Here is a 57,671-nt window from a genome sequence, read left to right on the forward strand (position 1 = left end):
TGCATTGGTAACAACACCAACTAAAAATTCCATCCCATTATTCACATAGCTTGCCAGATTAATCTTTTGCAACGACTCTACCATGAATTCTAGAATAAAATTATCCACTGGAATAATCGGTTTCTCATAAAAAGCAATCACTTGCTGTACAAGCGGCGATAATTCAGTAATCACACTCGGTAAAAATCGTAGTAACCCAATGACAATCAGAGAAATAAACACTGCGTACTGGAGAATCAATGTGATTTTCTTCAGTATCTTTCGCTCGATGCTCAGCCGACGAACAAGAAATTGATGCAATTCATTCATCAAAAAGGTAATGATAAAAAAGAGCAAGATCATGTTCATCATACTTCGAAACATGTAGACAAATGCAACTAAGATAAGTAATACAATAATTTTTTTCATGATTGTACTTTTAAATACTTCTTTTAGAGAGGTCATATAAGGGTTTCGTGCTCCTTTATGTTGGTATATCTTAATACGTTTATTAACGTAATCTGGTTTCAAATGAAGGTAAGCATATTAGTAAAGTAACATGTTAGTGAATCCAAGTCCATTTTTTTCCTCTCTATCCCATTACATGCTGATAAGAATATAATTATTCATTCTCATCACGAAATAACTCTGCAAGCATTGCCTCTCTATTTTCTAAAAACCGTTTCGTAATCTGATAGTGCAATGTTTGCTCATAGCTAGTCGTCGCAATAGGAGATTGGTCAAAGTTATAAATTTGTGCTCCTGGAAATGCTAATAGTATCGGTGAATGCGTAGCAATAATAAACTGTGCTGATTTCTCCAGATCTTTCATTAAACGTAATAAGGAAAGCTGTCGTGCAGGCGACAAGGCCGCTTCCGGCTCGTCTAGTAAAAAGATTGCTTTATGACCAAACCGATTGCGAAAAAGAGTGAGAAACGATTCACCGTGTGACTGAGCATGTAAGGAACGCCCTCCGTAGCTAGCCGTTCCATTTATGCTGTCTATATGACTAGCAAACTGATAGAAGGTTTCTGCCCGCAAAAAAAAACCATTCGTAATCTTAGGTAGCCACGATAGCTGAATATACTCCCCTAAAGGGGCATCGGAAGCATCCACTTCATAGTAATTATGTCTGCCCCCACCCGCTGTATGGAAATCGCATTGATAAGCAATGGCTTCTAGCAGAGTAGATTTTCCCGATCCATTCTCACCTACAAAAAAGGTAATATTTTTATCAAACGATAAATTCTCTAGGTTTTGGAGTGCAGGAATTGAAAAGGGATACTCCTTACGATTAGGGTATTTTTCTGTTAGCAGCCGCACTTGGCGAAGATACACGTTCTACACCTTCCTATTTGTTCATCTAAGTATCCTTGCTTATTAAAAGCCTGTATTCGTTTATATACAACCCGATTTGAATAAAAGCTTGTCTTTATTATACAACATCGTGTAAGACCTCTACGTTGCTTTTTTGTAAACTTATACTTTTTTTGCTTCTCTTCTTGCTTAGCATCGCACTTCAATTATATGTAAAAAAAGAGAAACGCATAGAAGTCTGCACTCTGAAGATTATCCTCTAAGCCTAATCGTGTAGCTTTATTGTCTCCTTTTTCCTATCGCTGCATAAATCCGATATCTCCTGAGGTTGTTTGAATGTGAACGGTACGTTTGATCTCTTGGCCATTCGTGGCCTCTACGTTATGATTCGAGATGCTGTTGAAGCGGAATCCTTCTAGATTGGTCTGAATCTCTCCAGAGGATGTCTTTGCTACAAACCGGGTATCTGTAGGCTGTTTCGTCGTAACGATTTCAATATTTCCACTAGATGCTTCCAAGGTTAGATTGTGCGCCACTTCAGCCGTGTACACATCAATGTTTCCCGAGGTACTATTTGCTTTTATCTCTCCATTCGCTTCTTGTATGTCTATGTCACCTGAGGTAGATTCAAATGTAGAATACGTAGCTACAAGCCGGGAGATTTCAACATTTCCTGAAGTAACCTGAATATCATTCTTTTCACTTTCAAGCTGTTTAATCTCTATGTCCCCAGATGTAGTGGATGCTACAAATTCTTGGGTTAACACATCGCCCGCCGTGATATTACCTGAAGTGCTGCTAAGCTTCATTTTTTCCCACGTTTTTTGGGGAAGCGAGACAGTTAAACCTTTGTCATTCATGCTAAAATCAAGGCTAAACCAAGTATGGGGGCGTATGGTCTCAATCAGAAGCTTGTCATTCTCCTCTCTTACTCGTAGCTCTGTATTTTTGGCACCAAGCCATCCAGATGCCTCGTTCAAACGAATCTTTATGTAATCATCATTACTTGGAACAATATGAATATCCTCACTAGCACTATCCACTATAAGTTGTTTGAATTGTGTATGCTCGATCGTCTTTTCGGTAGTTATACTTGCTGCTTTTTGTCCATAAATTCCCCCTTGTAAAACCCAGCCTACACATCCAATGACACCTATTATAATAAACAGTACGCCTACGATAGCTGATTTTCTCACCTGAACCCTCTCCTATTACCTTCTAGACAACTACACTAGCCCGATGTCGTTAAGAAGCTATATGTTTTGAACTTACAATCGTACTATCTAGCAACGTTATTCACTCCTCATCCCCCTCAATGATGCTGTGGACACTAGTAGCAAACATTTTCCACTCTGAAACCATCTGTTGATGTACAGCACAACAACTTCTCTCAGCACGTATCAGCTTGATTACTTTTGTAGCTATCCCCTTCTCTCTATGTCTTCCCTCATTATAAATGAAAAAAACCGAATAACGGACAGATTACTGTCTATTATTCGGAGAAATAAGCGGACAATCTTCTCCGATCACTAGTAAAGACAAATAGCTCCTTATATCCTCTCCTATCAAAAAAACCACTCGATCCCTATGGAGCAAGTGGTTTTACTTATTGCTTATTGCTTATTCTTACTTTCAATTAGATCAACAATAAGATCCAACTGCTTCTCCAAATTCAATCCATCTGTCATCCAAAACTTCTTGGAATCAAGCATGTATACATGATTATGCTTTACTGCCTCTAGATTTTTCCAGATTGGACTGTTCATGATTTCCTTTGCACGCTCTGCTCCACCGTCTGGTTCATATACGCTGATAAACATGTGATCAGCAGCATAATCAGGCAAAAGCTCTAAGGAAATATCCTTCCCTTGACGAGTAGGGAAAATCTCTTGTTTCACTTTCTCTGCCGGCTTTAACTCAAACATTTCCATCAGATTGTAGCCAGCATCACGTGTTTTTGGCCACACCCAGAAATTTTTGGCCCAGATCGAGTAGCTGCCTACTGTTTCATTTGATCCAATCATGGCTTTTACTTTTTCTTTAGCCGCTTTAGCTTTTTCGTTATATCGAGTAATAAATGCTTCTGCTTCCGCTTCTTTTCCTAACAGCCTTCCAAAAGTCCGAACTTCCTCAATTGGGTCAGTACCTTCAAGTGTTCCCGAAGGCAAAGAAACCGTCGGAGCAATTTTTTTCAACTGCTCCGTCATTTCTGAAGGTAAATAGGTTGGTACAATGATTAAATCAGGCTTTAGCTGCATCACTTTCTCAATGGAAACATCCCCTACATTTTCCACGCCTTCCAGCTCTTTAGACAGCAATACAGAATTCTCTAAGGCAATTGATCCAGCTCCTACTGGTTTTACACCCAGCGCTGCCAAATCACCTAAAAAAGTAATGCTGACGATACGCTCTGGATGAGTAGGAATTTCGATTTCTCCCGTGGCATCTTTAAAGACCTTTGTCTTTTTTTCAGCAGAAGAATTACCCTCGTTATTTGACTGCGACACTGTGTTTGGTGTCGTATTGCAAGCACTAACCATCAAAGCTAGAAGCAGCAGCATAATAATCGGCATCAAGCCTCGTTGTTTGAAATATAGCATGTTCATCCTCCAATATGTAAGTCAAATCGTTACACAGAAACTCATGATTTTGATAACGATTATCAACCATTTCTTCAGTCCACATTTTAACTTTCTATTAAAAAGAAGTCTATATTAAATTTTGCCATATGGTAGAAATTGAGAACCCTGCTCCTTTTTAATGAGAGAACATATTTGAGCAAAAAAATGGCGAATTTTTCTCAATTTCTGTGTAACTTATTCCCTTCTCCAACGTCTCTATTTACGATTACCAAAAATATGCTTTGGGGTTATCAACGACTTCCCTTTGTTTTGCCCTGTTTTATGGCTTAAAGAGGGAGTAGGTTGCTGTCAACAGGCAAAATTTTATGGATATTCAGGAGGAAAACAATGAGGAAACAAATGAAAAAAAGCGCATTCTTACTGCTAGCCACAACTCTGGCAATCACACCCCTACTCTCTGTGCCACAAGGTGCTTATGCTGTATCTAGTTTATCTATCAACGCCAAGAGCACCAAAGCAGGTGAGAAAACTACTTATACGATAAAGTTTGAATCAGACAAGAAAACAAACGAGATTGAGGTAGATTTTGATTCTGATTTTGATCTGGACAAAGTGGATACTGATTCTGTAGAAGTAAATGGTAAGAAACCAAAGGATGTTACTGTTAAAAAGGGCAAAATTACGATTGAACTGAGCAAAAATATCGGTAAAGGCGATGATGTCAAAATCGTCATTGAAGATGTTATCAACCCTGATAAAGCCGACGATTACAAAATCTCCGTCGATGATGGCGATAGTGATGATGATGAAAAAATCGAGATCACAAAAGGCTCTTCTAGTAAAAGCGGCAGTGAAAAAAATGCTTTCTCTGTGTCTTTAGGCAGTAGCTACTCAGATGAAAAAACCTCTATTGAGCTATCTAAATTTACTTTAGAAGACAAATTGGACGATTCAAAATATATTGAGGTTATTTTCCCTGAATCTAGCATGGTTCCAAGCAGACTTAGCACAGACGATGTAGAAATTAACGGTCATACTCCGAAAGAGGTCAGCGTCTCTGGCAGAACGGTAAAAATTAAACCGAGCTCCAAGGATAATGATGAGAAAAAACTTGAGATTTCATTCAAAAAAGGGGCTGGCTTTAAAACTCCATCCTCCAGCTCTTCCTATAAAATTGAAGTTGAGTATAAAAACACGACCTATACATCAAAAGAATTTGATGTGAAGAAGGGCTCTTCTTCTGTTAACAGCGACTATAGTGTTTCCCTATCAGATAGCTCGGTTGGTGCACGTACAACTGTATCCATGGAAGTAAGATTAAAAGAAGACCTGCGATACGGTAACGATATTTATATCGAATTCCCGTCCCAAGATATGCTACCTGGTTACATGTCTGCTACATCAGCAACAATTAATGGTACACAGGTTAGCTCGGCAAATGTATCTGGACGCACGATTTCTCTGAGAACACCGAGTAATTTCTCCAGCACTGATAAAATACGTATCGACTTTAAAATGGAAGCCTTTATTAAGAACCCAACAACGTCAGGCAGCTATGAATTGGCTGTAAAGCATAATGATGTTACCTATCGTTCAAAATCTTTTACTGTTTCAGGTACTTCCGTAACACCTACGAATCCGACATATCCAACTAACCCAACATACCCTACTAATCCAACTAATCCTACTCCAACCCCAGTGCCAGTGAATAACAGCACTGCTACGGTTAAATTGAGTAAGCCGAATCCAAATGCGATTTCAGGCATGACAGTTGGAATTAAAGCGCTGGGAGTTGGACTCAATACGAATGATTTCATTGAAGTAGCGATGCCAACTTCTTTCCGTGTACCTACTATGATCCCAACAAATGCTGTGACAGTAAATGGTGCGTATCCTAGCTACGTAGGCACTCGTGGTCAGAATCTGGTTATCTATCCATCACTTGCTATTCCTGCAGGTCAAGCAGTAAGTGTAACCATCAATGAAAATGCTAAACTTCAAACACCAGCAGCATCCAATGTTTATAATATTGGGGTTTATACATCTGAGGAAAGAAACCCACTGTTCATTCGTCAAGTAATGGTAGGTGCCCAAAACGGGGTTAGCTTCAAAGTTGGTACAGCTTCCTATAAATCCCAAGGGAAAACCTTCCCATTAGCTGCAGCACCACAAACTGTGAATGGTAACACAATGGTACCAGCTACTTTTATTCGTGATGGGCTGAAAGTAAGCACATCCTACACAAAAACAGGCGCTACTGTTAAAAGTGGCAACACAACCATGGTATTTAAAGTTGGATCAAAGGTCGTTTCTATTAATGGCAAGAATTACACCATGACAGATGCTGTTCAATTGAAAAACAATATCCCAATGCTGCCAATACGTACAATTACAGACAATTTACGTTTTAACTTGTCTTGGGATGAAGCATCCTCTAGCGTAGTTATTTTTAAATAAGAAAAAGGCACTTGCGAAGCTCCCCTTTGCAAGTGCCTTTTTTGATAAAATTCATAGTGGTACCTGTGGTATGCCTTTATCCTCGTGGGATGACAAGGCGTTGATAACAAGAATAGTTTTTCAGAAGCTGTTACCTCACGCCTACATGATTCGTAATATAATATGAGCCTAAATGATCGTTGTAGATTCATTCAAGGCTCATACTTATTTGAAACCAGAGGACTTTTACATGAACATGATTTTCAAACATCTGAAAAAACTGGACTGGCTCATCATGCTGATCCTAGCTATTTTTCTCACTACTAGCCTTATCTTTATTTATAGCAGTCAGCAAACGGGTCAATACGGACAGACAAACTTCGTCGGAAAACAAACCATTTACTATGTCATTGGTTTTGCTCTGATGCTCTATATTTCTATTTTAGATATGGAACAGATTAAGAAATTGTCTTGGGTTTTTTATGTTTTTTGTCTGCTTTGTATTATCGTTCTTAAATTTTCTCCAGAAAAAATTGCACCTATACTTAATGGGGCAAAGCGATGGTTTTCCTTGCCAGGAATAGGTTCCATTCAACCATCAGAGTTCTTAAAGGTTGCCATTATCCTTTTAGCTAGTTATCTGGTAATGGAGCATCAAAAAAAGCATATTTTGAAAACCATTGGAAGCGATCTATTATTAATTGCCAAATTACTAGGTATAACCCTGCTTCCGTCTATTTTAGTGTATACCCAGCCAGATACTGGAATGGTTATTCTCTACTTGGTTTCCATAATAGCAATTATGTTCCTTTCCCAGCTACAAACCAAATTAATTTTAACACTCTCATTAATTCCCGCCTTTCTGGTATCCTTATTGCTGTATTTATATTTTGAACTCCCTGATGTATTCAGAACCTATGTCCTTTCGCTCTTTAGCGGCCACAGACAACAGAGGATTTTAGGATGGCTTGATCCCTCTACCTTTAAAGATGAAGGCTATCAATCCATGCAGAGCCTGTTAGCAATTGGTTCTGGAGGACTTGAAGGAAAAGGGATCGGACAAGGAAACGTTTATATTCCAGAAAAGCATTCTGATTTTATTTTTGCAACCATTGGAGAAGAAGGCGGATATATCATTGCGGTACTGATTGTTTCACTCTTCTTTATTCTTATGTATCGTGTGATAAAAATTGGGAATGAATCAAATGATATATTTTGTGCCTGCGTATGCTCCGGAATTGTAGCTGTCCTCACCTTTCAAACCTTTCAAAACATTGGAATGACCATTGGATTAATGCCAGTAAAGGGAATAGCCTTGCCATTCTTATCTTATGGTGGCAGTTCGCTCCTTTCTAACATGCTATTGATTGGAATTGTGTTATCTATGCGAAGGCAGTATAGGAGATAGAGTTAAATATAAATATCCAACAGAAAAGAGGCTATCCGATGACACTCGGGAATAGCCTCTTTTTCTTCATTTTCTCCTAATGTACATTTCTTACCATCTGAACTGCTCTTTCGGCATTCGCCAATCCACTGCCTGTAGCCAAATCATTACCAGGACGTGCAGGCTGGTTCTGTGCATTATGCCCCTCTGTAATATCGATCGCTGTATTCATCAAGGCTTCTTTCATCCTTTTTGGTGTAAGAGACGGATTTGCCTGTTTTAATAAGGCGCAAATCCCCGCTAACTGTGGTGCTGCAGCAGATGTTCCACTGAATCTCGCCCAGCCGTCTTGAGGCTGTGTACCATCGACTAATGTGCTACCAGATCTCGGATCAATACGTGCTTCTTCAACATCTAGCTCGTCTCCAGGCTCAACTGGAAGCATAATGTACTGGGCACGAGGCTGCATTCCTACTAGGCCACATACATCAGGAACCTTTCTTCCTGGAAACAGAGGACTTTCAAATCCACTTGCATAGTCTGATGCTCTCATGCTCCCATCACTGTTCACAAAGACTCCCCCTGCAGAAATTACATCTGGATGCTGTCCCGGGAATCCAAAATGTCCATTTCCAGCAGAAAAGACTACCGTAACACCTTGAGAAACAGCATTGGCAATTGCGGCTGAGAGCGTTCTCTCTGCTGCTGACAAAGGCCTGCGTTCTCGTTCATCGAAGCCCCAGCTACATGAAATGATGTCTGGTCTCAACTCCAGAGCCTTATTGAAATCGCCTGTAGCATTAACAACTGCAGAGGTAAAGGAAAATCCCCCCTGTTTGACCATGGTAAAATTCACACCTGGCGCAACTGCAAAAATATTGGCTGATTCACCTGTTCCATGACCGCTCTCATCATGAGCTGGATTTTGAGCACCAGGGGCTAGCACAACTTGATTTGCTTGATATCCTTTTTGAACAAAGTAAGGGTGTCGAAACCACCCGCTATCTACCATGACAACATGAACACCACGGCCTGTAATGCCAGTAGCGTGAACACGATCGGCTTTAAGTAATCGTGCAACATCATCTGGGACATTCAGATAAAACCCCTCCACGTTTGGTGGCATTGCAGAAGGCGTAGTTTCAAAAGGGGTAGCTCGCTCCAATGTAGCTAGTGAACTGTCGCCTAATGAAAAATAATAGACAGGTTCATTTAAAGCCACACCTTCCAATACGTCAGCTAAATCACTATTTGAAGCATCAATCAGACCAGATAATTTTGTTGTTGGATCATCTAATATCGTTGCCGTACTCTTTTTCCCAAATTTTAGCACTTCACGTTCTTCCGGAACAATCTTTGTATGAAATACCTTCTCATATGTCTCAGGCGAAGCAGCTATATTTATTGTTGTCGCTCCGATATGTAAAACTTCAAATCCAGCATTTTTTAGCTTCTCGATTGCTTTATCAATTAATTCTGGCTTGTTCAAATAACGAGATACATTTTCATGAGTGATTGGTTCTGATGAAGCGAAAATCGACTCGCCTTCAATTGAATGTACAGAAGCCTCAGCAAAGATAATGGGCGGTAGGGCTGAAGTCATTTGATTGTTCGTAAGATGCTCTGACATAGCTTATTCCCTCCTTATCAAATTCATGGAAAATAAATCGGTTTTTTCTCTGGAAATACAATGCGTTCCACAAGCTGCTCCATGCGCTTTGGTATCATTGGAGATCCCTTTTCCCAGCCTTCACCAAGTAACTTAGAAAACTGGGCTCTTGTACCATGTACGGTTAAGGTAATCCCAGATGATACAACCACAAATCCTTCTGCTTCAAACAACTTTTTGGCCTCTGAAATTGTCTCGGGTGTAGGTCTAATTTGATCTATGTTTTCTGCGGTAATCGGAGTCTCGATTGTCATGAGTGATTGATGATTACGGGATTTCAATACTGCCTCAGCAGAAACAGTCTGATCCGATAATTGAATGCTCATACAGGCCTCCACCATATAGGGATATAATTATTCTGACAATCTTTTGGCATAAGCATACCTGTAAATTTATAACAAATGGATTTCTTTCTTTATCCCCGATTTTCCATGTGGAAGAACGATGTCCTACAACCTTACTCATTTTTACACATAGCTTCATTCTTTTCCCGATCTGATTGGAAAATGGAACCACACGTAAGCACCACCCTCCGGTGTATTGGAAGCTTCAACTGTCCCGCCATGTTTCATCGTCAGCAATTTAACAATGTACAAGCCAAGTCCAGCATGTCCCTTACGCTGTGGTTGCAATCGATCCTCCTGATAAAATTTATCGAATAAAAAAGGAGTACTACTCTTCGAAAAGCCCGAACCGGTATCACTAACCTTCATCGTCCATTGAAGGTCTGTAATGCACAGCTCCCAATGAATTTCCCCATTTTCAGCGGTAAATCGGCTACTGTTGGAAACTACATTATCTACTATTTGTGAAATCCGATCAGGATCCATTTTAATAGTGGTTCGCTTCTGCCGAAGATCTTCATAGCTGCAAATAAAATGTAGCCTATATTGATGACAGAGCTGTTCATAGTCAGATACCTTGTCTCGAACGAATTGTTGCAAATCTACATCCTGCCATTGCAAACGAAACTCAGGCTTTTCCATTTCGGATACCTCATTGATTTCTCCAATCATTCTTGCTGCCCTTTGCGTATTCTTTTGTATAGTCAGTAAGTAGCTATCCAGCCGTTCCTGACGTTTTGGTCCGCCATTCATCAGTCCCTCTACATGTCCTTGAATGATTGCTAAAGGGGTTCTTAAATCATGAGCAAGAGCCGCTACCATATCCCGCCGTTCCTGCACCAAATGCATTTCCCTTTGTAGCGAATCAGATAAGGCCTGGCGCATATCTTCAAATGCCTGTGTAAGCTGAGTCAATTCCTGCGTGCCTTCATATGAAAATGTGAAATTCAAATCGCGTGACTGTACTCGCTTCGTTCCTTCTATTAATTGTTGTATGGGTGCATTTAGCTGTTTGTTAAATCGGTGGCCAAAAATCCATGCAAATACGCCCACTAGAATAAAAGGCAATAAAACCGTCATGAGTCTAAATATTTTTACAACAGGAGTTAACTTTGGAGTTGCCCCAGATATAGCCAGCTCATATTGGAGAACAATTGCACCTTGAAGCGAATCTGTTTCATCTACCAGCGGGAGAACATGCCTTATTTTATTTGCTTGGACATTTTTGATGGTATTTAGCATCGTAAGTAGCTGCTTTTGGTTTGAAATTGGCGATTGCTGTATCGTTCCGTACAGGTGCTTGCCATTTAACAGATAAATTGCATAGTCCATTCCTTCTAGAGGAATGACGTTCTCAAGCTCCTTCCTCTTTTCTTGCTGTAATAAACGACTTCCCTGCTCATTAATGTATGACCGGATAGCTGTCATCTGCTTTTCATAATAGTTGGCAGGTCTTATATATGAAGAGCCTGCTTTGAAGGAGGCCCAGAAAATGAAACTCCATGCCACAATCGTTATAATAAAGCTAAGTCCAAGCGTAAGGGTAAAATACATCAAAAATTGACGTTTTACTGTCCGTTTGCTTTTCATCTGCCCATACCCCATTTATATCCTACTCCCCATATGGTTTCGATAAAGCGATAGGCTGGATCAGCTGCAAACATCTTAGCACGTATATTTTTGATGTGCTCAGTTACAGTTGAGTCGTCACCTGTAGCATCAATCCCCCATACTTTTTGATAAATATGCTCTCGTGCAAACACCTGCCCGGGGTGAAGTGCTAACAGTTCCACGATAGAAAATTCCCTGAGCGTAAGTGGAATCAGTATCTCGTTACAACGCAGTTCATGTCCTTGTATATCCAGAGTAAACGGTCCAAATCGTATGATTCCGAGATTTTTCCGATTTAACAAGCGCTGCTCACGGCGCAAATGAGCGGCAATGCGTGCCTTAAGCTCCTGCAAGCTAAACGGTTTTACTAAATAATCATCTCCGCCTACTGCTAATCCGTATATGCGATCCGCCTCACTTTGTTTAGCGCTTACAAAAAGGATCGGTCCATCTACCCTATCTCTCATTTGTTTACAAAACGAAAATCCGTCTGTTCCAGGCATCATCACATCAAGCACAATCAGATCGGGCAGCTTCTCACTAATCATCAGAAACGCCTGTTCAGCATGTGATGCTGTCATGACTTCATAGCCTTCATCTTCTAACGCATCACGCATGAACGTTATCATATCTACTTCATCATCTACAAGCAAAATCGTCTGTTTCATCATGTCTCCTCCAGTCTAGTACATATCTAATTTGCATGGCTCTCATTCACATTAATAGAAAAAAAGAGTAGAACTGCTCAATCTGCCTTCTTTTCTACGTTTACGATGAAAAGGCAAGGCCCTCTCCCCTTAGAAAAGGAGAGAAGGCCTTAATTGATCCTTGTATTTATATGAGTTATCTTCCAGATGCTAGAATAGCTTTTTATTCAATAGACCCCAATAGCTGGTAGGCCTCTTCCTTTGTTTTAATTGATAATAGCTGTTCTCTAAAGCCTTCGTCCATAAGCTTGCGAGATAGCATTTGAAGAATTTTCAAGTGTTCATTTCCTTCACTTTCTTTTGGAACAGCGATCATAAAAATCAGCTTTGCATCGGACCCGTCAAGACTGTTCCAATTTACTCCGTCACGTTTAAGCCCAAACACTACGCTTGTTTTTTGGACGGTCTCCGATTTTCCATGAGGAATAGCAATGTTCATACCAATTCCTGTGGAGCTTTCTTGTTCACGGCTTAGTATCGCCTGCTTGAACTCGGAAGTAGAACCAATTGCTCCTGCACGATTCAACTTGTGGATCATTTCATCAATGACCTCGTCTCGTGTTGCACCTGCTACATCTACATCTATTAATTCTAAGCTGGTAATATCAGTTAACTTTTTAATTTCCACAGGCTCTACTTTTCTTTCTTCCTTAGGAAGGGTTTGCTTGGCTGTTGAATCAGCTACTGCTTTTGTAGCTGGAGCATCTCCTTTTTGTATATCTTTTTTTAAGATATTGACCAATACTGCTGTTACAATCGCACCTACAATAACTGCGATGAAGAACATCAATACATTATCAACAGCACCAAGTACAGCAACGATTGGTCCTCCATGTGCTACTTTATCTCCAACATGTCCCACCATAGCGATAACCGAACCTACGATGGAACCGATCATGATACTTGGAATAACGCGGAATGGGTCCTGAGCTGCGAACGGAATAGCTCCTTCTGTAATCCCAAATAACCCCATTGTAAATGTCGCTTTGCCTGCTTCTCGTTCAGCATCCTGATATTTTTTCTTATTGATAAAAGTAGCTAGACCCATACCAATTGGAGGGATACAGATCGCAACGGCAACCGCTCCCATGATATCATAGTTTCCCTCTGCAATCATGGCAGAACCGAACAAGAAGGCAACTTTATTAACAGGGCCACCCATATCAAAGGAAATCATAGCACCTAGGATAATGGCTAAGAGAATAGAGCTTGTACCTTGCATACCTGTTAACCACGCTGTTAAAGCCTCAAATACCTGTGCAATAGGAGATCCAATCACATAGACAAACACCAGACCTACAATCAGGGAAGCAAATACCGGAATGATAATGATTGGCATTATAGGCTGAATGGCTTTTGGAACTTTCATACTTTTAATTCCCAATGCTACATAACCTGCTAAGAAACCTGCAATAATACCACCGATAAAGCCAGCTCCGGCTTCACTTCCATAGAAGCTCCCATTCGCGGCAATTAAACCGCCAATCATACCGGGAGCTAGACCTGGTCGATCGGCAATACTAAAGGCAATAAAACCAGCAAGAATAGGAACCATGAAGGTGAAGGAGGCTGCGCCAAGCTTCTCAATTGTCTTCCAAAATGAAGCATCTGGAACAACCAAACCACCAGGTGTTTTTTCTCCACCAAGTGTCAAGGCAATGGCGATTAATAACCCGCCGATAACAATGAATGGAACCATGTAGGATACGCCACTCATCAAATGACGATAAAATGAGTTTTGCTTATCAGTTTTCTCAGTGGTCTTGTTCTCTACCGCGTTGGCTTGACCCTGATAGACAGGGACTTCTTCACTTGATACTAAATTGATTAGCTCTTCAGGCTTTCGTATACCATCCTGAACACCAACAAGCAATACCTTTTTCCCAATGAAACGATCCTTGTCGACCGTTTTATCAGCAGCAATAATGATACCATCCGCTTCACGTATTTCCTGTTCTGTAAATTTATTTTCTACTCCAATCGAGCCCTGTGTTTCAACTTTCATTTTAACACCTAATTTATCAGCAGCTTTTTGGAGATTTTCTGCCGCCATATACGTATGGGCAATTCCATTAGGACATGAAGTAATCGCTAAGAGTTTCATCACTAATCCCCCTTTATCTATTTCGAAACCGCTTACATATACTATACTGCGAAATCGATCGGACAAAAGTTTAGTTTTTTTCCGTAGTTTCCGGAAAAACGGATTTTATTTCCCTTGGAGTAGGCAAAGCAAAATGTGAGATTTTATTTGCTGTTGTGAAAATGAGATAGAAATTGCATGTTATCTGTTTCCTTTATAAGCGTTTGAATAAAGGCTGGCTGTTCACTGATAAACGATAATTCCCGGAATAATTGTCGCGTATCCTCTTGATCGTCATTCTTTACTGCCAGCATGAATACGAGTGATACCTTTTCCGATCCCCACTCAAGTGGTTCCTTCAATGTAGCAATCGCAATAGCTGAATGTCTAATCAATTTGGGATTACCATGTGGAATAGCGACACCTGAACCAATATTAGTCGATGACATCCTTTCCCGTGTAATAGCATGATGCATATATTCCTTCTCCACAAATCCTTTTTCATGTAAAACAGTTGCAAGCATTTCAATCAACTCATAGCGATGCTCAGCATCCTGATGTAAAAAAACTAAAAAAGGAGTGGTAAACTTCAAAAGCACAGATTCTTTCGGTCCCTGCTGTACAGGTTCATTCAGTTGTGTAATAAAATTCTCTAGTCTTTTTTCTTCTGTAGCCTCTACTAACGGAGAAATAACAATATAAGGGATATTTATTTCAGGCAGCGAAACAGTAGATATAACAAAGTCTACATCATGATTGGCAAGATACTCTTTTACATCAGCCTTAGCTAGACACGCTACAATCTGAATAGAAATAAATTTCCGTTCGAGCTTTGTTCGTAACAGTTGAGACATTCCAATCCCCATATGACAAACAATGACAACACTCTTTGTTTTTTCCCGATTGCTATGAAAGCGTTCAATGGAAGCTTGAAAATGTAACACAAGATAAGCTGCTTCCTCCTCAGGTATTGAAAGAGAGAGCGATTGGTAGACCTCTTCTAATACACAAAGCACCATATCAAACATATACGGATACATTCTCTTTATATCGCTTAGCATCGGATTCGATACAGGAAGACCGTAAGTAAGGCGATTTAAAGTTGTATATAAATGAACCTTCAAGCCGTCCAGTAAAGCTTGGTCATTCATAAATTCAATCATATTAAACTCAGACATGCGCGTAATCAATAGTGACAAAAGCTGTGAAAGAACTGGATTATTTTCAGTAAAATCATCTATTTTCAATGGTTCATTCTTTTGCTGATAACGAATTTTACCGCCCAAAATGTGTAAGGCCAGGTAAGTGATTTCAACCTCTGGAAACCTTACTGCAAAAATGGATTCCAGTGATGTAAGAAATTCAGCAGTCCATTCATATTCTTTTTTATCTTGTAGAAGGGTTCTTTCTTTCTCCGAGAGAGTAATAGGCTGTTTAAGCTTCGTTCGCCTAATCATCAGCAGAACATGTACAATCAATCCTTCCAGCGTTTCATCCGTAAAAAAGAAGGAATGTCGCTTTTGGAGCTGTTTTAATTCATTTTTGACAATCTCAACCTCATGGGATGAAAATTGCTCCTTAATAAATGAGTCACTAAGCTGAGAATTATTAGTCAATTGTGACAATCGGGCTAATGCTGTTCTTTTGGCTTTTTCGTTCCCTTCAATCATTAGACCTACTTTTTGCTTAGAGACCAACGTAAGTCCCCAAACGTTTAGCCACTTTTCAATTTTGTCCAAACTTTTTTTGACAACCGCTTTGTTGACAAAGTATTTGGAAGCAAGCTCCTGAACTGTTACAGGCTTTACATTCATAACTAACTGATAAGCTATTTCAAGAATCATTTTTTCATCAGATTCATATTTGACTGGATGATTCACCATGTGTAATTTGTGAAATAAGCTTGCTTTTTCATGCTCTTCTATCTCTAGGAAAACCCCTAATCCCGGTTTTCGGATTAAGGTGGCATTTGAATGCTCTCTAAGGTAATCCTGTATCCTTTTAAAATCATTGCGAATCGTCTTTTCCGAGCAGCCTACCTTTTCTGCTATCTCTTGTACTAATACATGCTGGTCGGATTGTGTTAATAGAATACGCAAGATCTCTATTTGTCTCGCATTCATTTGGTTCACCTGCTTATCTGCTAACAATGGTATATAGGTTATCTATCGGATTTAACATCACTTTTTATACCATAGAATTGGTGAAAATACTATATACCGCGCTAGCAATCGTCATACGAAAAGAACCAAATCATCTGTCTTGGTTCTTTTCGCAGGTACTATAGTTTCAAGCTATTTCTTCTTTATTATGAGAATATTGTATATAGTAGCTGTAGTATGTGTTAGCTAGCATGGTTACATGGGAGTGCATGTTGTTGTTCGCGACAAACTGCGCCAGATGAACCAAGCCGCACCCCCCCACAATATGATCGTTACAATACCTGATTCTCCAGCTATGTAAGTCCATCCCTCTGCTTTGGTTGTAAACAACTGCTCCAACCAACTTCGAGTAAGATTTATCATCGTATGACTGAGCACCGCTGGCCAGATACTACCGCTTGTAAGACGAATCCACCCTATAAAAATAGAAAGCGGAAAGATCATAATCGTAAACAGCAGTATTGTGACAATAAAATTCCCATCTTCATTATAGCCATTTAAGTAGAACGGATAATGAAATAGTGCCCATACTATAGAGGTTCCCAAAATTGCTCTCTTCATTCCATACGTTTCTGTAAGCTTGGGTTGTAGGTATCCTCTCCATCCAATTTCTTCACCGAATGCAAAAATCCCCATTGAGATCAGCATGACTGGGCTCCAAAATGCTTTTGTCATGTAACCAACATACTCAGGTACAGTAAATTGAGCAGCTCCGGTGTTTAAAAAATCAGCCGTTGGGAGCGCAATATAACCGATTCCCCAAGCCACTAAAAAGCTGATAAGAATTGGTAAACCTGAGAACCCTGCTAGAATGTACCACTTCCAATTCCCAAGCTTCCCGATTCCAGTGGAACGAATTGTAGCTTTACGTTCTGAAAAAAATAGAAGCATTAGCCCCAATACCAGCATAGGCGATAATTGAATGAGCCCGATTAGCAAATAAATCTTTGTAACATTAGCAAGCAAGGTCAATCCAAGAACCAGAGTACTATAAGCAATCGCGGCTTTTATTCCTTTTATTTTCATGATGAACCCTTCCTTTCCAGCTCTACGAACACGAATTCATCATAAATAGAAATTCTCAAGAATTTATAAAGTAAGAACAAAACGTGGATAACTTTACTAATTTTTTATATAATAGTTGCTAATTTTTAATATGCTTGATAAAATGTTATTTTTAACAAAACCACAATGTTGTTTTAATTTTTTTAAAGTCACAAAACCCCTTCCATAGATAAGGGGAAAAATACTGCAAAGGAGTGGTTACACTGGAAATGAATATAGGAAGAGAAATCAGGATGGAAGAAGCTACTGCCCCTACATTCCGCCAAGGCGTTAAGGATTGTATCCCTACCTTATTGGGCTACATTAGTATTGGACTAGCAGCTGGAGTAATTGGTGTCTCTTCTCACTTGAGCATTTTAGAAATTACTTTATTATCGGCTTTGGTATATGCCGGGTCAGCTCAATTTATCATTTGTGCCCTACTAGCAGCGAATAGTCCCTACTCAGCCATTATTGTAACTACTTTTATTGTAAACCTACGCAACTTTTTATTAAGCGCAACTCTGGCTCCCTCTTTCACCAAATATTCTTTATTAAAAAACATCGGAATTGGCGCACTGGTTACAGATGAATCCTTCGGTGTTGCTATCAATAAGATTACAAAGGGAGAGCAGATAAACGATCGCTGGATGAATGGTCTAAATCTTACCGCTTATATCATTTGGATCTTATCGTGTATGCTAGGAGCTATTCTTGGGAAATGGATTACGAATCCAATGGTATTTGGGTTGGATTTTGCTTTAACAGCAATGTTTGTAGCCTTGCTTGTCCTGCAATTGCAATCTATGGAGCCTTCAAAGCTCAAGCATTCTCTCAGTCTTGTTGTATATATGATCATAGCTATGCTGGTTTTATCCTTTCTGGTCCCTTCACACGTTGCAGTAATTTTAGCGACGGTTATTGTAGCTACTATTGGGGTGGTGACAGATAAATGAGCCTTAATCTATCCATTCTTCTTCTCATACTCGGTTGTACATTTGTAACAGTAATTCCGCGTATTCTGCCATTTTTAGTGGTTCGTAACTTACAATTGCCTGCCCCTGTACTTAAATGGCTTTCTTTTATACCTATTTGTATTCTCACAGCCCTCGTTGTGGAGAGTGTCATTGATAAAAGCAGTGATTCAATCGGAGTGAATTGGCTAACACTCATGGCGATTGTTCCGACTCTATTATTAGCTTTGCGGACGAAAAGCCTTGCCATTACTGTCATTTTCGGCGTTATTTTGATGGGATTACTAAGATTATGTAGTACATATTTATAAAACAAAATCCCCTTTGCTCAACAATAACGAAGCCATGCGTGCATGAACTTCATAATTGTTGACTCCAAGGGGATTTGATTTCTTTTTAGCTTGCTATCATCATGCTTTTTCTTCAAACAACCGAGCTATCTCGATAATAACATGAACAGCTTTTTCCATATTATCTACAGAAACATATTCGAATTTACCGTGATAATTTTCCCCACCAGTAAAAATATTTGGCGTTGGCAGACCCATATATGATAATTGAGAGCCATCCGTACCACCTCGGATCGGGTTGATTACCGGCTCGATATTGAGGTTTTTCATCGCTTCATAGGCAATGTCAACAACTTCCTTAACCGGTTCAATTTTATCGCGCATGTTGTAGTATTGATCATTGAGTTCAAAGCTGATATTTTCTTCGCCGTATTTCTCCTGCATCTTTTTCACGATGCTTGTTACTTTCTCTTTTTTGGCATTAAAATGATCTTTATCAAAATCTCTAATAATGTATTGAGATTTACTTTGTTCGACATCACCGTTTATTGAGCTAAGATGGTAAAAGCCCTCATAGCCCTCTGTGTACTCTGGCGCCTCTTCTTCAGGAAGTTGTGCATGGAATTCCATTGCTAGCTTACTAGCGTTTAGCATTTTATTTTTGGCTGTTCCAGGATGCGTGCTAACTCCCCTAAAAGTAAGCTTGAGCTCTGCGGCGTTAAAGCTTTCATACTCCAAGCCACCTAGCGGCCCTCCGTCCATTGTGTACGCAAATTTCGCACCAAAAGCTGCCACATCAAAATGAGCCGGCCCTCTACTGATTTCTTCGTCAGGAGTGAATGCCACCCTAATTTTCCCATGTTTAATTTCCGGATGCTTTAGCAAATAATCCATGGCGGTCATAATTTCAGTAATACCCGCTTTATCATCTGCTCCAAGCAAGGTTGTCCCATCGGTCGTAATCAATGTGTGACCCTTGTAGGACGGTAGCTCTGGGAATAATTCCGGTGATAAAACAACGCCCAGTTCTTTATGTAGCGTAATGGCTTTACCGTCAAAATTTTCGTGAACCTGCGGATTAACATTTTTGCCTGTAAAATCCGTGGCAGTATCTAGATGGGATAAAAAGCCGATTACGGGAACTTGCTTATCCGTATTTGCAGGGAGTGTCGCCATGACATATCCATTTGCATCCATCGCAACCTCTGAAAGTCCCATCGCCTTTAGTTCTTCAACTAGCAATTTACCCAGCTCTAGCTGACCTGGTGTAGACGGAACTGTCTGGCTCTGGGCATTGGATTGTGTATCAATCTTTACATATCTTGTAAAACGCTCTATGATATCCTGCTTCACTCAAATTCACTCCCTTTTTCATTACATCTTTTTTTATTATACCGCTTGATGGGCGATATTTCCATTTGGTACTCCTATTGCTAACCTATCAACTGGAATGGGAGGATTACCGGATTACCTACAATACAAGCATTCCTATATGCGGAGTAGTCTTCTATCTTGTGTTTTAAGGCAATTTACATTCCAAAATAAAAGCTGAAGGGAAACAATTACTGAAGAATCTATATGATGAAAAAATGGAGCTAGGCAGTAGTATCCTCGGCATAATTTAAGTTTTACTAAAAAATATTTGACATTTTTCTCAGAAAAGAGTAAAGTAAAAAAAGCTTAAGCAACCGAGAATAAAATATGAAACCTTCTTATCAAGAGAGGCGGAGGGACTGGCCCTTTGATGCCTCGGCAGCGGACTCGTATTTAGAGTGCTGTGCCAAATCCAGCAAGCATGTGCTTGAAAGATGAGAAGAGTGATTCTTATCCCATATAAGACCTCTTCTCACAAGAAGAGGTCTTCTTCATTTTTTCTCAGAAAAAGTTTAGAAATAGAGAGGGTGTTATTGATGAATCAGACAAAAGGAAGTGCGTTGGCTTTATTGCCGCTTGGTATATTTTTAGCACTATTTATTGGCTCTGGAATTATTACTGGAGATTTTTATCAGCTGCCAATCATTGTTGCTATTTTGATCGCGAGTACGGTTGCATTAGTAATGAACCGAAAAGATAGCTTTACCACAAAGGTAGAACGATTTGCTAAAGGAGCAGGCAATCCAAATATCGTTATTATGTTATTAATCTTTGTGTTAGCTGGTGCGTTTTCTCAAACAGCTAAAGGAATGGGCAGTGTTGAAGCTACCGTAAACCTAGCCCTTTCCGTTTTGCCTCAGGGTCTTCTAGTTGTTGGTTTATTTGTAATCGGATCATTTATTTCACTCGCAATGGGGACATCCATGGGCACTATTGCTGCATTAGCTCCAATTGCCGTAGGAATCAGCCAACAAACTGATATCTCTGTTGCATTCACAATGGCTACTGTTGTCGGAGGAGCTATGTTCGGAGATAATTTATCATTTATTTCTGATACGACAATTGCCGCGGTACGCACGCAAGGAACAGAAATGAAAGATAAATTCAAAACCAACTTTTTAATTGTATTACCAGCCGCCATTTTAACATGCATCCTATTAATCGTGCTTACATTAGGAAGTCATACAAATATTACAGTTGGAACCTTCAATTGGGTCAAAGTGTTACCTTATGCAGGAGTGCTGCTTGCGGCCTTGCTAGGCTGGAATGTACTTGTGGTTCTAATGGGAGGAACTGTTTTATCAGGTGTCATCGGAATGTTAGATGGAAGCTACACACTTGCCACTTTCTTCAAAAATGTGACGCTAGGGATTAGTGGAATGATGGAGCTTGTATTGCTAACCATGCTCATTGGCGGAATGATTGAGATTATTCAACATAATGGCGGGATTCAATATCTATTACATGTATTGACGCGTAATATTCGATCAAAAAAAGGCGCAGAATTTGGTATTGCTGGTCTTGTGAGCCTGACAAATATGTGTACAGCTAACAATACAATCGCTATTATTTTCGCAGGTCCGCTTGCTAAAAATATTTCAGATCAATATGAAATCGATCCAAGAAAATCTGCAAGCTTACTAGATTTATTTTCGTGCAGCGTACAAGGGATCATTCCTTACGGAGCCCAAATGTTAACGGCAGCAGGATTTGCTTCGCTTTCACCAATCGAACTATTGCCATTTGCTTTTTATCCACTGCTAGTTGCTGTTTGCGGCATCGTGTCAATCGTGATTAACTTTCCACGTTTTTCATCGAATGCCAAAAAAGCTAGTATCATAAAACCTCTGAATGAAAAAGAAGAAGCCCTATATAAGACATCCTAGTGGTTATTCTCCTTGCATCACTAGCAATTCACACGAGTTATGCTACTTACTTCAGAATATCGCTATAATAAATGTCAGGAAAACGAAATACGTAGAATGAAAAAAGCGGTAGGTATTAACCTACTGCTTTTCTATTGATCATTTTTTATCCTTAGCTGTCACTCTAATCGTTCATGTATCTACGCTTAAACAAGACCAATATTTTTTTGAGTCACTATCCTCCTTTATTCTTGTTGTTCTCACAACAGTTCTTTCATAGTGAAACGTAAAAAGCTACCTTCCATAAAGGAAAGGTAGCTTTACTTTCTACGCACGTATTTTTATCGTGCTTCATTGAATGAAATAAACTCTTTAGTTCTTTTTTTTTAAAACAAGATCACGGACCATTTCAATCGCTTTCTCTTTTCCAAGCGGGAAGGTTCCAAGAGACCATGTAGGGTTATCTAGCATATAAACATGTCCATTTTTAACCGCTTTTAGCTTACCCCAAAGCTCTGATTTCTGCATATCATCCAGCTTTTTCTGTGCAACAGCAAGATTGCTACCGTATAATCCTAAGAAAATATAGTCTGGATTAAACTTATACAGGTTTTCAAGCGATACGATTTCTACAAGCTTTTCTTTCGGAGCTCCTTCTGCCATAGGCAAACCTAAATCAGTAAATAAAACGTCTCCTAAAAGCGCCTTACCATAGATACGATATTGGGAAGCGTTTGTAACATATAGAGCAAATGTTGCATCCTTCGATTGCTTTTTAATTTCATCCCCAATTTGTTTCGCTTTTGCATCATATTGAGCAAGCCATTCGTTCATTTCCTTTTCTTTGCCTAAAATACTTGCCATTTCCGGGAATCTTTCACGCCAAGTGTAAAAGTCTCCTTCAAGCTGAACGGTTGGTGCAATTTGCGTAAGCTGATCGTAAAGCTTTTCAGTGCGGTTGCTTGTAAGAATCAAATCCGGTTGCAAGGCCATTACGTCTTCTACTTTAACTGAACTAGTTTCAACTAACGCTACTCCGTCAAGCTTTCCTTTTAAATAATCCGGTAAATCAGGTCCTGAAGTAGACATCACAGGCTTGATCCCCATAATTAATAATTCTTCGGTTGCATAAGCAAGGTCAACAACACGTTTTGGATGTACAGGAATTTTCACTTCTCCGCGGGAGGTTTTTACCGTTTTAAACTCAGTGTCCCCTGCTTGTTGGGATGCTCCTTCCTGATTACTTGCTACTGAAGCCGATTCCTTCTGACTGCAGCCTGCAAAAACAAACAATAGTACAAAAATAATCATTACATTCATAAAACGTTTCATAGATTGATCTCCTTTTTTATCTATTAGCACAATAGATGTGCCCTACGAGTTACTACAAAAAACCCCATAGTTTGTTAGGTTTTCGTTTTCATCAAAAGATAGATGAAATAAGGTGCCCCAAGAACAGAGATTACGATACCAACTGGAACTTCTGTACGCGTTAGTATATTACGTGCTACTAAATCGGCCAACAATAGCAGTAATGCCCCGACAAGCGTAGCAGTAGGGATGAGAAATTGATGCTTCGGTCCAACCAGTTTGCGGGCGATATGTGGTGCAACCAGTCCGATAAACCCAATACCTCCACCAGCCGCAACGCAAGCTCCAGCAAGTCCGGCACTCACAAAAATTAATTTTCCACGCTCTCCTTCTACTCTCATTCCAACACCAGTTGCTAATTCATCGCCTAGATTAAGTACATTCAGATATCGAGCTTTCCATATCGCATACGGAACAAGAATGAGAATCCATGGAAGTATGGCAATAACAAAGGTCCAACTGGTTCCCCACAGGCTGCCTGCAAGCCAGACTGTAGCATACATGAAATTTGCAAATGCAAGCTTTAGTGACACAACAGTATTTATCGCACCGATTCCAGCCGACACTGCTATCCCTACAAGAATTAAGCGAATTGGGGTAATCCCTCGCTTCCAAGCAAGCATAAAGATAAGCAATGAGGTTACACCGGCTCCAATTAAGGCAACTAACGGAATCATCATAACAGGCAGAACATTCTTAATATCCTTTGTTTCAAATGCAAAATACATGAATAGCACTACAGCCAATCCAGCTCCTGCGTTAATCCCCAGGATACCCGGGTCTGCCAATGCATTTCGAGATAAACCCTGTAAAATTACACCAGAAACCGCAAGTCCACTACCAATGAGCAAAGCAATGACCAAACGTGGCATGCGAAACTGAAAAAGTACCGTTTCTTGCTGACGCGTTCCACCATTTAGCAACGTCTCCCATACTTCCAATGGTGAAATAGGAATTGAACCTGAATTTAAGCTAATTAAGATTACGGTAACAATCATAGCAACAAGCAATCCCATGATGAGAGGCGCGCGTTTGTATAAAATTGATTGCATCATAAACTCCTTCCTTCCCTACGAGCCATATAAAGGAAGAACGGTACACCAATAACAGCTGTAACAGTACCGATTGGTGTTTCATATGGCGAGTTGAACCATCTTGCTGCAATATCTGCAAAGGTAACAAGTACACCACCAAATACTGCCGAACAAGGTATGATCAACCGATAATCAACACCAACAATCGAACGCATGATATGGGGAATAATCAATCCTACAAACCCAACTCCCCCCGCAACAGATACGGCTGCCCCTGTCATGAACAATACGATTATCGTGCAGCATGTCTTAATCAACATGGTTCGTTGCCCAAGTCCAATAGCTACGTCTTCACCAAAACTAAGAACCGTTACATAGCGTGACAGCATGATCGACAATAGAAGGCAAACGACACTAACTGGCAAAATCATGCCAATCGCATCCCATCGCACCATTGTTAAACCGCCCGCTGCAAAAAAGCTCATATCCTGAGCGATTTTAAAATAAATCGCTAGTCCAGTTGATAGAGCACCAAAGAGAGTGCTTACCGCTGTACCAGCCAAAACAAGCTTAACTGGTGACATCCCTCCCGGTGACAGCGCACTGATAGCGTAAACAACCATGACCCCAACCGCAGCTCCACTAAAAGAAAAAATAACCATTTCAAAATAATTAATGGCTGGGAAGAGAATCATAGCGATCGCAATCGCCAGACCTGATCCTTGTGACAGACCCATAATGGAAGGAGTTGCTAATGGATTACGAGTGATTCCCTGCATAATTGATCCAGATACCGCAAGGCAAGCGCCGACAAAAATTCCACTTAATGCTCTTGGCATTCGCAACTCGTATATGAGTAGATGTGCAGGTGAATCAGAGTTGAAAAAAAAGATCATATCCCATACTTCTCGGAACCCGACGTCTGCGGCACCATATGAAATAGACAGTAAAAATCCGAGCACTAGCAGGAAAACACCAATCGTGAGCATCATACTTGCAACCATAAAACGCGGTGCTTTATCTACTGCTCTGGATAAAGAATGAGCCGCTCCTTCTTCTGACATCAGTATAACCACCTTTATGTACAATAAAAAATTGCAAAAAGCATTAAAAACACGATATTGATAATCATTATCACCTGTTGGCCAGTACTTATTTTAGCAAATATAACCTATATGTCAAGTGTGTTTATTGTTAATAAATCTATCAATTGAGATTTGTCACTGAGAAGCTATTCAAATGATTGTACCTTTGACCTAGATTGATGATTGTTTATAGAATCACTGAGAAAATAAAAATAGAGGAATGTTTAAAAAACAATCCTCTTGAAAAGCAAATGATCTATTCCATTTGACTTACACAAAATGAAAACGCCTTCAATAATCGACCTCATTATCCGGTAATTTTGTTACCAGCTTAGCAATGTCCCTATAAAACATCGTAATATCCGAGAAGCCAAGTGAATCAGATATACTTAATCCAATTAAATCGAGATGATCCCAGCCTGCTTTTTTACCCAAATAGTTCCATTTTCCGATTTGCGCTTTCTGTCTGTATGGAACAATTTCATCTGTTTCTGGACCGATCATAGAATTTGTATTAATAACCCCATCATTTTCCCACCATGATTCATCAATAATCGGGCGATTTTGATCGTTTCGCAAATATGATCCCATAAAGAGCGCATTTCCCAATAATGCTTTATTCATTGATAGGATGGGGATATGCACTCCTGTCAATATTCCTGGCTTTGTTGCGCTGGCGCTATAAGAAAAATAATAGACATCTGGTTGAGTTTTTACCCAGCTATTCAATTCCTGGGCCCCATCTGTACTAAGATCCCATTGGCAGGTATCTTTGGTATCACTCCAAATGGGGCTATTCCATACACGCTTTGAATAGCTAACAAACGATTCGCCCTTCTTTTTCTTAATCCCCCATTGATCCAGTTTAAAGTCATACACCGTGTAGTCTGCACTATGCAGAAAAAAGGCAGTAGCAACAAGAAGATCCTTAGCAAATGGAATAAACGTTCCTACACCATCAGCAAGGGTTGTCCCATTGTGAGGACTAGCAAGTGTTGTAACACTCCGAACAAATGATTTCCCGCCTTCAAACAAAGGAGACAATTCTACTTCAGGATGCTGATTTTTATATTCCTGCTCCTCACGACTACCTTCTTTTAATAATTGGACAAGAGTACGGCTTGTCTGGCCCCCCATACTGTGACCGACTAGATGCACTTTATTGTCCTCATCCCAATTCACATTAAATCCTTCATACGTACGTCCAAAACGGGCATGTCCATGTTCCTCGGCATGAGCCGCTCCATAATCCACTGTTCCCCCATTTATTTGAGCATACAACTCACAAGCACGATCCCAGTTACTTGAAACAGGCCCTACAGCCGAGGTAAATACTTGGTAGCCATCTGTTTTTAGTTTTTCCTGTATGTCATGAAATCCACCCCAATACTTAAAACCAAGTACCTCTTCTCTTCCCCAGCCTAGAAACCCATTTACTAGGATGATCGGTTCTTTGTTATTATTTTCTGAAAATTCCTCCGCCTTAACAGCAGGTAAAAATCCAAAACAGGCATACGTCATCAATGAAATAACCAAGAGCAACATCGCTTTTTTCATATTCCTTCTCCTCCTATCAATTTGGATTTGAATGATGATACACCCGTGCAAAACATAATAGGAAAACAAAACACCTAGAACAAGACAGCTACCACCTAGAACCTCCTTTCATCTGCAAACTTTTTCCTACAAAATACCATCTATTACTAACATATATTATCTTATTAATTTTTACAATATTTTACAATAAAAATAATTTGGATTATTTTTATCAATGGGTGCAATTTGATGAACTAGTAAACTATGTAAATACTCTAGTAAACAAAGCTCCTGATGCAAATCATTAGAAATGAAAAAACGGCTCTGCCGCAAAAGCTGCGAATAGAGCCGTTTGATCGAAAGCAAATCTTATGCTTGATGAATCATGATCACTGCACTGCTGTCTATGACATTACGAGCACTTGGAAAATCCGCAAGTTGTGCATGTCTTACATCCTTCTGCATGCAATAATGTCGCAGAGCCGCACGATGGGCAGAAGTCTTTGTGATCAGCATCGCCGTATACGTCGTGATGCGCCTCTCCCTTGTCTGGAGCTGAGGTGATTGAATAGCTGCTAGTAGCTGCTACTGCCTGATGCTCGTCTTCCCCGTCAAGATGCATTTCTAACGCTTTTGCTACAGCATCTGGGATGGATTCCACACGGTTTGCTCCAAAACCAACTGCTCCTGAGCCGCCAATCCCTTTTAAATGTTTAATTAACAACCGGGCCTTGTTGCCATCTGGTAACTCTCCAAAACGTAGGAATAAGGTGGATACACGCCCTAAAGCCTCTGACATTGCAAACACATCGCTTCCGGCTTTTCCTACATTCACAATCACTTCAAACGGAGCATGATCTACATCGTTGATCGTAATATACGCTTTTCCAAGTGGTGTGTTCATTTTATAGGTAGCACCACTTAAACGTTTCGGACGTTTATTATAAGCACGTTCTGTAGCTCCATCCCTTTCGCTCTTCACACCCTGAGCCTGACCAGCAGATGCAGCTTCCTGGCTTGTTTTTGGCTCTGAGTCCTCTAGTTCGTTTGCTGATGCTTGATCGTTGCTTGCTCCTACCTTCTCTTCCTTTTTCTCCGTAGACAATACCTGTACATCACGGCTGCCATCTCGATAGATTGTTACCCCTTTGCAACCCAAGTCAAAAGCCAGCTCATACAAATTCTTTGTATCTTCTACTGTGAAATCGTGTGGAGCGTTAGCTGTCTTCGAAATGGAAGAGTCCACCCATTTTTGAATTGCGGCTTGAACACGTACATGATCTTCAGCGGCTAAGTCCATCGCACAAACAAAAAACTCTGGCAGGTCTTGACCCGGATGGGCATCCATCCATTCCTGAGCGATCGGCACGTACTGTTTATCAAAGCCAAGGCGACTTTGACGGAAGTATTCGAATGCATAATACGGCTCAATCCCTGTAGATGTACCTACCATCGTTCCAGTAGACCCCGTTGGCGCCTGTGTTAATAAGGTTACGTTGCGAACTCCTTTTTCACGTATTGCTTCTCGTACTTCTTCATCAAACTGTTTCATAAAGCCGCTCATGAGATATTTTTCTGCATCAAATTTAGGAAAACTGCCTTTTTCCTTTGCAATATCAGCAGATGCCAAGTATGCTTCGCGGGCGATAAAGTTATAGAGCTTGTCCAAAAAATCTAAAGACGTAGGACTGCCATAACGAATCCCTAATTTAATCATCATTTCGGCAAGCCCCATGGTTCCTAATCCCACACGACGCTCTGACTGCTGATTTTCTCTGTTCTCTTCAAAATGATAAGGAGTGGCGTCAATTACGTTATCCAAGAAACGGATCGAATAACGAACAGCTTCACCTAGGCTTGTCCAGTCTACCTCATTATCCAGAACAAATTTAGATAGATTTAACGAGGATAAATTACATACGCCCCAAGCTGGAAGTCCTTGCTCCCCGCACGGATTCGTACAAATAATTGGGTTAAAATACCAGCTATTAGACATGTCATTATAATACTCTGTAAATACAACACCAGGCTCAGCCGATTTCCATGCAGATTCAATGATGGTATGCCAAATCTCCCGGGCACGGACGGTCTTAACCAATTTGACGGGTTTGCCTAGCTCCTCGCGCCATTTTTTCATGTTTCCGTCCCACAATGCATCATAGTCCGGATCATTTACATCTGGAAACACGAGCTCCCAGTCTAAGTCCTCTTTTACAGCTTTCATGAAGCTATTGGAGATACAAACCGACAGATTGGCATTTGTAACAAGACCCATTGTTTGTTTTACCGTAATGAATTCCATAAGGTCTGGATGCCAATCATTCATCATTAGCATAAGAGCACCGCGGCGTGATCCCCCCTGCTCAATTAGACCTGTGGTATAGCTAAACAACCCGCCCCAGGATACTGAGCCACTTGAGGAACCATTGACTCCACGTACCAACGCACGCCGAGGACGGAGGCTGGATAAGTTAATACCTACACCGCCTCCACGTGACATGATCTCTGTCATTTGTGTCAGAGTATCCATAATGCCACCTCGTGAATCATGCGGTGACGGAATTACATAGCAGTTAAAGAGGGTTAATTCTTCGCTTGCTCCTGCACCTGCTGCAATGCGGCCGCCTGGAACTAATTTCCAATCGTCTAGCAATTCACGAAATTTGCTAGTCCATTCTGCTTGTTTTTCTTCTGTTTTCTCTACAGAAGCAATTGCGCGAGCCAAGCGATCCCACATTGCTTCCGGCGTTACTTCAATTGGACGGGTAGTTTTTTCTACCGTTGTGGTAATGGTATCTCCGTTTCTTAGTAGAATGGATACTTGATTTCCCTCCAGGGCAACAATTTCACCCACTTCTTTTTGCGGAAATTTCGGGTCATCCTTGGTTAATACAAGAACGGTATCTCCAACCTTTGTATTTATGTAATCCAGATCTTTCATTGCATAGCGGTCCAAAAAGATCTTTTCACTTAGCCCTTCCAATGGCTTATATTCTACTAAACCCACGGTCTTTTCCCCTCCAAAATTTATTTCAAATTGACCCTCTCAGATCATTTTGTTATCTTTATGTAAGACGGTTTTAACGATACCATACGCCCGTCCACAAATCAATATATTGACTATATAAGAATTTTTTTCGACATTTATCACTAGATATTGTGTTACTATCATCCTATTCCCTTGGGAGGAACTTTCATGTATTATGTAGATGGAGCTTGGTATAAACCAGATGAGCCTGCTATTTTTCCAGAGGATCGAGGCTATCAGTTTGGGGACGGAATTTATGAGGTTGTGCGTATCTATAATGGTCGCTTCTATCAGTGGGACGAGCACATGCTTCGCTTGGAACGCAGTGCAAAGGAGCTTTCTCTAACGATCCCCACTCGCACAGAATTAACCGAAATTGCTCATAAAGTCCTTAGACAGTATTCATTGCAATTTTCTGAAGATGCAATCCTTTACATGCAAATTACTCGTGGAGTGTCAGAGCGACAATTTACATTCCCGTCAAATACCCGCCCTATTTTAACGATGTATGCTGTCACTAAATTACGCCCGATTCAACAGATGCAAAATGGTTTAAGGGCTGGACTTGTCGATGACATTCGTTGGTTGCGTTGTGATATTAAAAGTCTTAATCTGCTCGGTGCCACTTGGGCTAAACAGCAAGCGACAGAGCAAGGAGTGGACGAAGCCATTCTTCACCGAAATGGAACCATTACGGAAGCTACTTCAGCAAATCTATTTGCTGTGAAAGATGGCAAAATACATACCCATCCAGCTACTAACCTAATTTTGCACGGGATTACGCGGCAAACTGTTATTCAATTAGCCAAAAATCTGGGCATCCCGGTTGTAGAAGAAGCATTTTCTGTGAATTTTGCTCAATTGGCCGATGAATTATTCATCACTGGTACTACTAGCGAAATAACTCCCATAATTGAGCTTCAAGGTACGCCTGTAGGAAATGGTAAAGCGGGTACGATCGTTCAACGTTTACAAAAAGCCTTTGAAGAGCACATCGCTATTGACAGTAATAGCATCACGAAGTAAAAGACAGGGTGTACATCTTTTTTTAAAAGAGTCCTCTTCTATAAGCGAAGGTATTTTTCTAGTAAAAAAGCCGTTCTCCTCGTTGATGTCTGAGGGAACGGCTTTTTCTTACGCCTACAGTATTTTTTTGCTTCCGCTTATGTTTATTTTCTCCAAAGCTTCATTGTGTTTGACCATAGTTCAAGAAAAGTGGCTTCAGGTGCTTCTATCGGCGGAAATTCCATTCATCCGTACTATAACGATTTTCCGCTAATTCTTTTGCCAATTGCTGCTCTTCGGCTGTCAAATCCATCGGGACAAGCTCAATGCCCAGGCCCTCGGCAAACCCTTGATAAAAAGCTTCAATCGCTTCTTCTAAAGAAATAGGTTTTGAACTTACTTCGTTTATCGTAACGGCTTTTTGTTTAAAGCTATTCATCATCCGTTCCTTGACACGTTCACTCGGGAAGGTTAACAGAGAAAATAGCAGATCAACATCCATATCCAACAAGATGGAGCCATGCTGTAGGATAACGCCCTTCTGACGTGTTTGTGCGCTGCCTGCTACTTTTTTTCCTTCTACCACTAATTCATACCAGGAAGGGGAATCAAAGCATGCAGACGAGCCTGGAGAATCGTATTTTGCCTTCTCCTCCTCTGTAGCAAGCGACACCATCTCCGCTTTTAACCCTAGCTTCTGAAATCCATGTAATAAGCCCATGGAAATCACCTTATAAGCTTCTGTGACGCTTTTTGGCATCTGCGGATGGTCTTCAGATACAATCACACTATAGGTAAGCTCAGCATCATGAAGGACTGCTCGCCCTCCTGTCGGGCGTCGAACCAATCCAAGTCCAAGGCGCTTCACTTCATCAATATTGATCTCTTTTTCCATTTTTTGAAAATAACCGATGGAGAGAGTTGCCGGGTTCCATGTATAAAAACGAACGGTAGGCGGTACTTTTCCTTGGCTGTGCAAAGTTAAAATGGCTTCGTCAATTGCCATATTCATTTCAGGTGACATAGGCGGAGTCACCACATAACGCCATTTTTCCATTTCCATGCTAAATACCTCCCATATATCTACGTCCAATCAAGCGGCTGGGAGCAATCTTGTTAATGAGGACTGCTCGCACTCTATATCTGTCGCAAACAACGCTGCTTAGACATCGTACACTCCTCATTGTAAGGCTTCTATAGAGTAAGAGACAAGCGCCAACTGTCGAGCGCCTGTCTCACTCTATATTTCTTGATTACATTTATACTTTAAAATTGTTCATTACAGTCTGCATATCATTGGTCATTTCTGACATAACTTCTGCTGTCGTGGCCACTTCCTGTGAGGAAGCTGTTGTTTGTTCAGAAGTGCTGGCAATCTCTTCTGTTTTCGCAAATATTTCTTCCGCAACGGCCGTACTATTTTCTACTCTTGCAGAAATGGTTTCTTTTTCTTGAAGGATATGGCCGGCGCTTTGACTTAGATGATGAATTTTCGGTCCGATATCTTCTACAGCTTTTGTAATGCTGGCAAAGGAATGTAATGCATTAGCAATATCGTTTTTCTGCGTATACATTTCCGTCTGCATGTCATCTGCTGTTTGCAACATATGCTCGGAATCCTTAGAAATCGTACCAATCTGGTCACTAATGCGTTGGGAGAAAATGCGAGATTGTTCTGCTAGCTTTCTCACCTCATTTGCTACTACTGCAAAGCCCTTTCCATGTTCACCAGCACGTGCCGATTCAATTGCTGCATTTAAGGCTAGTAAATTAGTCTGATCCGCTATCGTATTAATTAAACCTGTAATTTCATCAATCTTGTTTACATTCTCATTTACTTTAGTGATATTTCTAATTAGTCCTAAGAAGACTTCATTGGTATGCTCCACAGATTGAGCTGCTTTATTCATATGTATGTCGCTTTCGCGTGCTACGTCTTGAATATCACGAGTTAATCCATCGACTACTTGAATAGATTGGACAATTTCCGTTAGCTGTTCGCCGAATTCAGCCATGGTCTCAGCGATCGCTACTAGGTCTCTGGTTTGTTCTCCCACCCCTGTAGAGGTTTCATGGACAGATTGTGAGACGGTTTCAAACGCCGCACTTAACTGCTCCGATATAGCACTTAAATTAAGTGAAGCCTTTGTTAAATCATCTGATTTTCGTTGTACAGTCTCAATCATTGCTGAGGTATTTACGACGGCATTCGCCAATGCCCCTCTCATTTTACCAAACTCCGTATTGTCAGCTTCCTCAATCTTAATGGTAAGATTCCCTTTTCCAAATTCTTCACAGTACTGAATCATTTCTGTAGCAGAATTATTAATGGATGTAGAAAGAATATATGATACCAAAACAACGATAAAAATAACAGATCCCATTAAAATAGCATAGTAGTTCCAGGCGTTCTCATATTTTTCTGTTGCATCTGAGTCTAGCTTGTCTCCATTTGTTGTTAAGTAAAGAATGAGGTCATTTACATTTTTATCCAACTTAATCGCATAATCGGCAAAGGTCTGCTTAACATCTTGCGGGACTGGGTTGTTTGCCTTTAAATACGTATCGCGAATCGTCACCCAATTTTCAAGATAGCCACGCAATAATTGATCGATCTGCGTCTTCTTTTCTCGGTCAAACTCATATTCTTCCCGATTCGTAAAGTAATCAGCTTCCGAAGCTAAAACAGTATTGTACAGCTTATCAATCTCGTCATAATTTTTTGCATCATACTCACTTATTGTTTGCAGAACAGCAAATCTTAGCTTATAAAAGTCTGAACGTAAATTATTGGCTTTCACTAATGGATCTACGACATCTCGATTAATTAACGTAGATGAATCATTAATATCTTTCATAAAATACATTCCTAGCCCACTCATAATCAAGCTGAACAGTAAACCAATCGCAACAAGGATACGAATATTGGTCACTAGGCTAATTTTCTTACAAATATTAAATACTTTCATTCGGTATGATTCCCTCCAGTCATTCCTATACACTTTTATATCGGACGAAAGTATCAAAATAAATGATAAATATGTTACAAATTTGAGAACTATTTTTGAATTCCCGGATATCTCGACACCAAAAACAGCCGATTTTCCCACAGCAAATGGGGGAGAATCAGCACTTTCGCATCAAAAATATTGCTTTTAAAAATGTCGCTTTTATTTACACGTAAACCAGCATATACCTACAAAAAGCTCCTACTCATTAATTAGGAGCTTATACAAAAACATCCCGTGTAACCTATTAGAGGACACGGGATGTTTGATTCCAACATATAAATCTTTAAGCTTCAGGCTGGTAGCGCAAGATTGGTTTTCTTGCTGCTGTTGCTTCGTCAAGTCGTCTTACTACTGTTGTATGAGGTGCTTCCTGAACCAATTCTGGATTTTCTTCGCATTCTTTGGCAATCTGCAGGAGCACCTCGATGAATTCATCAAGCGTTTCCTTGCTTTCTGTCTCAGTTGGTTCAATCATTAAGCATTCATCCACAATCAATGGGAAGTAGATTGTAGGTGGATGATAGCCGAAATCTAGTAAACGCTTAGCCATATCAAGCGTACGTACCCCTAATTTCTTCTGACGAACGCCAGAGAGAACAAATTCATGCTTACACACTCGATCAAAAGGTAACTCAAATGCAGTAGCTAACTTACGCATCATATAGTTAGCGTTTAACACAGCGTTTTGAGACACCTGCAGCAAGCCATCTGGTCCCATCGTGCGTATATAGCTGTAAGCGCGAACCAAAATGCCAAAGTTTCCATAAAAACCTTTTACTCGGCCAATAGAAGCTGGGATATTGTAATCGAGTGTAAAAGTGCCTTCATCAGTCTTCTTCACCATTGGCTTTGGCAGAAATGGAATCAAATCTTCTTTTACGCCAACCGGGCCTGCTCCTGGACCACCGCCACCGTGAGGACCTGTGAAGGTTTTATGCAAATTCAAATGCACAACATCAAAGCCCATATCGCCCGGGCGAGCAATTCCTAAAATGGCGTTTGCATTCGCTCCGTCATAGTACAGTTTTCCACCTGCTTCATGTACGATCTGAGCCATTTCCACAATATTTTCTTCGAATAGACCTAAAGTATTTGGATTCGTGAGCATCAAGGCTGCTGTATCTGGCCCTACTACCTGACGCAAAGCTTCAATATCAACAAGTCCACGCTCATCGGATGGAATTGTGATTGTTTCCAATCCCGCAATCGTTGCAGATGCAGGATTTGTACCATGTGCAGAGTTTGGCACAATGACCTTCGTACGCTTTTCTCCCCGACTTTCATGATAAGCCCGAATCAATAGCAACCCTGTCCATTCTCCTGCTGCACCTGCCGCAGGTTGTAAGGTAACGGCGTCCATGCCTGTGATTTCAGCCAGCTCATTTTGTAGATTATATAATAATTCCAGTGAACCTTGTACCGATTCCTCCGGTTGATAAGGATGCACCTGAGCAAATCCAGCATAACGAGCAATATCTTCATTAATTTTTGGATTGTACTTCATCGTGCAAGAGCCTAATGGATAGAATCCATTGTCAATACCATGATTCCGACGCGATAGTTCGGTATAGTGGCGCACTAATTGCAACTCGGAGACTTCTGGCAATTCTGCTGGCGTTCTTCTGATCAAATGCTCTGGAAAATAAGAGGAGATCTCAGCTTCAGGAACATCATTTTTTGGTAAGCTATAAGCTACACGTCCTGGCTTGCTCATTTCAAAAATGATCTCTTTTTGTTTATCGTTACGCATGTAGGATCGCCTCCAATTCTTTTGCCAACTGATCAATTTCTGCTTTGGTTCTCAGCTCTGTCACGGCGATCAGCATATGGTTGGCAAGCTCTGGATAAGCGAGTCCCAGATCATAACCGCCAATGATGCCCTTTTGCAGCAAGCTACGATTCACATCAGCTACAGCTACTGGCAGCTTGATAACAAATTCATTAAAAAATGGAGCTGTAAATACATTTTCTACACCGTCTAGCTGGCCCAGAACCTGGTTCGCATAATGTGCTTTATGCAGGTTCATTTGTGACATTTCCTGCACTCCCTGTTTGCCAAGTGCAGTTAACGCGATCGAAGAAGCCAGCGCTAGCAAGGCTTGATTGGAACATATATTAGAAGTCGCTTTTTCGCGACGAATATGCTGCTCACGTGCTTGAAGGGTGAGTACAAAACCACGTTTGCCATCCTCATCCTTGGTCTGACCCACAATACGGCCCGGCATTTTCCGCATTAATTTGGAAGTTGTAGCAAAATATCCGCAGTGCGGACCTCCGAAGGACACTGGAATTCCGAACGGTTGCATATCGCCGACCACGATGTCTGCTCCTAATTTTCCTGGTGCTTCTAATAAACCAAGTGCAACTGGATTGGAGGAGACAATGAGAAGAGCCCCTTTTTCATGAGTAAGCTGTTCAATTGCACGTAAATCCTCTACACTACCCAAAAAGTTAGGGTATTGAACCAATACGGCGGCTGTTTCCACCTCTAAAGCAGCCTGTAGCTGCGATAAATTAGTGACACCCTCCTCAGTGAAGTCTACTTCAACTACCTCTACTTGTTGACCATATGCATAGGTTGCAAGGACCGCGCGTGTTTCTGGATGAACTGTCTTGGAGACAATTACACGCGGCTTCCCTTTATGACCAGCGGCCATCATTGCTGCTTCCGCCATCGAGGTATACCCGTCATACATTGAGGAATTGGCTACCTCCATGCCTGTGAGTTCACAAACCATTGTTTGAAACTCAAAGATCGCCTGTAGCTCCCCTTGGCTGATTTCGGGTTGATACGGAGTATAAGCGGTAAAAAACTCACCACGCAATAACATATGGTTAACGGTGCTTGGCGTATAATGCTGGTACACCCCAGCTCCTAAAAAGTTTACATGAGTTGTAAAGTTAGCATTTTTCGAAGCTAATCCGCCCATGAATTTTACTAGATCTGGCTCAGATAGCGCTTCGTCTATTGCTAATTCTCTCGGAAAACGTACTTCTTCAGGTATATCGGAAAACAATTCATCCACGCTGGAAACACCCAGAAATTCCAGCATCTCTTTCTTATCTTGCTCCGTTGTTGGTAGATAACGATATGTCACGGATGGTTCCCCCTCTGATTTAACTTCTCGAATTCCTTACTTTTTAGGTCGTTTATAAAATGGAGTGGCGATAATTTTAGCACGCAAGCGTTTTCCACGTATCTCTACTTCCACCTCATTGTCGATAGCAGCATGAGCAGTTTGAATCAACGCCAGCCCTACATTCTTTTTCAAAGTAGGCGATTGTGTCCCAGTAGTAACCTCTCCAATCTGTTCATCGCCAACAAATACTGGATAATGTGTGCGAGGAATACCACGATCAATCATTTCTAATCCAACTAACTTGCGCAAAGCTCCGTTCGTTTTTTGCTCCAGCAACACTTCATGTCCGATACTAGGCACATCTTTATCTACTTTAACTGCAAAACCAATACCCGCTTCGATTGGAGTAATGTTCTGGGATAGCTCTTGACCGTATAATGGTAGCTTAGCTTCAAAGCGCAAAGTATCACGTGCACCTAATCCGCATGGAACCAAGCCATCCTCTTTGCCATTTACCAATAATTTTCCCCATAGCTCAATGGCATCTGCTTGATCCACGTACAGTTCAAAGCCATCCTCTCCCGTATAACCACTACGCGATACTAACGCAGTAATCCCATCAATGGAAACGTTTTCTTTAAATTGGAAGAACCCGATCTCCTTGAGGTTCACATCCGTCATTTTCTGTAGAATGGTTTCAGCAAGCGGACCTTGAATCGCAAGCTGTGCTATTTGGGATGAGATATTTGTAACAGTGACATTTTCTGTTAGATTTTCCTGCATCCAGGCAAAATCCTTATCAATATTGCCAGCGTTAATTACTAGCAAGTAATCATGATCTCGTTTTTTATAAATGATTAAGTCATCAACAGTACCACCATCTGGATAACACATCGCTGCATATTGAGCCTGACCGTCCTCTAGTTTAGATACATCGTTCGTAGTCAAGCGTTGTAAATAATACAGGGCGCCTTCCCCTTTTACTTCCACTTCACCCATGTGGGATACATCAAATAGGCCTGCTTTTGTACGAACCGCTTCGTGTTCTTGCGTGATGCTGCTAAATTGAACGGGAAGGTCCCAGCCGCCAAAATCAATGGTTTTGGCCCCGTGTGTAGCATAGATCGGATACAATGGCGTTTGCTTCAGCTCTGACATGTAACCACTCGCTTTCTTCATCTCTTTGTTTTTCACCTAAACGAAACTTGGCGCCGGCAGAGTCTTGTTGCTCTTTTACTATCTTTTTTGCATCATTATCATTTTTGATAGCACAAAAAAGACAGCGAACCTGTAACAGCCAACGCAAATAAAGCGCCCGCTCTCCAAGCTCTCTGTCCCGGTACCTGAGAGTTACCCTACTGTTAAGCAGGTTTCCCCTTTGGTGGCTTCTATGAAAAAAGCTCTCTCCAGAGGTGCGTCCAGTAGAGGTTCTTTTGCCTGAGAGATTCACCATTCCTGGTTTGCTCCTTCGGCGCTGCACAGATGATACTCGCAGTCTCTCCCTACTACCTTCATTCGCAAAAGAAGGGTTATTGTACATAAAATCTATGAAAGAAACGCATACTATAACGTGTCTTCCTGTCTGTCTCCTTTATCCTAACATGACTTTGGAAAGAAGAAAACAGAAATTTGCAAAACAGCAATTATTCATTAACATTAAAACGCTTACATCGTTAAAATGTTCGTTTTTTAAATAGATTTACATTGTTATTTTAAGATGGTAAGAAGGGAGATACCATTTATGACGAATTTCTCACTTTCTTTCGATACGAGCTGGGTTGCCCCTTTGGAAGAATTAATTCAGCAGGATGGGCCTTGGAATAAATGGGAGTTGTTTCAGCTCGCATTACAGGCAGAGGAGGCATTGGCAGTAACTGATTTTGATCAGCTTCAATGTTTAAAGTACCTCCCTTATGTAGAACCCTTCCCTCATCAAATCGATACGGCTAATCGTGTTCTGAATCAGATGAGGGGTCGGGCTATATTGGCCGATGAAGTAGGGCTAGGTAAAACGATTGAAGCTGGACTCATAATGAAAGAGTACATGGTACGCGGATTAGCCAAAAAAATTCTGATCCTTGTACCCGCTTCACTTGTCATACAATGGACCAAGGAGCTTAATCAAAAATTCAGCATCCCAGCCATGCCACAAAAGAAGGAGTACATGTGGCGCCAATATGATGTGGTTGTGGCCTCCATTGATACTGCTAAACGGGACCCTCACCGTCGGCATGTGCTTGATATTGATTATGATATGTTAATCATTGATGAGGCACACAAGCTAAAAAATAAACGGACGAAAAATTATCAGTTCGTGAAAGAAATTAAGAAAAAATATTGTCTGCTGCTGACTGCAACTCCTATTCAAAATGAGATGGATGAGCTCTATAATCTGATCAATTTACTTCGTCCTGGACATTTAGGGCATACGCAGTCCTTCTCATCCACCTATGTAGATGGCAAACGCCAAGCTAAGAACAGCGGTAAATTGCAACAGGAAATCAAAAAAATCATGATCCGCAATCGCCGCAGTGACGGAGGAGTTCATTTTACTTCGCGCCGTGTTCAATCTATCCCGGTTGAGTTATCTGCCGAGGAGCGTGCGCTTTATGATGGCGTTACTCAATTCGTTAAGGAAAGATATCAGCAGGAGACAGGAAAGGTCAATGCTCTAGCTTTATTAACCTTGCAACGAGAGGTATGCTCGAGTCGTGAAGCTGCCTTTATGACGTTATATCATATGCATCAAAAAGCTCCAGAGGATTCTCCGAAACGGGCGGAAATCATGCGTTTAGTCGATATGATCAAGCAAATTAAGACGCATTCCAAAGCGACAAAAACCGTAGAGCTATTAAAACAAATCAATGACAAGGTGATCATCTTTACCGAATATCGTGCTACGCAAAACTATTTACAAAAATATTTAAGCGAAAACGGTATTACATCGGTACCTTTTCGGGGAGGCTTTAAGCGTAGTAAAAAGGATTGGATGACGGATTTGTTTCAAAACCGGGCACAGGTACTCATTGCTACTGAAGCTGGCGGCGAAGGTATCAACCTGCAATTTTGCAATCACGTCATCAATTATGACATGCCCTGGAATCCAATGCGCATTGAACAGAGAATCGGACGTGTTCATCGACTCGGTCAAAAAAAGGATGTGTTTATCTATAACTTATCCACCACCGATACGATCGAAGAACATATTCTTCGCCTGCTGTATGAAAAAATTGATCTATTTGAAATGGTTATTGGCGAGCTAGATGATATAGTAGAACGTCTTGCTTTAACAAAATCCTTGGAGCAAAGTCTTGTAGAAATCATTATGGATTCCCGCTCCAATAAAGAAATGGCGTTAAAGATGGATAATATGGGCAGTGTGCTTCGCTCTCTACGCCAAAATAAAGAGCTGCATAAACACCCACAATCCCTTCCGCAATCATAAGCACCTTTGCAACCGGTGGTTCAGGAAATTCTCACACCTTCATCACTTATCGAGAAAGGAAGTTCCCCCTCATGCAACAGACGGAAGTACGGGAATTCGTAGAAAAGTATTTTGCAGCCTTTCAGTCACACGTGGTTGAGAACCATCCAGACTATGTCACTGTAAAATTACCAGAGGATGTAGATAAGGATATCGGGAATCGCCCATTTTACTGGTCTTGGGTGGAGAAAATGAACATCGCTCCTCAGCCACTCCACCTCACTCTTTTTTTTCCTCAGACTGAGATTCCAAAGGAGCTGCGGGCTGAGCATATTCATTTTGGTTCAAAACGGCTTCAGCAAATCTTTGAATCTACCTATAAGCACGGACGTTTTGTTTGTATGTACGAAACTCCAAAGGGTATCTTGCAAAAAGCAAGTATGTCGACACGAAGATCGACAGCGCTAACTCCTTGGCTCCATTTAAATATAAAAGTTTCTTTTATCTGTGACAAAAAACGCGATTTCCTTCTTTCTCTCGGGGTAAATCTACATCAAGCGCGAGTGGTTCAGGATTTTTACCCGTTTCTCAAGCGGTTACAGCTTACTCCGGCTATACCTGATTATTTTTATACTTTGGATCGCCGTTTGGACATTCCCCAAGCTATTGAGATGGCTAAAAGTGAAGTGTACCATTTTTTGGATAATCAAGATCATTCCTGGGCTGACCAAGCTCGCCTCCGTCTTCAGGAGGAGTTAGATATCTTAGAGGAATATTACAAGCACGCGGCACTAGAACAAGAGCGTGAGCAGGCTAAGGCTTCAAAAACAACTCCTAAAGAAGAAGCTAATGGAGAAGACGATTTAGAAGAGGCCTCACATGCTTCCGTTATAACCCCTTCTCCACATGCAAAGAGTCAAATCGGTAAGAGTATACAAGATGAAACAAGCGAAACTCCGGTTCTTCACACGGATTCCCCTTCTCCATTGGGGCATTTGCTCTCGGTGAAACGTCCGACACCTATCGCTGACGAATCGATCCCTGTCACACTCTCGCAATCCCCTACAACGATGGAGGATCATTTACAAAAGGGTGGACGTATTCTTGATTTTCTACGAATAAATGCCATACAACAAACACCAAAGGAGCAAATCGAACAAGAGGAATGGAAAGCAAGTAGTATCGAGGAGGAAAAACAGCGACGTATGAGCGAATTACGCTGGCAATATGAACCGCGTGTCGACGTAAAGCTTATTAATGGTGGCCTGTTTTATTTATTTAATTTGCCACCAATCTAATCGGTGCGTTGCTTAGTTAGACTTGATTCTACATAGCCCAGAAATTTGTAAAACAACAGCGAAGAAATATAGAGGAGAGCTGACAGCAACCAACAAATCTTTTGATGGCATTTGGTTACAATAGGTAACGTAACTTACGAAGGGATGGTGTCTCAGTGTATGAAACTACGTTCACTAGCGAGCCGATTCTTGTTGCTACTCCTCTTATTCTCGCTTCCCTCTTCTCAAGCGCATGCTGCGCAAGAAGGTCCATGGACCGCAGCTTTTACTCAACACATTCAGACTTGGATGAAAAAATTAGAAGAAAAGGATAGTCAGTTCAAAGCCTGGAAACAAGCTAGCCTTGAAATCCAAGCATTAGGTCCTGGTTCGCATGAATGGCTGGTCACGATAAAGGAAAAAGACAAACCCCTTGGCTATATGATTGTCACCGAGTCACAAAAGACAGCAAACCAAGCAACTCCTGAATTTGTTTTGATGGAATACGGACTGGGTGAATATACATTGTTTGATCAAAAGCTAGCACCAAAAGATGCGAAAGCAGAATTATATTATGATGGCTTTACATCGTATTGGCGCATACCGATAGCAGATACGCATGAATATATCGATGCGAAATCCGGAGAAAAGTTTCCGGCTCGACTCAAGCCCGATCCATCCGTTATGCATCGTATCGCTAGTCAAAAATTAGTGGATAAAGAGGCTCAACTAACTTTGAGCCGGACGTTGCTATCTACGGAAACGGACCCTTTTTCCCGTATTGACTGGTTAACCGCAAGAGTGAATCGTCCCACTACGCAAAAACAAGAGCTAACCTACTTGCTCACCCAAAAACCAAATGAACCGATTGTTATTACTGCCGATTTGTTCGAAAAAGAAGTGATGGCTCCTTTTACCATCGGAACCGTTCACCTCTGGGATAACGAACCGTACATAGGTGTCTGGGACTCGGGGTTGCGTTTCTTACCTTACTCTTACATTGAACAAGTGGGAAGTATCGTACACACTTCATCAAACAATGTAAAATAGCAAAACGGTGGTTTCTCTCCTATTATTAGAGAGAATACCACCGTTTTGACCTTTATTCAGCGAAAACCACCATCAACAGGAGAACAGCGCTCATTTACCTGATGAAAAATTTCATCCAGTGTCATGCCCTCTGCATTGATAACAGGCGCTCCTGCAATACTCTTCGACTGATCTCCAATCAAGTTTTCATCCATACCTGTAATGACTACAGCATCTACCATCTGTTGCCAATTCCCCAATTCAACCACATCAAAACCATTACGGCGTAGCATCGAGCTTACATGGGATAATGTTTTTTCTACGGCTACTTTTGGCATAAGAACCCCCAGATGTTATTTTTTGAATAATAGCTTGATGGACATCGGGATTGCGCCAAACCATTTAGAGGACCAAGGTTCGCGCGGCACTTCACGTTGTCGCCGACGCTCTTCCTTAGGAGTCTCCAAATATTGCACAAAGCGCTTGGTCATATACTTTACGTATTCTTGCGATGACATCGCGCATCCCTCCCTTGGCATTAGTGTTGCCGAAGAAGAGCAATTTAAATCGTTATGCGGTGGTTATTTCATCGACAATTTCTTCTATCGTTTTCCCAGTTGTATCGATTTGAATCGGAGCAAAATCGTATGCCCCTGCGCGTGCTTGTAGCAGTTCTCTTACTTTTTCCTTCACATTTCCTTGAAGAAGTGGTCGATTCTGATCTCGTTCAACACGGCGAATAATCTCCTGCTCGCAAGCAGTAAGGGCTATCACTCGTCCATGCTGAAGCATTACCTGAACGTTCTCAGGCCGCAACACCGCTCCGCCACCCGTGATTATCACGCGACGATTTCCGTCAACCAATTGACGTAACACATTCGTCTCAAGCTGTCTAAAGATCTCTTCGCCATCCTCGGCAAAGATTTGGGGGATTGTTTTCCTCGTTGCTTTGACGATTTCTTCATCTAGATCACATCGCTCATAATGTAGCCGCTGTGCGAGCTGTTCACCTACTGTTGATTTACCTGTTCCCATAAATCCAATGAGAATAATATTAGTTGATTGCATGGTGTTTTTCCCCTCGTCACTATTATTGAATGGTGACCGTCTGTTTTTCCTTCTGATAGGTAACTCGGTACCCTAAGCCCTCGTTTAGCAAAGCAAGTGGGAATAAGCTGCGTGCGTGCCACTCTAACAAAGGAACCGGCATTTTCCGCTCAATCCCATTTAACACATAACGATCTGATTTTTCATGGAAAACAATGACGTTACGCTTTGACTCTGCTCGTATTGTGCGGTTGGCTTGATCCGATGTTACCTTAAAACCTAGCTGCTCCAAGGTTTCGCGTAGGGGCAAATAAACCACTTGATTACGGATGCGTCCCCTTGTAGCTGGATAAAAATGAGTTTGACCTATAATGATATCCACATAATACTCCGCAGCAATTGGGATAAAGCTCTTTTGATTTTGTTTATGGACATTTGGCACAAAATATTGGGCCTCAGCTCCTAAGGTTTGACCTAACGCCTGATCCAAATGCTCTGGACCAATGACTTTATGCTGGTAATTGCTTTGCACCCGTTTTAAAAAGTCAAAGAATAATTGGTCCCCCAGTTGTTTTCGTAAATTATCGAACAGTAAGGCCGCATTGGAGTACCAGGTCCAATCAAACTCATAGTAATCCTTAAACTGTGTCAGGTGATTCGAAAGTTTCCCATATGGATAAGCTTTTGCCAGCTTATTAGCATCCGCCTGATACTCCGCTAATATTTTGGCCGCGGCTTTTTCTCCAAAGCGTTCCCGATAATAAAAGGTAACACTCGCCTCCACTAATCCTTCGTCCATCCATCCTGTATATGGCTCAATATTTTCAACAGAATTGTACCACCACAAATGAGCTAACTCATGCGGTAACCAATGCTCTACCTGATTGCCGTTAAACATATGCTTGGCGATAATAGCCATATTCGCGTATTCCATAGCGTAGACTGTTCGATCTCCTGTCTCTGCTATACCAATTCGAGGATAAGGAAGCTCGCCCATTAATTTGCTGTAAATCGGCAGAACCTGAGTGGCGATCTCCTTTAATTTTGCCAAATGAGCTACATCTGTCGATCCAATATCCACTGTTAGATTTGGAGAGATTTTGACCGTTTCAACCTTGTATAATGGACTGCCTACCATTGTAAAATTAAGCAACTTTTTACCTGTAAAATGATAAGTAGATCGGCCACCTTCATTACTGGATTTCTTTCCTCTTCCCCACGAAGTTACCCATTCAAATGAAGAGGGAGCGACCATATCGACTTCATAAGCGGCATAATGATAAATGTAAGGGTCACCATATCCAATGACCTGTGGAGGCTCATACCAGCGCTTCTGCTGATCCATAGCTCCAAGCATCGGGTACCAATGAGTTAAGGTCCAAATTCCTTGATGAACACCAAAGCGAGTTGGCCCACGCGGAACCTTTGTTTCAAAAACCACTTCAAGCTGTGTTCGTGTTTCGTTTTTAGCTGGGTTGTCCAACACAAGGACAGGATCGCGCCGGTTATAGGGCATACTTTTCCCTTTCCAGCGAATGGCGGAAATTTTGTTGTTGTTCCATTTATAACCGTAATAATACAGATAGAGCTTCTCCGTCTGTGGATTATCAAAAGTCATAGTAACCGTTCCCGTTATTGTTGCTTGATCAGGCAATAAAGATGCCTTAATGGTATAAGAAGGATTAAGTTCTTTGACGACTGGCGGCAACAACTCTTCTTTACGAAACGGATCTACTGAGGTTGTACTGTTATAAAATAAAGAATCTGATTGTAAAGAAGATAATAACTCCTTGATTTCAGGTAATTTCATGTAGGCTCCCATCGCTGCAAAGCACATCAATAAACCTACACATACTGCTAAACTTTTCTTATGTATTGCTTTCATGTAGAACTCTCCCCACTACTTCCCAAGCCAAAGCTGAATAATAATTCCTCTACTGGTACAATCGGCTAATGCAAGAAACTTCTTTACAGATTGTAACATAGTCGATTTCTACTGTGGGACATCATTTCTAATGAAATAAGAAGAAACGCAGAATAAACCTTCATCTGACAGGAATACGCTGCGTTTCTTTGTTACTGATATTTTTCATCCTCACCCCTATGGTTCCCTTTCTTCTCCAGTCACTATATCAATTACATGTACTGGATGAAGTGGCGTTGATATGCTTTTACTGGCGGGAGGACTAATTCCTTTTTCCACCCATTCGACCAATAAATCAAAACATTGGTGTGCATAAGGCAGCATTGGCTGTAATTCATGCTCAGGATCAACCTTGCTCCAAACCAGACCATCCACATGATTCGCTTGTTCAATCATGTACAGCCGATGCTTACTCGCTTGCCCTGCCTGCCGGATTAATTTTGCATAAGCCTTTGCATGCAGATCGGGAAAAATCAAAGCGTCCCACGTTCCAGCAACTGAAATAAGCGGCGCGTATATCCGGCCTGTATTTGCAATTGGCTGAACTGCTTGTTTGACCGATGTAGGTCTTTTTTTATAATCATAAGAAGCAAAAATATGGTCATAGCTTCGGTCACGCAGACCAGTTTGATCAAAGCAGAGATAATCCTGCCAAGCCAATCGATTAGGAGCGGTGGGATCAAACTTATCTCGATAAATATTTAAACTAACAAACCAATAGAGCTGATCATAATATGCCCATAATTTTTCAGAGCCTACTGGCATTCCAGCCGCATAGATACATGTGCGTGCCTGCTTTTGTACGTCCCCTGTGCCATATATGGCAGCATAGGCATGCTGTACAACGGTGGTGAGCGAGCTAATCAAATTCGGAGCCTCTGCTTGCCACATCACCCCTTCCAGCTCTAGTCCTCCATCAAATAGAGCTGGCTCTCCAGTTAATTGGGGATCGTCATGTTCCAGTGCATACCTCACTACATAGCCACCGTTAGAAATCCCCATTGCATAGGTAGGAACCCGATGATGTTCAGTCAGTAAAACATGAGCCGGATTGCGGACATCCTTACTGGAAATCAACTGATCTTGATGATGAGTGGTTAAGTAATCCTGAGCTACCTTTGTTACCTGTCGAAAGCACCTGTGCCATTTCGCTATACTGTCGTCCTTTGCTATCAATGCATTCTTCACTTTTGCTAACGGATCATTTGAATCGAACTTTCCCTGAGTTCCTTTATCAATAGCTGCAAAAGCGTAGCCTTGTCCTAGAACATAATCACTGAATAATAAATCGGTTGATGTTTCATTACGTGTCGCCGGTACTCCAGCAACTACTAATTTTCCATTCCAGTCATCTGGGATTCGGATCAGAAATTTGGCATCATCAAGCATGCCATTGATCTGCTTTCCTGTAATCTCTCCCGGCTTATACATATGATACCAGCCCGTCCCCGGCATCGGGTCCCCCCACGCTAAGGGAGCTAAGCTGTCATTTCCCTGCACAATAGCTGCTTGGTATTGAACAGGATTTTTTGTAGTAAGCCAATTCCCTGCTTTGCCATCAAAGGTTTTCACTGTAACATATTGAGCGTCTGGAATGAAAAGGGATGTAGGGGTACTTCCACCTCCTGCAATAGGAGCCATCGCTTTCAATAATGTATGCCGTAGCGAATGAATTAACTTATTCTTCAGAATTATCACCCCGTAGCTAGAAAGGCGACCTAAGTCGCCCTTTTCTAAATTAACACACAGCAATCGCCTCTAGACGAACCTCGTTTTGCTGTGCCCAACGATGCAATTCCTTTAGAACATGTATGCAATCAGGACTTTCTCTATGAATGCAAAGCGTATCTGCGGCTAATTCAATGACACTGCCATCTACTGTTCGTACCCGTTGTTCTTTTACGAGCTGACTTGCCTGCTGCAATTGCTCCTCCTTACTAATTAGAATGCTTCCTTCCAATTCTCGAGGAGCTAATCGTCCATTCGGCAGGTATGCTCGATCTGCAAATACTTCCTCCGCCACATACAGCCCATGCTCTAACCCGACCTGAACCAACGAGCTTCCTGATAATGCGTACAAGATTAAATCCTCTCGAATATCCGTAATAGCACGAACAACTGCTTCTGCTAATTCTGGCCGCTCCGCTGCTTCATTGTACAGGGCTCCATGCAGCTTAACATGATGCAATGTGCCTCCCAGTGCTCTCGTAATTCCTTCCAAAGCAGACACCTGATATAACACCAGCTCATATACTTCACGCATGGACAAATTCATGGAACGACGGCCAAACCCATGAACGTCAGGGTAACCGGGATGAGCACCTATTTTCACACCCTGCCTCAGTGCTGCTTCAACCGTACGGCATATCACATGCGGGTCCCCAGAGTGAAAGCCACAAGCAATATTGACCGATGTAATCCAGCGTAAAATTCCTATATCTTCATCGAGTCTATGACGCCCAAACATCTCTCCCATATCGCAGTTAATATCTAGTTTCATCCTGTCTTTGTCCCCTCGCTCTCTCTTTGTCCATATAATTGTAAGCGCATTCAAACAAAGCTGTAATATTTTACCTTACCTTAAACCTTATTTCCTTATCATACCACGTGGCCCAATTACAAAAAAGTGAAACAAAGTTCACTTTTTTATTTACTGGTTCCTTCACTAGGACAATATGAAGAAGAATAAAAAAGACTTCTCCCATCACAACGAACTGATTGGATGAGAAAAGCCCCTTTATGTTTTGCAATCAAAAACTCTGCTTGCTAGCTTTGAACCGGAATAGGCTTTACTGCCGGATGCTCCGATTTGGCGATAGATGAATTATCGCTGATTAATGATTCGGCCAAAGCCATCAGTTGATTTTTCTCTAATTGATAGTCAAATTCCTTCGCTTTATCCGGCTTCGCATTGTTATATTCAGTTGGGATTTCGTGCCGATGTGAACGTTCTACCTTTAGTACAAAGTGAAGCCGTTCTAATTGTGATATCACTTGCTCAATTTCTTCAGCGTCCACATACATGGAAACGTAATTGAGTCTTTTGGATACGTAATGAATAGTGCCGAATTTTCGTAAATTCTTCGCAACACGAGGATTTTTAATCCAAACAGCTACTCCCAATCTTTTCAGTCTCATCGTGCCCTGAAAACTCCTTCCTCTACTGACAATCCTATGTAATCAGGCTCAAACTACGTCTTTTAGCAAAAGACGCAGTTTTATGAGCGCTGTCGTATTTTTCATTAAGCGTGTTTCTTTTCTTTATTACCGCAACCACAGCTACCGCCAGTACCGCAACCGCTGGCCATTGCCTCCATAATTGGGTTATTGCTAGGAACTTTCACACTCTCTGATACAGAATCAGCTATAACACGACCTACTTGATACAATAGCTGATCTAAGCGTGCTTCTGCTTTCTTAAATTCACGAACAGTTGGCAACGCTTCATAAGATTGCTTTAATTCTCTTATCTCAGCCATTACCTTGTGGAAATCTGGGTGATACTTACCAAAACGTTGCACTTCTTCATAGTCTAGCTTTTTACGCTCAAAGCGCTGGATATATAGTAAGACTTTCTCGTCATTTTCCATAGCTTGCTTCGTTTGTAAATAATCATTCACTTCTTTTGATTCATTTATCATAATGGCTAAATGATCAGCCTCATACAACAAGCTAGCCATATCTAATTCACTTGGTATATCTATCATGTTTTACCTCCTTTACAGGCAAACCTACTATTATTTTAGCACGAAACCCCTTATGGAGGCACAGGAAAGATTTAAACATTACACATTTTTTACTTGACTTCCCTATAAATACGCTGGAATCAGAATACGCAGCCGCGATATCTCATCCACTTTTTCTTTCCAGAATTTATCTTTTGACATCATATGTACTTGCCAGTAACCATGTTCCAATGCTACCTCCTGTACTCTGCCCGTCCATTCATCCTGTCGATGCGTTTGGCATTGTACCTCCAATCGAAGCTCCTGTGCTCGTTTTAGCATCAGACGCATCGTATTTGGATGATAGCCTTGATAATGTTCCGTCCACATTTTTGGTAAGGCTGATAGACCCGGGATAGCTTCACCGACATCAGGAAAAACATTTTCAACCTTGAAATCAAGAAAGGCTGTTACCAAGGGGAAAAAGCCTTCTCTATCTAGATGTATCTCTGATGGAATATGATTGTTATCCGAGTGAGCCTCATCGAAACGGGAGCCTAAAGCCTGGAAACGACGGATTTCCCCTGACTGCGGCTCATACCCGCATTCCCTAAGCAAGGAGATAAATTCCTCCAATTTACTTTCAGGAAGTAAAAAAGCTACAGGCGAAATTACCTCCGACATAAATGGGGCAAGAATTCCTATATCACGTAATTCAGCTAACAAGGCAGGGCTGGTTGTTTTAAACCGAATCACCTGCTCATAAGAGAGCTGTTTCGCGTCCTCTGACCATTTTATGAGAAGTTGAGCAACAGAGTCCGGCACTGGATGCGCTGTATGCTCGTGGAGAAATTGAAGGATTTGGTCAACACTTCCTCCTGTAGATAAGTAGGACTGCACACGTTGGGAGGTTAGATTGCAGGTAATAAAATCTCCAGCTACATTCATTTCTCCCAAACGGCTTAGCTCCCAAAGCTGAGCTAACATCATACCCGGAGGAACCATGACTTCACCAGTCGAATCCAAATACCATTTAGGCTGATGATCCTCCTGATCCTGATTATACGGATTATGGCGAATCCACAGGTTTTGTTCATTATCCTCGCCTAATTGAATGAATCCAAAACCAAGCAAAGGATGCAACCAGGTCTTTTTCAATTGCTCCTGGGCCTGTTCTGGCAGTCTATAACCTATCTTCGTTAGCTTAGAAAGAATCTCATCTACCCTGTACCATTCTTTATCGAGCAGTTGCAATTCAAATAGAAATCCTTCTTGCCATGACTCCTTTGGCGCATAGTATCGTAATAGGTTTGCTTTGATATCCTCAATCTGTTCCACATTTTTCTTTCGTAACCAATCATTTAATATTGCGGGATGCAGGCAAATTCTTTTATCTTGTAAATAGACAAGCCGCATTCGTAAGGATAGATCAAAGAGAAAAGAAACGGGCGTTTGATCGTCTATCTTTACTTCAGACGGCAAAAGACTAGAAAACCACCCCCGCATATGTTCATCTCTCAAAGAAATGCGATCCATCCATTTGAGGAGCATTCGCCGGGGTATTCCATTTTTTTGTGTAAGGGAAACCGATTGTTCTCTTAAAAACAGCAGAAAGGCAAGCATATCCATATGGATACCGCGTCCTGCTGGAAGTGAATAGGAAAATACATGCGGGATGGCTTCCTCTTTTACTGATGGTTCTATCCCTTTTTTGTATGTAAGGCTACTAAAGGCGTATATATTTTTACGTAATTCGAATGGCATCATATAGCCTATCTCGCTCCACATTTTTCGAACGGTATAAATAATACCTAGTCGACGTAGCTTTGTAAGACCCGCTGTTAACAGAATATCTTGCTGAGTAATTGTCTCAAATTCACGCTTGCGTATGAATCCCTGTTGCGCATTTGTATAAAAAAGAGACACTGCTTGACGCTCGTGCTCTGTGAGTGCTTCCCATAATGATTGACAGAAGCTCGCATCCTGCAGTCGGTTCATTAAAGATTTGCCGCATTTGATGTGTAATCGGCGGTTCTGTTCCTGGATAATCTCTTCCATTGTACGTTCTGACAACATATCCAGACATTTATATAAATTCACGAAGCTCACCTCTATTCGTAACGGTAGATGGAGGAAATCATAGGAGGGATAGAGAATGAAACATGTATTAGCAGGCCTATTGCTAATGGGAGGAATCCTGATCTCCTACATCAACACGACCCCAACTGCAACAGCTCAGGATATCTCTTTGCCTCACAATATTCAACAGTCTAACCAAAAAGGAGTTGTATCTATGAATGATTTTAGCACTGCTCCTACTCCCTACCCCGCTTCTGTAGATCTGGCGCTTGCCGATATACAAGAACAGGGTGGCTATCGACTGATTCATGAAAATGATCTCACCTATGTAGCCATTGCGCTTGGTGAGCGCCCTACCAGTGGCTATTCTATCAAGGTTGACAAGGTCCAGCAAGAGACTGACGGAGCTTATGTCATCCATGTCGTAGAAGAGCGGCCTCAAAAATCAATGCTGCTTCAAGTAATTACCTACCCAACTACGGTGATTACCTTACCTCAAGATACACAACACGTAACCATAAACTACCTATAGTAACGAACGACAGAGCAAAGAGCAAAAAGCAAAAAGCTGTGGATGATCTTTCATGGACTCCACAGCTTTTTCCTATTAGCGGAGCCTCATGAGACTCTCTTTTTCATTTGCTTAGTTGACTACGATTTCAAAGGTCTGTTTGACACCGTATGATTCATGGTTGTTATGGGCTAATTCCACTTCTATTTTGTGCTTACCGGGAGCCACATCCGCTAAGGTGAATTGCGGGCCAAAAATCTTGGCTATTTTCTTCCCATCTACATACAAATGGACATGGCCTTCACCGTCTTTATTTTCTTTTCCCATGTTTTCCAATGAGAACTGGAAATCTTGAACAATCAATTTTAATTCAAGATCATTCCCTTTTACTTGGTGTTCCACGACAAGAGAGGGCTTCTTCACTTCCTCAGCAAGTACATGTGTCTGATTGCTGTGAGTTGCCTTTTTTCCTTCCAATGAATGCAATCCCATCATGGATAGCTCTAAAATAGCTACAAACAAAATAAATAAGTAAAAACGACGTCCACGCAATTTTTGGATCATACAGGACACTCCTTACTTTTTGGTGAATATAGCCCTAGAGTGCCCTGTTTTTCCCTGTTTATGCCACAAATCGTCCACTTCATTGATCAGTTCATTAAGCGAATTTTATTCTCTTGTAAAATCATTTTCTCAATAGCCTCATGCTATTAAGAATAACAATCATTGCTGCTCCTGTATCGCTAAGGACGGCCATCCACAGTGTAAGCCAATTTGGGATGATCAAAAGTAGAGCAATGGCTTTGATCAACAGAGAGAAATAAATGTTTTGCTTGATAATCGCTAACGCTTGTTGGCTAAGTCTAATTACATATGGTAATTTTTCTAGGTCATCAGCCATCAATACGATTCCAGCTGTTTCCATCGCAGTATCTGTCCCTGCTCCTCCCATCGCAATACCTACATCAGCAGTAGCTAAAGCTGGGGCATCATTAATACCGTCACCCACCATTGCGATCGTGCCACCTTCTCGCTCTTTCGCTACCTTAATTGCCTCCAGCTTATCCTCTGGCAACAATCCTGCTTGTACGTGTCCTATCCCCACTTTTTGAGCCATATGCTGCGCCGCTCCGGCATTATCTCCCGTGAGCAACAAGGTTTTTACGCCAATGCCTTGTAATTGCTGCATTACCTGTTGGCTTGTTGGGCGAATGGTATCAGATATGATGAGGGCCCCCCACATTTCTTTCGTTGTCCCCACTAATACAATTGTTTTGCCAGCTTGTTGCTCTTCTTTAATCTGTTCTTGTAAAAGGCCCAGCTCAACATTATATTCGGTAAACAGCTTTTCATTCCCAGCCAAATACGTGATTCCTGACAGTGTAGCACTAGCACCCTTACCAACAATGGTTTGATGATGATCAGAATTCTGCGGGAGAATGCCATTTTCACTTGCCTGCAACAGGATAGCTGCAGCAATGGGATGGTGTGAGGATTGCTCGATCATGGCTGCCTTTTCAAGAATTTCTGTCTCTGTACGTTCTTGAAGAGTAAGAATTTTTTCAACCTGTAATTTTCCAGTTGTGATCGTACCCGTCTTATCAAAAGCCACTTGCTTTAAATGACCAATCATCTCCAAGGCGGCTCCACCCTTAATAAGCACACCATGACGTGCCGCACTGCCAATAGCTGACACTACTGCAACTGGAGTCGAAATCACTAAGGCGCAAGGGCAAGCGATAACCAATAGCTCCAAGCCACGGTAAAACCAATGTTGCCACTCTCCTGTAAATAAAGGAGGCAAAATAATAACACTTAGGGCCACTACAATGACAATTGGCGTATAAACTCTAGCAAATTTCTCTACGAACTGCTCCGTTGGTGCCTTCTTCTCCTGTGCTTCCTCCACTAAATGAATGATGCGAGCTAAAGTCGAATCGGAGCCGATCTTCGTGACTTCCATCTCAACTACGTCAGTTTCGTTTATACTACCAGCAAAAAGAGTGTCACCCACGCCTTTGTCAACTGGCATGGATTCCCCAGTGATCGGCGCCTGATTAAACGTTGAAATTCCTTTCACGATAAACCCATCAAGAGGAATTCCTTCACCTGCTTTGATTAATAAGCGCTCTCCAACTTTTACATCTTTTACTGGGATACTAACCCATTCCTGTCCTCTATAAACCATCGCTTCCTTTGGTGCTAAACGTAGCAGGGAGCGGATAGATTGACGCGTTTTATTGATAGATAGGGTTTGCAAAGCGTTCCCAAGTCCAAATAAGAAAACAACCGTTGCCCCTTCTAACCATTCCCCAATAAAAGCTGCCCCTATTGCCGCTAAGCTCATCAGCAGGTTCATATCGGCTGATTTGCTTTTTAGAGCATACCAGGCGGCTTTTAATGGTTTTAAGCCAGCAACCACCATAGCTATAGCATAAGCACTATTCCCCAGCAGTTCTAACTGGAACGCATGCAGCAAAAGCCCTGCCAGAATAAAAAAACCTGCTGTTCCCGTACGCCAAACCGCTTCATTTCGCCACCAAGCTTCTGGTTCAACACTAGCTAAGCGATCATTTCCGTCTTGATATGTACCTTTGTAACCAGCTTCCGTAATAGCTTGGAGAACTTGTTCAACATTAGCTTTTTTTCCTAAACGCATTTTAGCTGTGCTAAAGTTTACTTCTACTTCAGACATGTTCAGGCTTTTCTGCACATGCTTCTGTAACGTCAATGCGCAGGAGCCGCAATCCATGCCCTCAATATGATATACCTGTGAAGCGGGTTTATTGGCTAATTCATTCATCGCCATGTCATGTTGGGCTGAACAGCATCCTGCACCGTGTGAATGTCCAGCATGATTATGCTCGTGATGAGTGTGTTTATGATGTTCGTGATCATGACTAAGATTTTTGTGATGATGGTCTTGGTGGGAGTGACCTGCATCTTGACAATGCTCGTGCTGATGGTGATCTGCATGGGAATGATGCTCCTGTTCACCACAACAAGTTTTCGTTACAATTTCGTTATCTTGATGTTCTACGTGAGAATAATTGGAGTTTTTTTCTTGTCCATTATGCTTATGATTCAGATTTTTCCTCATCCCGCAGCACCTCATTTTCCGATCTCTCTGCTCGTAGTTTATCAGATAACATTATAATATTCAAACAATCATCGAAATATCATTCGTTTGATTTTCTAAATCCTGCTTTTATTGCGGCTTCTTCGGTATCAAACCACTCTTCCGGTTTTGTTTGCTCATAATAACGTCCACCAGGCACATGATAAATTTTTTCACCCTTTGAATTAATATTTCCTTTGATTTGCTGCTTGCTGCTGTCTTTTTGCGAGCTACTTTCCTTTTGTGAACTACTTTTCTTTTGTGAACCACTTTCCTTTTGATCAGATTGACTCTTTTGCTTCTTCGAGGATGTATTCTTTTTCTTATCCTGGTCCGCTTTCTGATAAACATCTAAGGCCCAGAGCCCTCGATTGTTTTCTCTAGCATCCTGTTCTGCCTTTAAGAACACTTCTGCTTGGGCTACATTAGGTGGAACTGTCATGATGCGAGCGTATCCTTCATGTACAAGATGCTCATTATAGAATGTGCCATCTTCTAAATAAACATAAGCTAATAATCTTTGATATTTATCGAAAGGCTGAACATCGAATTGAAGAGTGACCTCCTTGCCTTCTAACATATTTTTCGAATAGTTACTCGCTTCTTTTCCATATGGCTGTACAGGAGTATTGGGCTTTACCGTCTCTGGTGTATCCACTCCGATTAGCCTTACCTTATCGCCATTTGTTGTTTTAAAGGTATCCCCATCGACCACTCTCTCTATTTTAACTTTCATTTTTCCATTGGGAGTAGGCTCGTTGTTTTCTTGCTTGTCTTTGTCAGTGGCGCATCCACTTACCGCTAAGGCAACGCCAAGGGAAAGGATGGCTAATAAATGCTTCGTTTTGGTAAACATTGTTCTCATGTACAAATCCTCCATGCTTTTTGATTATTTCTACCTTTCCCATCATACCAAACATACGTGCTTGTCTACAGTTTTTCTATTCTTGTAAAGCAAAAAACGACCCACAACATCTTGGTAGGCCGCCTTTTTATCCGGTCATTATTCCCAGTCCCAATCAACGAGTAGTACAAATAAAACCACGACAATTATGATGATCCATATCAGTTCCTCGTTATCTCCATTGAAGAAGTCAAAATCGAAAAAACCCATGTGGACCCTCCTTTCCTCTTCGTTACAGCCTATGCGAAAGGAATAAATTGGGTCCAAAAAAGACAAGCCCAAATATTATGGAGTGACACAAAAAAATAAAATAGAAAAAGACACTCGTTTTTCGAGTGCCTACAAATGCTCTCTTCATTGCAAAATTTAATGACGTGAAGTTGTTTCTGAAATCTCTGCTAACGCTTCTCCAGCTTCATCTTGTAAAATGTTGCGGATTGCCATGTCTCCAATCGCCACAATACCAACTAATTTTCCGTTGTCAACTACTGGCAGACGACGAATTTGATGCTGAGCCATCAGTTTAGCTGCTGCATCCACAGTCATTTCTGGGGTACCCAGCACGATGTCTGTACTCATAACATCTTCAATTTTGCTAGAGCCTTGGTGCTTTTCAGCAAGACCACGAATGACGATATCACGGTCTGTGATTACTCCGATAACATCTTTTTGCTCATTGACAACTGGGATAACGCCAACGTTCCAATCTCTCATTTTCACCGCTACTTCATATACATTATCTAATAATGTAACGGTAGCAAGATTCTCTGTCATGATTTCACGTAATGTTCTTTTTGCCATTTTTCTTCCTCCTTCCGTACTTAAACAAAGGTTAGTTTCCCCCCTCCTGTATTCTTTCATGCAATCGAGCTATTTTTTACGTCTCATAATCATTGCACAATCAGGAAAAACCTACTATCATAAGGGAGTGAATATCACGAAGGAGGAAGGCAGAATGCTTCTCAAAGAAACGGGAATCGGCGGCCAACAAGGAACTCTAGCCGACTTAGACATTGCTATGGATAGCGTAGGTTTCACGCGTTTTGCTTGGGATTATACCCATGCAACCTACGATTACAAGCTAAAGGATAGAGACACCACGTACTATCTTCGCATTCAAGCACATTGTGTAGAAGGCAAAATGGAAGATCCAGACACTGTATTAAAATTGGACGAGCCATTCATTGGCAAGCATCTGTTCCCGCATGGAATCGATTATGACTGTCCTATGCCAGATGCCGTACTCAACAATGCAAAACAGATTTTACAAGGATTAAAAGACAAATTAGCATAACAGTACGAAGGTTCAGTTTGTTCAAATACTTTACACAAGCAGAGAGGACATACCCACCTCTCTGTTTCATTTCTAGGGGTGATTTCTTTTTCAATGAAAACTCGGGGCGTACCAGATTTTCTCCTACTTTTTTTAACAGTGCTACTTGTAGGCTTTGGCATTACGATGGTAATGAGCTCCAGCTACATCTATGCTCAAACCGGAATATTGACATCCAAAGGTTGTGATCAATGTCTAGGTGACGGTTTGTACTTCGCAAAAAGACAAATCATCTTTGCCATCTTGGGTCTGTTTCTTATGCTCTTTGTTATGAACATCCCCTTCTCCTTTTATAAGAAAAACTTCCTGTTGATTGCCGTCGGTAGCTTTTTCTTACTTCTACTTGTTTATATTCCTGGATTTGCGACCAAAGCTAACGGTGCGC

Annotated in this window: 47 protein-coding genes and 3 riboswitches (2 of these 50 cut by a window edge); of the genes, 12 read left to right on the plus strand and 35 right to left on the minus strand. The window is 41.3% G+C overall.

Features of this window, described 5'->3' with window-relative positions; all coding sequences use genetic code 11:
- The 4 genes from AYJ08_RS12155 to AYJ08_RS12170 all read right to left on the minus strand — a co-directional run.
- Positions 1-444 carry the 5' portion of an AI-2E family transporter gene (locus AYJ08_RS12155; protein WP_064017946.1) on the minus strand. It extends 585 nt beyond the left edge of the window, so 444 of the gene's 1,029 nt are visible here — the first part of the coding sequence; its start codon is at positions 442-444; its stop codon lies beyond the left edge, outside the window.
- A 157-nt stretch (positions 445-601) separates the two neighbouring features.
- Positions 602-1,318 (minus strand): AAA family ATPase, encoded by a 717-nt coding sequence (locus AYJ08_RS12160; RefSeq protein ID WP_064017947.1) that lies wholly within the window; start codon positions 1,316-1,318, stop codon positions 602-604.
- 275 nt (positions 1,319-1,593) lie between these two features.
- Positions 1,594-2,493 carry a DUF4097 family beta strand repeat-containing protein gene (locus AYJ08_RS12165; protein ID WP_064017948.1) on the minus strand — a complete coding sequence of 300 codons (900 nt, stop codon included), beginning with the start codon at positions 2,491-2,493 and terminating at the stop codon, positions 1,594-1,596.
- A gap of 417 nt (positions 2,494-2,910) precedes the next feature.
- On the minus strand, positions 2,911-3,897 hold the full coding sequence (locus AYJ08_RS12170; RefSeq protein WP_064017949.1) for an ABC transporter substrate-binding protein: 987 nt from the start codon (positions 3,895-3,897) through the stop codon (positions 2,911-2,913).
- 369 nt (positions 3,898-4,266) lie between these two features.
- On the opposite strand from AYJ08_RS12170, the gene AYJ08_RS12175 reads away from it, so the two are divergent.
- Both AYJ08_RS12175 and AYJ08_RS12180 read left to right on the plus strand, forming a co-directional pair.
- Positions 4,267-6,336 carry a stalk domain-containing protein gene (locus AYJ08_RS12175; RefSeq protein ID WP_064017950.1) on the plus strand — a complete coding sequence of 690 codons (2,070 nt, stop codon included), beginning with the start codon at positions 4,267-4,269 and terminating at the stop codon, positions 6,334-6,336.
- A 229-nt stretch (positions 6,337-6,565) separates the two neighbouring features.
- Positions 6,566-7,723 (plus strand): FtsW/RodA/SpoVE family cell cycle protein, encoded by a 1,158-nt coding sequence (locus AYJ08_RS12180; RefSeq protein ID WP_064017951.1) that lies wholly within the window; start codon positions 6,566-6,568, stop codon positions 7,721-7,723.
- Between the two features lie 76 nt (positions 7,724-7,799).
- On the opposite strand, the gene AYJ08_RS12185 is transcribed toward AYJ08_RS12180, so the two are convergent.
- The 7 genes from AYJ08_RS12185 to AYJ08_RS12215 form a co-directional block, all read right to left on the minus strand.
- Positions 7,800-9,332 (minus strand): S8 family serine peptidase, encoded by a 1,533-nt coding sequence (locus AYJ08_RS12185; RefSeq protein ID WP_064017952.1) that lies wholly within the window; start codon positions 9,330-9,332, stop codon positions 7,800-7,802.
- A gap of 23 nt (positions 9,333-9,355) precedes the next feature.
- A complete protein-coding gene (locus tag AYJ08_RS12190; protein ID WP_064017953.1) occupies positions 9,356-9,697 on the minus strand; it encodes a hypothetical protein in 342 nt (113 codons plus the stop codon).
- Positions 9,698-9,850: 153 nt separating this feature from the next.
- On the minus strand, positions 9,851-11,305 hold the full coding sequence (locus tag AYJ08_RS12195) for a sensor histidine kinase (protein WP_064018003.1): 1,455 nt from the start codon (positions 11,303-11,305) through the stop codon (positions 9,851-9,853).
- Positions 11,302-11,994, minus strand: coding sequence for a response regulator transcription factor (locus AYJ08_RS12200; protein WP_064017954.1), 693 nt, complete (start codon positions 11,992-11,994; stop codon positions 11,302-11,304). Before AYJ08_RS12200 ends, AYJ08_RS12195 begins: the two co-directional genes overlap by 4 nt.
- Positions 11,995-12,196: 202 nt before the next feature.
- On the minus strand, positions 12,197-14,137 hold the full coding sequence (locus AYJ08_RS12205) for a PTS fructose transporter subunit IIABC (protein WP_064017955.1): 1,941 nt from the start codon (positions 14,135-14,137) through the stop codon (positions 12,197-12,199).
- A gap of 143 nt (positions 14,138-14,280) precedes the next feature.
- Complete coding sequence (locus AYJ08_RS12210) at positions 14,281-16,239, minus strand: BglG family transcription antiterminator (RefSeq protein WP_064017956.1); 1,959 nt, start codon at positions 16,237-16,239, stop codon at positions 14,281-14,283.
- A gap of 234 nt (positions 16,240-16,473) precedes the next feature.
- Positions 16,474-17,304, minus strand: a complete 831-nt coding sequence (locus tag AYJ08_RS12215) for a CPBP family intramembrane glutamic endopeptidase (RefSeq protein WP_064017957.1) — start codon at positions 17,302-17,304, stop codon at positions 16,474-16,476.
- A 248-nt stretch (positions 17,305-17,552) separates the two neighbouring features.
- On the opposite strand from AYJ08_RS12215, the gene AYJ08_RS12220 reads away from it, so the two are divergent.
- Complete coding sequence (locus AYJ08_RS12220) at positions 17,553-18,278, plus strand: AzlC family ABC transporter permease (protein ID WP_064017958.1); 726 nt, start codon at positions 17,553-17,555, stop codon at positions 18,276-18,278.
- Positions 18,275-18,607: an AzlD domain-containing protein gene (locus AYJ08_RS12225; RefSeq protein ID WP_064017959.1), complete on the plus strand. Its 333-nt coding sequence runs from the start codon at positions 18,275-18,277 to the stop codon at positions 18,605-18,607. The genes AYJ08_RS12220 and AYJ08_RS12225 overlap by 4 nt, the downstream gene beginning before the upstream one ends.
- 99 nt (positions 18,608-18,706) lie before the next feature.
- On the opposite strand, the gene pepT is transcribed toward AYJ08_RS12225, so the two are convergent.
- Positions 18,707-19,939 carry a peptidase T gene (gene pepT, locus AYJ08_RS12230; protein WP_064017960.1) on the minus strand — a complete coding sequence of 411 codons (1,233 nt, stop codon included), beginning with the start codon at positions 19,937-19,939 and terminating at the stop codon, positions 18,707-18,709.
- Positions 19,940-20,295: 356 nt separating this feature from the next.
- Positions 20,296-20,401, plus strand: a riboswitch (SAM riboswitch).
- A gap of 95 nt (positions 20,402-20,496) precedes the next feature.
- On the opposite strand from pepT, the gene AYJ08_RS12235 reads away from it, so the two are divergent.
- The gene (locus tag AYJ08_RS12235; RefSeq protein WP_064017961.1) at positions 20,497-21,846 is read left to right on the plus strand and encodes a Na+/H+ antiporter NhaC family protein; all 1,350 of its coding nucleotides are present in this window, start codon (positions 20,497-20,499) and stop codon (positions 21,844-21,846) included.
- 351 nt (positions 21,847-22,197) lie between these two features.
- On the opposite strand, the gene AYJ08_RS12240 is transcribed toward AYJ08_RS12235, so the two are convergent.
- From AYJ08_RS12240 to AYJ08_RS12260, 5 genes are all read right to left on the minus strand, one after another.
- Entirely contained in the window at positions 22,198-23,157 is a 960-nt protein-coding gene (locus AYJ08_RS12240) for an ABC transporter substrate-binding protein (protein ID WP_064017962.1), read from the minus strand.
- A 74-nt stretch (positions 23,158-23,231) separates the two neighbouring features.
- Entirely contained in the window at positions 23,232-24,251 is a 1,020-nt protein-coding gene (locus AYJ08_RS12245; RefSeq protein WP_064017963.1) for a FecCD family ABC transporter permease, read from the minus strand.
- Positions 24,248-25,294, minus strand: a complete 1,047-nt coding sequence (locus AYJ08_RS12250; RefSeq protein ID WP_064017964.1) for a FecCD family ABC transporter permease — start codon at positions 25,292-25,294, stop codon at positions 24,248-24,250. Before AYJ08_RS12250 ends, AYJ08_RS12245 begins: the two co-directional genes overlap by 4 nt.
- 312 nt (positions 25,295-25,606) lie before the next feature.
- Positions 25,607-26,872 (minus strand): lipase family alpha/beta hydrolase, encoded by a 1,266-nt coding sequence (locus AYJ08_RS12255; protein WP_064017965.1) that lies wholly within the window; start codon positions 26,870-26,872, stop codon positions 25,607-25,609.
- Positions 26,873-27,263: 391 nt separating this feature from the next.
- On the minus strand, positions 27,264-29,858 hold the full coding sequence (locus tag AYJ08_RS12260; protein ID WP_064017966.1) for an adenosylcobalamin-dependent ribonucleoside-diphosphate reductase: 2,595 nt from the start codon (positions 29,856-29,858) through the stop codon (positions 27,264-27,266).
- Positions 29,859-30,047: 189 nt separating this feature from the next.
- Between AYJ08_RS12260 and dat the strand changes: the two genes are divergently transcribed.
- On the plus strand, positions 30,048-30,905 hold the full coding sequence (dat, locus tag AYJ08_RS12265) for a D-amino-acid transaminase (RefSeq protein ID WP_064017967.1): 858 nt from the start codon (positions 30,048-30,050) through the stop codon (positions 30,903-30,905).
- A 205-nt stretch (positions 30,906-31,110) separates the two neighbouring features.
- On the opposite strand, the gene AYJ08_RS12270 is transcribed toward dat, so the two are convergent.
- The 5 genes from AYJ08_RS12270 to gcvT all read right to left on the minus strand — a co-directional run bounded on the left by AYJ08_RS12270 (position 31,111) and on the right by gcvT (position 38,133).
- The gene (locus AYJ08_RS12270; RefSeq protein ID WP_197490650.1) at positions 31,111-31,941 is read right to left on the minus strand and encodes a lipoate--protein ligase family protein; all 831 of its coding nucleotides are present in this window, start codon (positions 31,939-31,941) and stop codon (positions 31,111-31,113) included.
- Between the two features lie 202 nt (positions 31,942-32,143).
- On the minus strand, positions 32,144-33,853 hold the full coding sequence (locus AYJ08_RS12275; protein WP_064017969.1) for a methyl-accepting chemotaxis protein: 1,710 nt from the start codon (positions 33,851-33,853) through the stop codon (positions 32,144-32,146).
- 325 nt (positions 33,854-34,178) lie between these two features.
- Positions 34,179-35,645, minus strand: a complete 1,467-nt coding sequence (gene gcvPB, locus AYJ08_RS12280) for an aminomethyl-transferring glycine dehydrogenase subunit GcvPB (RefSeq protein ID WP_064017970.1) — start codon at positions 35,643-35,645, stop codon at positions 34,179-34,181.
- Positions 35,638-36,993 carry an aminomethyl-transferring glycine dehydrogenase subunit GcvPA gene (gene gcvPA / locus AYJ08_RS12285; RefSeq protein ID WP_064017971.1) on the minus strand — a complete coding sequence of 452 codons (1,356 nt, stop codon included), beginning with the start codon at positions 36,991-36,993 and terminating at the stop codon, positions 35,638-35,640. Before gcvPA ends, gcvPB begins: the two co-directional genes overlap by 8 nt.
- Before the next feature lie 36 nt (positions 36,994-37,029).
- The gene (gcvT, locus tag AYJ08_RS12290; RefSeq protein ID WP_064018004.1) at positions 37,030-38,133 is read right to left on the minus strand and encodes a glycine cleavage system aminomethyltransferase GcvT; all 1,104 of its coding nucleotides are present in this window, start codon (positions 38,131-38,133) and stop codon (positions 37,030-37,032) included.
- 171 nt (positions 38,134-38,304) lie between these two features.
- Positions 38,305-38,387, minus strand: a riboswitch (glycine riboswitch).
- A gap of 4 nt (positions 38,388-38,391) precedes the next feature.
- Positions 38,392-38,489, minus strand: a riboswitch (glycine riboswitch).
- A 227-nt stretch (positions 38,490-38,716) separates the two neighbouring features.
- On the opposite strand from gcvT, the gene AYJ08_RS12295 reads away from it, so the two are divergent.
- The 3 genes from AYJ08_RS12295 to AYJ08_RS12305 all read left to right on the plus strand — a co-directional run bounded on the left by AYJ08_RS12295 (position 38,717) and on the right by AYJ08_RS12305 (position 42,726).
- Positions 38,717-40,420, plus strand: a complete 1,704-nt coding sequence (locus tag AYJ08_RS12295; RefSeq protein WP_064017972.1) for a DEAD/DEAH box helicase — start codon at positions 38,717-38,719, stop codon at positions 40,418-40,420.
- A 71-nt stretch (positions 40,421-40,491) separates the two neighbouring features.
- On the plus strand, positions 40,492-41,697 hold the full coding sequence (locus AYJ08_RS12300; RefSeq protein WP_064017973.1) for a YqhG family protein: 1,206 nt from the start codon (positions 40,492-40,494) through the stop codon (positions 41,695-41,697).
- 159 nt (positions 41,698-41,856) lie between these two features.
- A complete protein-coding gene (locus AYJ08_RS12305; protein ID WP_064017974.1) occupies positions 41,857-42,726 on the plus strand; it encodes a hypothetical protein in 870 nt (289 codons plus the stop codon).
- Between the two features lie 56 nt (positions 42,727-42,782).
- Here AYJ08_RS12305 and AYJ08_RS12310 read toward each other — a convergent pair whose 3' ends face one another.
- The 9 genes from AYJ08_RS12310 to AYJ08_RS12345 all read right to left on the minus strand — a co-directional run bounded on the left by AYJ08_RS12310 (position 42,783) and on the right by AYJ08_RS12345 (position 51,441).
- Complete coding sequence (locus AYJ08_RS12310; protein WP_031414239.1) at positions 42,783-43,043, minus strand: YkuS family protein; 261 nt, start codon at positions 43,041-43,043, stop codon at positions 42,783-42,785.
- A 15-nt stretch (positions 43,044-43,058) separates the two neighbouring features.
- Positions 43,059-43,223, minus strand: coding sequence for a YqzE family protein (locus AYJ08_RS22995; protein WP_022585028.1), 165 nt, complete (start codon positions 43,221-43,223; stop codon positions 43,059-43,061).
- Positions 43,224-43,275: 52 nt separating this feature from the next.
- Positions 43,276-43,773 carry a shikimate kinase gene (locus AYJ08_RS12315; RefSeq protein WP_064017975.1) on the minus strand — a complete coding sequence of 166 codons (498 nt, stop codon included), beginning with the start codon at positions 43,771-43,773 and terminating at the stop codon, positions 43,276-43,278.
- Between the two features lie 22 nt (positions 43,774-43,795).
- Positions 43,796-45,637 carry a stalk domain-containing protein gene (locus AYJ08_RS12320; RefSeq protein WP_064017976.1) on the minus strand — a complete coding sequence of 614 codons (1,842 nt, stop codon included), beginning with the start codon at positions 45,635-45,637 and terminating at the stop codon, positions 43,796-43,798.
- A 216-nt stretch (positions 45,638-45,853) separates the two neighbouring features.
- Complete coding sequence (locus AYJ08_RS12325; protein ID WP_255365463.1) at positions 45,854-47,428, minus strand: alpha/beta hydrolase; 1,575 nt, start codon at positions 47,426-47,428, stop codon at positions 45,854-45,856.
- A complete protein-coding gene (locus AYJ08_RS12330) occupies positions 47,415-48,176 on the minus strand; it encodes a 5-oxoprolinase subunit PxpA (RefSeq protein ID WP_064017977.1) in 762 nt (253 codons plus the stop codon). Before AYJ08_RS12330 ends, AYJ08_RS12325 begins: the two co-directional genes overlap by 14 nt.
- 266 nt (positions 48,177-48,442) lie before the next feature.
- Positions 48,443-48,814: a YlbG family protein gene (locus AYJ08_RS12335; RefSeq protein ID WP_031414233.1), complete on the minus strand. Its 372-nt coding sequence runs from the start codon at positions 48,812-48,814 to the stop codon at positions 48,443-48,445.
- A 104-nt stretch (positions 48,815-48,918) separates the two neighbouring features.
- Positions 48,919-49,383: a YlbF/YmcA family competence regulator gene (locus tag AYJ08_RS12340; RefSeq protein ID WP_064017978.1), complete on the minus strand. Its 465-nt coding sequence runs from the start codon at positions 49,381-49,383 to the stop codon at positions 48,919-48,921.
- A 102-nt stretch (positions 49,384-49,485) separates the two neighbouring features.
- Positions 49,486-51,441, minus strand: a complete 1,956-nt coding sequence (locus tag AYJ08_RS12345; protein ID WP_064017979.1) for a hypothetical protein — start codon at positions 51,439-51,441, stop codon at positions 49,486-49,488.
- 55 nt (positions 51,442-51,496) lie between these two features.
- Here AYJ08_RS12345 and AYJ08_RS12350 point away from each other — a divergent pair, with 55 nt between their 5' ends.
- A complete protein-coding gene (locus AYJ08_RS12350) occupies positions 51,497-51,952 on the plus strand; it encodes a protease complex subunit PrcB family protein (RefSeq protein WP_064017980.1) in 456 nt (151 codons plus the stop codon).
- A 111-nt stretch (positions 51,953-52,063) separates the two neighbouring features.
- Here the strand turns inward: AYJ08_RS12350 and AYJ08_RS12355 are convergent, their stop codons facing one another.
- From AYJ08_RS12355 to AYJ08_RS12370, 4 genes are all read right to left on the minus strand, one after another.
- Positions 52,064-52,495 (minus strand): hypothetical protein, encoded by a 432-nt coding sequence (locus AYJ08_RS12355; RefSeq protein ID WP_031414229.1) that lies wholly within the window; start codon positions 52,493-52,495, stop codon positions 52,064-52,066.
- Positions 52,496-52,616: 121 nt separating this feature from the next.
- A complete protein-coding gene (locus tag AYJ08_RS12360) occupies positions 52,617-55,031 on the minus strand; it encodes a heavy metal translocating P-type ATPase (RefSeq protein WP_064017981.1) in 2,415 nt (804 codons plus the stop codon).
- 79 nt (positions 55,032-55,110) lie between these two features.
- Complete coding sequence (locus tag AYJ08_RS12365; protein WP_064017982.1) at positions 55,111-55,914, minus strand: thermonuclease family protein; 804 nt, start codon at positions 55,912-55,914, stop codon at positions 55,111-55,113.
- A 405-nt stretch (positions 55,915-56,319) separates the two neighbouring features.
- Positions 56,320-56,754, minus strand: coding sequence for a CBS domain-containing protein (locus AYJ08_RS12370; RefSeq protein WP_064017983.1), 435 nt, complete (start codon positions 56,752-56,754; stop codon positions 56,320-56,322).
- A 154-nt stretch (positions 56,755-56,908) separates the two neighbouring features.
- Here AYJ08_RS12370 and AYJ08_RS12375 point away from each other — a divergent pair, with 154 nt between their 5' ends.
- Positions 56,909-57,247, plus strand: a complete 339-nt coding sequence (locus AYJ08_RS12375) for a YugN family protein (RefSeq protein ID WP_064017984.1) — start codon at positions 56,909-56,911, stop codon at positions 57,245-57,247.
- Between the two features lie 93 nt (positions 57,248-57,340).
- On the plus strand, positions 57,341-57,671 hold the beginning of the coding sequence (gene ftsW / locus AYJ08_RS12380) for a putative lipid II flippase FtsW (protein WP_064017985.1). The gene runs 833 nt beyond the window's last position; only the first 331 of its 1,164 coding nucleotides appear in the window; it begins with the start codon at positions 57,341-57,343; its stop codon lies beyond the right edge, outside the window.

The sequence above is a fragment of the Brevibacillus sp. SKDU10 genome (assembly GCF_001645205.1).
Lineage (GTDB): Bacteria > Bacillota > Bacilli > Brevibacillales > Brevibacillaceae > Brevibacillus_B > Brevibacillus_B halotolerans.

Coding starts and splice junctions, on each gene's coding strand:
- AYJ08_RS12220 (WP_064017958.1), top strand. CDS start 17,553: ATGAATATAGGAAGAGAAATCAGGATGGAAGAAGCTACTGCCCCTACA.
- AYJ08_RS12245 (WP_064017963.1), bottom strand. CDS start 24,251: ATGATGCAATCAATTTTATACAAACGCGCGCCTCTCATCATGGGATTG.
- AYJ08_RS12360 (WP_064017981.1), bottom strand. CDS start 55,031: ATGAGGAAAAATCTGAATCATAAGCATAATGGACAAGAAAAAAACTCC.
- AYJ08_RS12365 (WP_064017982.1), bottom strand. CDS start 55,914: ATGAGAACAATGTTTACCAAAACGAAGCATTTATTAGCCATCCTTTCC.
- AYJ08_RS12255 (WP_064017965.1), bottom strand. CDS start 26,872: ATGAAAAAAGCGATGTTGCTCTTGGTTATTTCATTGATGACGTATGCC.
- AYJ08_RS12310 (WP_031414239.1), bottom strand. CDS start 43,043: ATGCCAAAAGTAGCCGTAGAAAAAACATTATCCCATGTAAGCTCGATG.
- AYJ08_RS12315 (WP_064017975.1), bottom strand. CDS start 43,773: ATGCAATCAACTAATATTATTCTCATTGGATTTATGGGAACAGGTAAA.
- AYJ08_RS12275 (WP_064017969.1), bottom strand. CDS start 33,853: ATGAAAGTATTTAATATTTGTAAGAAAATTAGCCTAGTGACCAATATT.
- AYJ08_RS12175 (WP_064017950.1), top strand. CDS start 4,267: ATGAGGAAACAAATGAAAAAAAGCGCATTCTTACTGCTAGCCACAACT.
- AYJ08_RS12270 (WP_197490650.1), bottom strand. CDS start 31,941: ATGGAAAAATGGCGTTATGTGGTGACTCCGCCTATGTCACCTGAAATG.
- AYJ08_RS12225 (WP_064017959.1), top strand. CDS start 18,275: ATGAGCCTTAATCTATCCATTCTTCTTCTCATACTCGGTTGTACATTT.
- AYJ08_RS12185 (WP_064017952.1), bottom strand. CDS start 9,332: ATGTCAGAGCATCTTACGAACAATCAAATGACTTCAGCCCTACCGCCC.
- AYJ08_RS12375 (WP_064017984.1), top strand. CDS start 56,909: ATGCTTCTCAAAGAAACGGGAATCGGCGGCCAACAAGGAACTCTAGCC.
- AYJ08_RS12355 (WP_031414229.1), bottom strand. CDS start 52,495: ATGATCCAAAAATTGCGTGGACGTCGTTTTTACTTATTTATTTTGTTT.
- AYJ08_RS12320 (WP_064017976.1), bottom strand. CDS start 45,637: ATGAAAGCAATACATAAGAAAAGTTTAGCAGTATGTGTAGGTTTATTG.
- AYJ08_RS12340 (WP_064017978.1), bottom strand. CDS start 49,383: ATGATAGATATACCAAGTGAATTAGATATGGCTAGCTTGTTGTATGAG.
- AYJ08_RS12295 (WP_064017972.1), top strand. CDS start 38,717: ATGACGAATTTCTCACTTTCTTTCGATACGAGCTGGGTTGCCCCTTTG.
- AYJ08_RS12180 (WP_064017951.1), top strand. CDS start 6,566: ATGAACATGATTTTCAAACATCTGAAAAAACTGGACTGGCTCATCATG.
- AYJ08_RS22995 (WP_022585028.1), bottom strand. CDS start 43,223: ATGTCATCGCAAGAATACGTAAAGTATATGACCAAGCGCTTTGTGCAA.
- AYJ08_RS12200 (WP_064017954.1), bottom strand. CDS start 11,994: ATGAAACAGACGATTTTGCTTGTAGATGATGAAGTAGATATGATAACG.
- AYJ08_RS12205 (WP_064017955.1), bottom strand. CDS start 14,137: ATGAAACTCTTAGCGATTACTTCATGTCCTAATGGAATTGCCCATACG.
- AYJ08_RS12250 (WP_064017964.1), bottom strand. CDS start 25,294: ATGTCAGAAGAAGGAGCGGCTCATTCTTTATCCAGAGCAGTAGATAAA.
- AYJ08_RS12300 (WP_064017973.1), top strand. CDS start 40,492: ATGCAACAGACGGAAGTACGGGAATTCGTAGAAAAGTATTTTGCAGCC.
- AYJ08_RS12350 (WP_064017980.1), top strand. CDS start 51,497: ATGAAACATGTATTAGCAGGCCTATTGCTAATGGGAGGAATCCTGATC.
- AYJ08_RS12335 (WP_031414233.1), bottom strand. CDS start 48,814: ATGAGACTGAAAAGATTGGGAGTAGCTGTTTGGATTAAAAATCCTCGT.
- gcvT (WP_064018004.1), bottom strand. CDS start 38,133: ATGTCAGAGCTGAAGCAAACGCCATTGTATCCGATCTATGCTACACAC.
- dat (WP_064017967.1), top strand. CDS start 30,048: ATGTATTATGTAGATGGAGCTTGGTATAAACCAGATGAGCCTGCTATT.
- AYJ08_RS12210 (WP_064017956.1), bottom strand. CDS start 16,239: ATGAATGCGAGACAAATAGAGATCTTGCGTATTCTATTAACACAATCC.
- gcvPB (WP_064017970.1), bottom strand. CDS start 35,645: ATGCGTAACGATAAACAAAAAGAGATCATTTTTGAAATGAGCAAGCCA.
- AYJ08_RS12195 (WP_064018003.1), bottom strand. CDS start 11,305: ATGAAAAGCAAACGGACAGTAAAACGTCAATTTTTGATGTATTTTACC.
- AYJ08_RS12170 (WP_064017949.1), bottom strand. CDS start 3,897: ATGCTATATTTCAAACAACGAGGCTTGATGCCGATTATTATGCTGCTG.
- AYJ08_RS12330 (WP_064017977.1), bottom strand. CDS start 48,176: ATGAAACTAGATATTAACTGCGATATGGGAGAGATGTTTGGGCGTCAT.
- AYJ08_RS12305 (WP_064017974.1), top strand. CDS start 41,857: ATGAAACTACGTTCACTAGCGAGCCGATTCTTGTTGCTACTCCTCTTA.
- AYJ08_RS12215 (WP_064017957.1), bottom strand. CDS start 17,304: ATGAAAATAAAAGGAATAAAAGCCGCGATTGCTTATAGTACTCTGGTT.
- AYJ08_RS12240 (WP_064017962.1), bottom strand. CDS start 23,157: ATGAAACGTTTTATGAATGTAATGATTATTTTTGTACTATTGTTTGTT.
- AYJ08_RS12190 (WP_064017953.1), bottom strand. CDS start 9,697: ATGAGCATTCAATTATCGGATCAGACTGTTTCTGCTGAGGCAGTATTG.
- AYJ08_RS12370 (WP_064017983.1), bottom strand. CDS start 56,754: ATGGCAAAAAGAACATTACGTGAAATCATGACAGAGAATCTTGCTACC.
- AYJ08_RS12235 (WP_064017961.1), top strand. CDS start 20,497: ATGAATCAGACAAAAGGAAGTGCGTTGGCTTTATTGCCGCTTGGTATA.